Origin of the sequence: Yoonia maritima, assembly GCF_003003285.1 — a bacterium.
GTDB lineage: Bacteria > Pseudomonadota > Alphaproteobacteria > Rhodobacterales > Rhodobacteraceae > Yoonia > Yoonia maritima.
In genome coordinates this window covers 169,321-223,774 of the sequence record NZ_PVTP01000002.1, presented here as the reverse complement: position 1 = coordinate 223,774, position 54,454 = coordinate 169,321, and the positions used below count along the sequence as shown (strand labels likewise).

Sequence of the window (54,454 nt, the reverse complement as noted above, 5' to 3'; positions counted from 1 at the left end):
TTTCAGCCGACAAGATCGTGCATAATTTCTCGCACATGAACTCCGTGTTCCTGTCGGATCAACTTCCTGCTTCATCCGCTTCAATACCGCTTAAGACAGGCACAACTGCTACACTACCGCCGCAGGCGTATCAGTGGATCAAAGACCGCAACGTGACCGCATTGGTCGTACTAAAAGACGGTGAATTGGTATTCGAAGACTACTTTCACGGCACTGGGCCAAATGATCTACGGATCAACTGGTCAGTATCAAAAAGCTATCTGTCGGCGCTGTTTGGCGTGGTCTTGGCCGAAGGCGCAATCGAAAGCATTGACGACCCTGTCACCAAATACGCGCCCGAACTATCCGGCACCGCCTATAAAGATGCGACAATCAAAGACGTTCTGCAAATGTCGTCGGGCCTTGCCTTTGACGAAGACTACCTCGCGTTCTTTTCCGACATTAACCGGATGGGCCGGGTTCTTGCGCTTGGCGGGTCAATGGATGGCTTTGCAAAACAGCAAACCAAAAGCGCGGCACAGCCCGGTGAACGGATGGAATATGTGTCCATCGACACTCACATCATCGGGATGGTCATTCGAGGTGCAACAGGGCGCGGCATCACGGAACTGCTGCACGACAAGATCATCACGCCTCTGGGAATGGAACAAGCCCCCTACTACCTTACTGATGGCAATGGCGTGGCGTTTGTTTTGGGCGGCTTGAATTGCACAACCCGCGACAATGCCCGCTTTGGGCAAATGATGGCACAGGGTGGTCAATGGAACGGCAAACAAATCGTGCCCGAGGATTGGGTCACCGCGTCAACAACCGCGAGCGCAAAAACCGCACCTGATGAAATCAGATATGGATACCAATGGTGGATACCGCTTGGATACGAAGACGGACAGTTTTTGGCCCGTGGCATTTACGGGCAATACATTTACATTGATCGTATCAACAACGTCGTCATCGCCACGCATAGTGCCGACCGGGCATTCCGCGAAGATGGCGTCAGCCGCGAAAACGAAGTGATCTTTCAAGAGATCGCAGAAAGCCTGAAAAACCATGGAAAAAGACCCGTCCTTTAACGTCCTAGGCAGCAGCTTGATCCCTTGCTCTACAGATCCGATGACCGGGTTCTTTCGCAATGGATCATGCGATACCTGCGCCCAAGACCAAGGCAGCCATACAGTTTGCGCCGTGATGACGGATGAATTTCTGGCCTATTCGAAATACGTCGGCAACGATCTAAGCACACCGCGCCCCGAGTATGGATTTTCAGGGTTAAAAGCTGGCGACAGCTGGTGCCTATGTGCAAGCCGGTTCCTGCAAGCACACGAAGAAGGCTGCGCACCGCAAGTCAATTTGCACGGCACCCATGTCCGAGCGCTTGAAATCGTATCGATCGATGTGCTGCGGATTTATGCGACCGAACGCCCTGCTATCTGAAAAATGCCCTATCATCGCACGCGTAGAAAACCTCAAAATCCAACTTCAGACGCATAGCAGCATACGGAAAACCGGCCTAAACCAAGGCACCCAGCACCGGAGAATTGACCATGGCCATTCATCACATCCTGCCTATGTTATGCATTACTGCAAGCATCCCAACCGTGGGCATAGCGCAAAACGCCGACCTTAGCGGTTTAGCCGAAACTTACGAAATCGCGCAGAACCGCGACTATCATGATGTTGTGAACGGCTTGGTTGTGACCAATTATGAAATCGAAGACGTCTCGGCCACGACGCTGGGCCGCACACGGATCATGGCAAACAATGGCGTTCACAGACGCGAGGTGATTGTAAGTCAGACGACAGGTGAAGTCCTATCAGACCTTATCTTGGACATGCCCGTCAGCCAGCAAGGCGCCGCGCGACAGGCCGCGATGTCAGCAGCCAGTGAACCGCAGTCAAATCAGACCGGGTTAGGAATCGACATCAGCGGTTCAATAATGCTGGGCGTCAACAATAAATCGGGCGGGCACGGCAGCGCGACGATAACAGCTGGCAAAGAAAACATCGGCGGATCAACCGTTGATGCTTGGGTCAGCGTAACCAACGGCTTCTGATCCTTAGCCAAATCAACGAAATTTCCTGCAAGGCAGACGTAACAAGTCGTGCCCAACTCATGGGGGTCTTTGTTGATGCAATGATGGCAACAACCGAAGCAGAAAATCCCCCTGCCCCGGTCATTCCAAAAGCCGCTTATGTCTTCATATCAAAGCCAAGGTGCTTGGCGACGGTAAAGATATCTTTGTCGCCGCGCCCACACATATTCATGACCAGCAGGTGATCTTTGGGCAGTGTCGGCGCGATCTTCATCACATGCGCCAACGCGTGGGACGGTTCCAACGCAGGAATGATCCCCTCCAGCGCACAGCACAGCTGAAACGCCTCAAGCGCTTCGACATCAGTGATCGACACGTATTTCGCGCGGCCAATTTCGTGGAGCCATGCGTGCTCTGGTCCGATACCAGGGTAATCAAGGCCAGCCGAGATGCTGAAGCCTTCCAAAATTTGGCCATCGTCGTCTTGTAGCAGGTACGTCCGGTTTCCGTGCAGCACACCGGGTCGACCACCCGTTAGTGACGCGCAATGTTCCATCTTGGCGTTCACGCCTTTGCCGCCGGCCTCTACGCCGATGATGTTGACGTCCTTGTCGTCAAGGAACGGAAAGAACAGGCCCATGGCATTTGATCCGCCACCGATCGCAGCAACCAATGTATCAGGCAAACGGCCTTCGGCGGCTTGCATCTGTTCTTTGGTTTCTTTGCCAATGATCGCCTGAAAATCACGGACCATCGCAGGATAAGGGTGTGGGCCCGCAACCGTACCGATGCAATAGAAGGTGTCGCGAACGTTGGTTACCCAATCACGCAGCGCATCGTTCATTGCGTCTTTCAATGTACCACGACCAGAGGTCACAGGTACAACTTCGGCACCTAACAGACGCATACGGAATACGTTCGGTGCTTGACGTTCAACGTCATGTGCACCCATATAGACCACACATTTTAGACCGAATTTCGCACAAACTGTCGCCGTCGCAACACCGTGCTGTCCAGCACCTGTTTCAGCGATAATGCGGGTCTTACCCATCCGACGGGCCAGAATGATCTGACCAAGCACGTTGTTGATTTTATGTGCGCCAGTGTGGTTCAATTCGTCACGCTTAAGATAAATCTTAGCGCCGCCCAGATGCTCTGAGAGGCGTTCAGCGTGATACAAGGGACTAGGACGGCCAACATAGTTGGTCCACAGATCATTCATCTCTGCCCAGAACGCATCGTCCGTCTTGGCAAATTCATACTGCTCCTCAAGTTCGAGGATCAGCGGCATCAGGGTTTCCGAAACAAAACGGCCCCCAAAATCACCAAAACGTCCCTTTTCATCGGGACCCGTCATGAAGCTATTGAATAGATCGTTGGGCATGTCACACCTCTTTGTATCGTGCCCGTCAGGACTATCGACATTGGTCAGGATGGTAAAGCAAATGCGGCCCAGGAAATACCGGGACCGCTGGATTTTACGCGCTTCGTGCAGCCGCGCAGAAAGCCTTCATTAGATTGGCGTCTTTAATACCGGGCGCAGATTCAACACCCGAAGCAACATCAACCTGCTTTGTCCCCGTGCGCATGATCGCCTCGGCAACGTTCTCAGCGTTCAATCCACCGGCAAGCATCCAGGGTTTGGTCCAGTATTTACGCCCTGACAACAGCGACCAATCAAAGCTGATCCCATTTCCACCGGGTAAAACAGCGTCTTTTGGCGGCTTTGCATCCAGCATCAACTGGTCTGCAACCGCGCTATAGACATCAATGGCATCCATGTCCGCTGTGCCCGATATGCCCAACACTTTCATCACTGGCAGCCCATAACGCGCGCGAATTTCGGCAACCCGCTCTGGTGTCTCGCTCCCGTGAAGCTGCAACATATCAAGAGGTACGCGATCCGTTAGCGCATCAAGCAGCGCATTGTCAGCATTCACAACAAGCCCTACTTTGGCGACGCCAACAGGCACATCCACAGCAAGATCACCGGCTTCGTCAAAATTGACATAGCGCGGTGACTTCGGAAAGAAGTTGAACCCAAGGTAAGTCGCGCCCGCATCTGCCGCAGACAGCACATCAGCAGCGGTCCGAAGACCGCAAACCTTAATCCGAATGCCAGCGTCCATCAGCTTGCGTTTTCCAACAGCGCTAGAACATCATCACTACTTTTCGCGCCAACTGCCTCACCGCGAAGCTTTTTAACCTCACGGCGCAAGGCGTCTAGTTCACGGGTTTTGATACGGGATTCTGCGCGAATACGATGCTCGCGCACCCATTCCCAAAGGAAACCAATCAGTAGCCCCGCGCCAACCCCTAAGAATATAACGATAAACAACGGCAGCTGAATGTCAGGCGACAGACCGAGCAAATCCGCGACGGGCGTCGGCATCGCGCGCACAGTCACTGCATCGCGGTTCGCCAACCCGATCAGGATCAAACACAAGCCAACGATGGCCCAAAAGACATAACGAATGGTTTTCATAGTACTCTCTGTACCCTCTTAGTTACCGTTTAAGCGATCCCGCAAGAGCTTTCCTGTCTTGAAAAACGGAACATGTTTTTCTTCAACTTCGACAGCTTCTCCCGTGCGAGGGTTACGGCCGATACGCTGGTCACGTTTTTTCACCGAAAACGCGCCAAAGCCACGTAATTCGACACGATCACCGCGCGACATAGCGTCCGTGATTTCTTCAAAGATAGTATTCACAATTTTTTCGACATCGCGCTGATACAAATGAGGGTTTTCATCGGCGATTTTTTGAATCAATTCAGAACGGATCATAACAAGTAGCCTCCCAAAATACACATATCACATACTGCGGGTTTGTCCCCGCTTTTCAAACGACTATAGGCAGTTTGCTGCCTTCGGGAAATAGCGCTGACGCGGGGAATTCGCCCAAAAATCGTGCCTAATCATGATTATTATGCCTGTTTGATGCCGTCACACCTATGATACGGCGAATCGTCCCGTTTTCTGCAGCACAGCATAAATTAACGATTCGGACTTACAGCAGCACCAAATAGATATTGACCATTTGATCAATTTTAGAACCCCTTTGTTTCCCGTCGACATGCAAGCTGTGCAGTGAAACACACAACATGTGCGCCGCCACAGGGTTCCGAAACTTAACGGCAGCCATCAACTGTTGAACATAACAATGATGCACGCATCTACCTCGCAAAACAGGACACCTAAAATGCTTCTCGATCGCTTGAATTGGCGCTACGCCACAAAAAAAATGGATCCGACCAAATCAGTCTCAGCTGAAAAAGTCGACGCCATCCTCGAGGCAACGCGCCTTGCACCGACCTCTAGTGGCCTGCAGCCATTCGAAGTGGTCGTCGTGACGGATCCAGCTGTACGCGCCAAGCTAAAAGACGCCGCGTTCGACCAAGCCCAGCTTGTCGATGGCAGCCATGTGTTGGTCTTCGCCGCTTGGGATAACTATACCGAAGAACGCATTGACGGCGTGGTAAGCGACACTGCTGCCGCCCGTGGTGGTTTGACCGAAGCATTGACGGGTTACTACGACCGCCTGAAAGGTATGTATCTGTCTCGCCCTGCGGACGTGAACTTTGAACATGCCGCCCGCCAAGCCTACATCGGGCTCGGCATCGCGCTAACCGCCGCCGCATTCGAAGAAGTCGACAGCACGCCAATGGAAGGCTTTGAAGCCGACAAATTCGACGAAATCCTAGGCCTGCGCGAACGCGGCCTGCGCTCGGTTGCTATCATGCCACTCGGTTACCGCGACCCAGAAGGTGACTGGCTGAATGGCCAGACCAAGGTTCGGCGCGACGCTGACAAGTTCATCACGCGGGTTAACGCAGCCAACTAAGGCGTGACCAAAGTAAATGAGATTAGCTCTGGCATAGTGTATTATGTCAGAGCTTTTTCGATACGGACATGGGTTGTCGTGGCCCCAGCAAAGGCAAACAAGATGACTACACCGATCACCGACCCACCGACGCAATCTGCGCTAGAACGTCTAAGTAAGGCAGGTCAGCCTCAAACCCTCAGAAACTGCGACCTGAGCGCACTAAATTTTTCGCGGCTTGATCTATCTGGCTGGACGTTCGAAGGCTGCAACCTCTCGCATGCCGATTTCAGCAGCACCCGGCTTGAACGAAGCCATTTCAAAGGCTGCCGTGCGACAGGCGCGAACTTCCCCGGTGCAGACCTAACAGAGGCGACCATCGACGGGGGTGACTTCAGCAACAGCAACTTTCGCGGTGCCACCCTTTCATCTGCCAATGTCATGCGTTGCAAAATGACCGGAACAGAGATGACAGAAGTACGCGCATTGGATTTAACCGTGCATGAAGTCCTCTTCGTCATGGCCGCCATATCTGGTTTCTCTTTCAAAAAGTCCACGTTGACCCAGATCGACTTTAGCGAGGCTGATCTGCGCAACTGCGATTTTCGAGAAACGGTGTTCGAGGACTGCCTTCTGCAGGACGCCCGCCTGCATGACTGCCGCTTCGAAGGCGCGGACCTACGTGGTGCGAACCTTGGCGGCATCCAAATATCTGACTCAAAACGCTACAAAGGCGCAATTATATCCAAACAGCAGGCTGCGGACCTTCTTAGTCAGCTTGGGCTACAGGTATTTTGATCAAACAAACTGTTCTCTGATCAGTCGTTCTTCCAGCCCATGACCCGGATCAAATAGTATCCGGTGTTTGACCATTGGTTCTGACCTAATCTCCACACTAGCAACATTGCGTACTGATTTTCCGTCAGCGTCGGCCATAACCGGGCGTTTGCCGGGGTCGATTACGTCGAACCGCACCACAGCGCGTTTTGGCAGCAGCGCACCGCGCCAGCGACGGGGACGGAATGCAGACATGGCGGTCAGGGCCAAAACATCAGAACCAATCGGCAAGATCGGACCGTGCGCGGAATAGTTATAGGCGGTCGATCCCGCGGGCGTTGCCAACAACGCGCCGTCGCACACCAGTTCGGGCATACGCAGTTTACTATCCACTGTAATACGTAACTTTGCCGCCTGTGGGCCCGCGCGCAGAAGGCTAACCTCGTTGATGGCCAGTGCCTCGTGCATATTTCCATCGACAGTAAGGGCCGTCATGGCTAGCGGGTTGATGACCTCCTCCACAGCGGCATTCAGTCGTTCAACCAGATCTTCGGCATGGTATTCATTCATCAAGAAGCCAACCGTGCCACGGTTCATGCCATACACAGGCACATCCAGCCCTTTGGTTCCGTGCAAAGTATCAAGCATGAAACCATCACCACCTAAGGCCACGATCACATCAGCCTGATCCGGCGGCACATCGCCATACCGTTCCGATAACTCACGCAATGCGCTTTGTGCTGTCGGGACAGGACTGGCGACAAAAGCTATTTTAGGCTGCGACATTAGCGAAAGTTTCCTCTTGTTCTGGATAGTTCTGATTGGATCGCACCTGAAACGCAAGACGCCGATACGAAACCTTCATGACGCGCTCATAAAGATCATGGTCGTTTTGATGCTTTAGAACAGGGCATTCCTACGGTATGAGGGGCCAGTCTTACCGCTTTTGGCACCTGAGAAGGGAAAACATCCATGACATCTGCAGTCCGCGACGCCGGCTTTTTCACCGAAACACTGGATACACGTGATCCAGAAATCCACGCCGCGATCCAAGGCGAACTGGGCCGCCAGCGCAAAGAGATCGAACTGATCGCATCCGAAAACATCGTATCCGCCGCCGTGATGGAAGCCCAAGGCAGCGTAATGACAAACAAATATGCCGAAGGTTACCCGGGTCGCCGTTACTATGGTGGCTGCGAATTTGTCGACGTTGCGGAAAACCTTGCGATTGACCGTGCCAAGCAATTGTTTGGCTGTGAATATGTGAACGTGCAGCCGAACTCTGGCTCTCAGGCGAACCAAGGCGTCTACAACGCACTGATCAAACCGGGCGATACCATTTTGGGCATGTCGCTAGACGCAGGTGGCCACCTGACACACGGTGCAAAACCAAACCAATCAGGTAAAATCTACAACGCGATCCAATACGGTGTGCGTCGTCAGGACAGCCTGCTGGATTATGACGAGGTGCAGGCGCTTGCGACCGAGCACCAGCCAAAGATGATCATCGCAGGCGGTTCCGCTATCCCACGCATCATTGATTTTGCAAAAATGCGCGAGATTGCAGACAGCGTTGGCGCCATTCTGATGGTTGATATGGCCCACTTTGCAGGTCTGGTTGCGGCAGGCATCTACCCATCGCCGTTCCCACACGCACATGTTGCGACAACAACCACGCACAAAACATTGCGCGGCCCGCGCGGCGGCATGATCTGCACCAACGACGCGGACATCGCGAAAAAGGTGAACTCTGCTATCTTCCCCGGCATCCAAGGCGGCCCACTGATGCATGTCATCGCGGGTAAAGCTGTTGCCTTCGGCGAAGCCCTGCGCCCAGAGTTCAAAACCTACCAAGAGCAAGTCGTCAAAAACGCCCAAGCATTGGCTGATCAGCTGATGAAAGGTGGCCTTGATATCGTATCCGGCGGCACCGACAGCCACCTAATGCTGGTCGACCTGCGCCCCAAAGGGGTCAAAGGCAACGCGACTGAAAACTCACTAGGCCGTGCGCATATCACCTGCAACAAAAACGGCATCCCGTTTGACCCTGAAAAACCAATGGTCACATCCGGCATCCGTCTGGGTTCACCCGCAGGCACAACACGCGGATTTGGCGAAGCCGAGTTCCGTCAAATCGCTGACTGGATCGTTGAAGTCACCGACGGTTTGGCCGCCAACGGCGAAGACGGCAACGCAGCAGTCGAAGCCAAAGTCCGCGCCGAAGTCGAAGCGCTCTGCGACAAATTCCCGATGTACCCGAACCTGTAAGAAATGTTGGGTGGGCTTCGGCCCACCTGATGCCGGGCGGGTTCTGATTAGTCGCCAAACACCTAATCAAAACGAATTACAGAGAAATATTAGTATTCCAAACAGCGTAAGCTCAGATCTTTTCAAAAAGCGTGTCAATTATTTTTTGTAGTGATGGTGCTGTCCTTCTACCAGTATGGACTAAAAAACCGAACAAGATCATCACGACGCAATTTCCAATAAAGTGCTCAACCTCTTCCTCAGAGCTAAGTCTGAATTTTTTAGGCGGAGAGCCATAGAGACAAAAATTTCTTCTGTTTGCGACATTATTCTTGATATGGGATTTTATTGTAAACCCTTTGGGCGTGACCTTATCTAGAATCATGTCGATTGCCCGTTCTACCGCTACATCATGTCCTTTTTCACCATTTCCAAAGGTAACTATAGTCTCCAATGGATCATCTTGAACTATTTCAAAATTGTTATGCGGAATGCGTACCGTGATTTGTGGATTTTCACCGCTTCGCTCCACCCTTATCAAACCTGACATTTGCTCTAGGGGGTCAAAAAAATATTTCGAAATGACATCTGCAAGTACGACAAATTTAATCTTATCAGGATGTTGTCGCAATTTTCCAAAACATGACACCTCATAGCCTTTATGACGCAAAGCATAATAAAGAAATGTTGCGGCTTCCTCTTCGGCTGTTAAGCACGCGAGCATTCCTAATGGTTCCAATGGGATCAGCTTCGCTTGCCGAAGGCTATCCTGCATCCCTAAAAGGGACTCGTACATGCCCCCATTTTCAATAAGAGCAGGCGCAAATGAGCTTAGATAATCAACGGGGTCGCATCCCTTTGGGAACTGAGTTTGTATAGCCATTCGTAATTCCAAATCAAAAATATGTGCTTAGCTTGGGCACCCGCTCACCAGCTTCAAGGAATTATTGTGGTAAAAGCAACCCCAGAGTGTGAACCGGACAGCACGACTCTCATAACAAACTGCACATTTTCTGCATTTTCATTACCGACGCGCCTGCTACACCCTCCCCCATGAACCAAACCCGCCTCACTGAACGCCGCCTCGGCGATGCCATGCGCCGCCGTCTCCCCGCCAGGGTGGCTGAATTTGTGATGTTTGTTCTCAAACAAGCATGGGCCTGTCTGTTTGGCGCGTGCTTGCTGGCGGCGATCATTGGGACGAAGGTGATCTGGCAGGACGATTGGCCCATTGCCCGTTATGACGCGCTTTTTCTAATCGCCCTTGGCCTGCAGGCGTTGTTTTTGTGGTACAAGCTAGAAACATGGGCCGAGGCGCGCGTGATCTTGTTGTTTCACATCACTGGCAGCGCGATGGAGTGGTTCAAGGTCAGCGCCGGGTCATGGGGCTATCCCGAACCTGCTTTGTTCAAGCTATACGGTGTCCCGCTGTTTTCTGGTTTCATGTATGCCGCCGTCGGCAGCTACATGGCGCGAGTGGTCCGCTTGTTTGACATGCAGTTCGCCCCCTTCCCGCCGATGCTGCTGCACTTTGGACTGGCTGTCGCCGTTTACGTCAACTTCTTCAGCCATCACTATATTTGGGATATCCGCAATCTTCTGTTTGCGGCGACGGTCCTGTTTTACATCCGCACGCGCATTTGGTTTCGGATCGGCGCGAACTGGTACTGGATGCCCCTCCCCCTCGCTGCGTTCCTTAGCAGCTTATTCCTTTGGATCGCAGAAAACATCGGCACGCTGACAGGCACATGGATTTACAGCGGACAAAACCCTTTAGAACTGGTCAGCTTTGCAAAAATAGGCTCGTGGTATCTGTTACTTTATGTGGCCTTCGCCACAGTTACGCTAGTCGTCAAAGACCCGCTTAGACAAAGCCCCGTTGCACCAACACGTAAAGCACCACAGCCCCAGTCACCAACAGTACAAGCGCAATAGACGCAACAACATTAACGGCAGCAGTGATACGTCGTTCACGCGGATTAATCGTGTTCAGATAGGCCACCGCATTCCGATGCGCACGTTGTGCATGTGATGGGTCAACCATACGCGCCAACTTTGGATTTTTCACCAAATCAGCAGATTGAACCATATACGCCAAGTCACGTCGCACAGCGCGGGGCAATGCCCGCCCAGCCTTGCGCACCTGCACGGCAAGTGAATGACCACGCACGCGCAACCTGGTCTCAAGCAACCCGCGAATCTCTGCTACCTGTTGATCAATCGTATGCACCATATTCCATCCGGTAATTGTAAACGCTGCTTCGCTCAATGCCTCTGGCACTCCTGTCGTACAAAGGGTTAGAACAGATGCATGTTAAACACGGTACGATATGATGGGCCCGCGGGCACACCCCTTTTAATTGCACATGGCCTGTACGGATCCGCACGAAACTGGGGGGTGATCGCCAAGCGCCTGTCAGCGGAACGCCCTGTGATCGTTGTAGACATGCGCAACCACGGCAACAGCCCATGGTTTGATAGCCAAAGCTATGCCGACATGGCCGCTGATCTGGCCGAAGTCATTGATCAACCGATGGATGTCTTGGGCCATTCGATGGGTGGCAAAGCAGCCATGGTACTGGCGCTAAAACACCCCGAAAAACTGCGCCGCATGATCGTCGCCGACATTGCACCCGTTCCCTATCAGCACACCCAAATGGGACCGCTAAGTGCGATGCGACAGGTTGATCCCGCAAAGGTCAGTAACCGCAACGATGCGAAAGAACAGCTTGGCGAACTTGAACCGGGCGTCGCGGATTTTCTTTTGCAAAGTCTTGATATGAAAGAAAAACGCTGGCGGCTAAATTTGGACGTGCTCGAGGCGGATATGCCTCAAATCGTCGGCTTCCCAGATGTCACAGGCGTCTTTGATAGGCCAACGCTTTTCCTGTCGGGTGCCAATTCAAGCTATGTTTTGCCTGAACATCGACCCATCATAAAACCACTGTTCCCAAACGCAAAATTCGCAAAAATTCCAGGCGCGGGCCACTGGCTTCACGCGGAAAAACCACGCGAGTTTGAAGCCGCAGCAACAGCTTTTCTAAACATGCCCGCCGCGGGTTGATCGGTGAAAAATCAGCGGCTAGGCTTTTGACGAAACTGTAATACAGAGGTCTATCAATGCTGATCCGCGCACTTCTTGTTCTATCCGTCTTTGGGCTGTCTGCCTGCGAAACTGTCAAAGGCGTCGGTCGCGACATCACCAACGCAGGCGAAGCAGTCAGCGACGCGCTCTGACCGCGCGCCCATTTATTGGGCAGCCGGGGATAAATCACGCAACATTGTCAGGGCCCCTTGACTCAACCAGCCTCGAACTGGTCGCATTCTCTTATTCATCAATAAGGAGATTGCTATGATCACCCCATTTGACATTTGGTCCCCAATTTTCCGGGCGCCGTTTTCGGGTGACGTCACCCAAGAAATCACGCCACGCCTGTTTTCGCCTGACATCAAAGGCAACCCGCTGATCGAACATAAGATCCAGACCGAAGTTGCCAGCTATGGCAAACAGCTAGGCAAAGTGCTTGAGGCGCTAAAATTGCTGTCCGACAAAACCGGGGTCGGCCTGCCGGAAATCGACACGCTGATTACCGAGATTGAAGAGGTAAAGTCCGATACCAAGGATGCATTGCGCGCCGAGGCTGAAAACGCGCTGGCACGGCTAAAACGCGCAGATCACGCCGCATGGACACAGCTAACGCAACAGCCCTAGATCACGCAGGATGTCACAAAGGTCGCGACACTCAGACCGCCCATCAGGACAACAAAAGCATGGGGAAGGTAATAGTACATCGGGCGGCTCCATCGTTAGACAAAGCTAATACGCAGCCGCCTGAAATTTCCGTCGTTATTTTTTCTTAACGAACTCGGTCAGGATGACGATGCGTTGTCCTTCGACGCGGCCTTCGATGTGGCCTGCGTTATCAGCAACCAATGAAATACCCCGGACAGCCGTGCCACGCTTCGCGGTAAAGCCCGCGCCCTTGACCGGAAGGTCTTTGATCAAGACCACAGTATCACCCGCATTCAGGGTCGCACCATGGGCATCTTTGTGTTCGCTTGCGGCGACCACGTTGTCGGCCCATGCGCGGGTCTCATCATCCAGATACTGCTGATCCGCGAGGTCAAGCGCCCACGGCGTGCCGATCTTCACCAGCACCCGCGCGGCAAGCACGGCGATTCCGGGATCTTCGGACCACATTGTGCTGGCAAGCGCGCGAAAGTGGTCCTCGGACGGGTTATCAAGCTGCGCGACACAGGTCCCGCAAATCTCGACAGTTGCCCCTTCAGGGCCACCCGTCACAGGAAAGCTTGAAAGCGGCGTATCGGGGGTTTGGCAAAGGGGGCAAATCATGCCCCCGCGATACCCGGTTTACGACCCAAGAGCCAGCGATTGTTCAGGCACATGTCTTGCAGAATGGCGTGTCCGGCAACAACGCCAACCGTGCCTCAGAAATCTGTTCACCGCATTTCTGACAATAGCCGTAGGTACCCGCCTTGATGCGTGCAAGCGCCGCATCAATCCGCTTAATCTCGGCCAAGTCGCTATTGCCAAGCGCCTCTAGCACCTCATCACCCTGACGTTCGGTTGATCGGTCATCCCAGTCCTTGGACGGCGGATCGTCCAACTGATCTTCGATCTCAACCATATCGCCCACCAGCTCTGCGCGGCGCGCGATAAGCGTCTTTTCATAGGTATCAATATCCATGTCGTGCCTCCTAAAGTTTTGACGACAATGCCCCGGTTGCACCTGTGACGCTTTGATTTGGGTCAAGACAATCTGCGCATTTATGGAACCGAGGCGACAATCACGCGTTGGTCCCACAGATTTTTACAAATGAAAGGACGACCCAATGCGTAAGTCACCCATGATTGCCCTGATCCTAGCCGCCTTTACCCTAAGCGCCTGCGAAACAGTCAAAGGCGCCGGCCAAGATATTTCAAACGCAGGCGAAGCGATTACCGAAGAAAGCCAAGACGTGCAGAACGATCTTTAAAAGTCGGTTTTTTAAGGACGCCGCACGTGGAGCGAACGGACTGAGCTCTGGGGTACGCATCATTCACGCGCCGCCCCTCATTAGTGTGGCGCATGGACCTCGGGGTGGGTGCGAAGCGCCCTCCCCATGGGGAGGTCCGGGCGCTGCACATTCTTCGAATGTGCCTCAGAGTTATAAGTTAAAGTTTCTCGTCCAAAAGAGAGAGTAGCTTAGGGCCGTTGCTAAGAACCCACTCATCGGATGACGAAGGTAAATTCGCTCCATGCGCCGCCGCGTTCAATGTAGGCAGCATATCAAGAATAAGAGAAGAGACATTGTGCCCAACCACACCATTATCCCCAAGTACCCTCAACAATTGAGTAATACCATTCCTCTCGCCGGTAGTAACTAAGTTTCTAGCTGATGCAATTTTTCGTAAGCGGCGCTCAATTTCAATCCTCAATGCCGCCATCGCCAGATTAGGATCGTCAGTCTGCAAATATTTGAAAGCGTCACGGTCTTCGTCATGAACCTCACTTGGATTGGCATTTAGCTTTTCTTCAATTTTTTTAAGATCTAGTTCGATCCCTCCCGGCAATGTGACTTTTTCAAAAAGGCCAAGCAGCCATGGTAGCGCTGCTAACCCTAAAAACGTCGCTGCGATCGTAGAAATTGAAGTTACAAAGGTATCCATCACTGCAATTAACACAAACGTAATTGAAAGAGCTGTTTTCCAATTGGCTCTAACCATAGAAATGAAGCCGTTTAGCATATTCCAAAACCTATTCATTTTCCCGGCCTCCTAAACACGAACCGCTCCATTTCGTTGGGACCCTACCGAAATTTGGCCACACAGATCACCTCCTCGTACACAATCTCGGATGAACGACTCGGGTATCCAACGTCAACGCATAGATATTTTCTCAATAATATCCGTTAACAATACTAATCAATCTCATTTTACTGCTTCAGAACAGCAAAACTCAGCTTCACCTCTTCTACCTTTCCAGTCACGCTATCCGTCAATGGCATAACAAAGCCTGCATGTTCCGCGATTTTCATGCAGCCTTGATCCAAATGCACTGCGCCAATTCCCTGCAACTCAAATTTGACCGGGATTGCGCAGGACTGCAACTCTTGCGCAATGGTGATGAGGTTTCGATAGAAATTCGCCTGCCGTGCCGTCATACGTGCGGGTTTATCCCTGAATTCCTTAGCAGAAAGCTGCTTGAAAGATGAACTAAGTTTCTGAATGGTCTGGCTTGGTCCATCATAGGGTTCAAGTTTGGAAGTAATAGTGATCACTGGGCGCGCTCCGAATATAGCCACACCAAGTTCACATATCACCAACATCCAATCAAGTGCGGCCGCCCCATTAGCTTCGCCAATCGCTTCCCCGCACGCGCGCTTAGAATGGCCAGCTTTTAGCTGTCCATCTTGAGTGCTGAAATAAACGCCTCTTGTGGGATATCCACTTTCCCGAACTGGCGCATCTTCTTCTTACCCGCCTTCTGCTTATCCAGCAGTTTGCGTTTCCGTGTGGCGTCGCCGCCGTAGCATTTCGCGGTCACGTCTTTGCGCAGGGCAGATAGGGTTTCGCGGGCGATGACTTTGCCGCCGATGGCCGCTTGGATCGGGATTTTGAACATGTGGCGCGGGATCAGGTCTTTGAGCTTTTCAACCATCGCCCGGCCCCGCTGTTCAGCACGGTCACGGTGCACCATCATCGACAGCGCATCGACGGGTTCATCGTTGACCAGCACCGACATTTTCACAAGGTTATCCTGCTGATAGCCCGTCATTTGGTAATCAAACGACGCATAGCCCTTGGTCACCGATTTCAGGCGGTCGTAGAAATCAAACACGACTTCGTTCAATGGCAGGTCATAAACCACCATCGCGCGGCTACCCGCATAGGTTAGGTCCAACTGCACACCACGGCGATCTTGGCACAGTTTCAGCACGTCACCCAGATAATCATCCGGCACAAGGATCGTCGCTTTGATCCGCGGTTCCTCGATATGGTCCACATGGGTCATGTCGGGCATGTCAGCGGGGTTGTGCAGGTCGATCATCGTCTCGTCACGCATATAGACGTGGTAAACCACCGACGGCGCGGTCGTGATCAGCTCAATGTTATATTCGCGTTCAATCCGGTCACGAATGACCTCTAGGTGCAGCAGCCCAAGGAAACCACAACGGAACCCAAAGCCCAGCGCGGCAGATGTTTCCATCTCGTGGCTGAATGACGCGTCGTTCAGCGCCAGTTTATCAATCGCATCGCGCAGGTCTTCGAATTCGGCGCTATCCACGGGGAACAAGCCACAGAACACAACGGGTTGCGCAGGCTTAAAGCCCGGCAGCGCGACTTCGGTGCCCTTTTTCTCGGATGTGATGGTGTCACCCACCCGCGTATCACGCACCTGTTTGATGGATGCGGTGATAAACCCAATCTCGCCCGGGCCAAGATCAGTAACGTCTTGCATTTTGGGGCGGAACACACCGATCTTATCAATCTGGTGAATGGTCCCGTTGGACATGAATTTGATCCGGTCGTTTTTCTTCATCGTGCCGTCGATGACCCGCACCAGAACGATCACGCCCAAATAACTGTCATACCAACTGTCCACCAGCATCGCCTTCAGCGGCGCATCGCGGTCGCCCTTGGGCGCAGGCAGCTTGTGCACGATGGCCTCAAGCGTTTCCACGATACCAACGCCGGTTTTCGCTGACACGCGGATCGCTTCAGACGCATCGATCCCGATCACGTCTTCAATCTGCGCGGCAACCTGATCGCATTCGGACGCGGGCAGATCGATCTTGTTCAGTACAGGCACGATTTCATGGTCCGCATCAATCGCGTGATACACGTTGGCCAGCGTCTGGGCCTCAACCCCTTGGGTGCTATCCACAACCAGCAACGACCCTTCGACCGCACGCATGGACCGAGACACCTCATAGGCGAAATCCACGTGACCGGGGGTGTCGATCAGGTTCAACACATAAGATTCACCGTTTTGCGCGGTATAGTCGATGCGCACCGTGTTGGCCTTGATCGTGATCCCGCGTTCACGTTCGATATCCATGCTGTCCAGCAACTGCGCTTTCATATCACGCGCGGCCACCGTGTTTGTCTCTTGGATCAACCGATCGGCAAGCGTGGACTTACCGTGGTCAATATGCGCGACGATAGAGAAGTTACGGATGTGATCGAGGTCAGTCATGAAGGGGAAGCCCTATGCAAAGTTTGAACCGTCAATGGCCAAAGAACACGGGTTTTGCAAGTGGATTGAGATGAGGATACCGCAAAGAAACTATATCGCACCGGTGTAAAACACCTGCGCTCCCCCAGCCGACGTGGAGCACCGCAACACCAAACATCACACCCGCCTTCTCAACGACGGGTGTGCGGAACGAAGCCGCTATTCATGCCCAAGTCTTAGAAGGCCGCTTCAGGCATACAAGAGGCTCTTAGATTTCTTGGCGAGAAACACAGAATAGCTTTGCACATTCACCAAGACGTCCTACCGACTTGGTAGGCCTATCTCCTTCAGCTTTTGAAACTCCTGTGCGGCGGCCTGCGCATCAAAAGTGGCCACTAAGACCAGTGGCCGCTTCAAGCTGCGAATACGAAGCGAAATTTCGTTCTGTTCACTCGCTGTCAGCGAACTGTTTGCCAGTTCAATGGCCGCAACATCACTAAATGCATATTCTGCGTGGCGTGAGCTTTGCCACGTTACACCGCGACAGATCGAAACAATTTGTCTGCTTGGGTCAATTGTCACAACAACGTTGGGAGCGAAAACGCCCTTGCTGATTGAAGCATAGATAAAGACGCAAGGTATTCCGACACAGAGCAGCAGCAGAGCCAAATAGCCCACAAAATCGCCCAAGCGCGTGAAGTCGCCTCGCAACATGGACCCGACTAAATCCAGTGCGTCACGTCCGAACAATCCAAAAGCCAAAATAAAATTCATTGCCAAGATGACCATGAACGGGGTCACCACGACCGCAATGAACAGCCTGACACGCGGCGTCGTCTCGTCTCGATATTCGATGAGCATGGCATCCGTTTCCATCGACTGCTCCGACAACGTTATCTGTGTATCCTAAGTAAAGCGGACTTTGGTTCAACTTGCAGCATTAGTCAATTTGGGCTCATTCCTGATATTCACTAGTTTGACCATTATTGTTTTCTGCACTCCGTCAAATACTCCATACGTCCCACAACAACTCGTGCATGTCATATGCCCCTATCACATTCCCCAATTGCATCACGCCCCTTCCCTCGCCATAATCCCGCCTGAGGGCATCATCAGTCGGACCGTCTGCGCAGACAGCGGCCAGAGAGAGGCAATATGCGGTATTTAGTTTTAATTGGGGCTTTGGTGAGCTTGGCGGCGTGTGGCGGCGGCGGTAGCCGTCCGAGTGGCGTTCCCAACGCGAGCGGCCCTATCAGTCAGGCCTGTATGGCAGCGGACCGCAAGGCGGCGTCGCCTGCACTATGTGGCTGCGTGCAGGGTGTTGCGAACCAGACCCTATCCGGCCGTGACCAATCCCGCGCGGTGGCGTTCTTTACAGAACCGCAACTTGCCCAAGACACCCGTCAATCAGACAACCCAAGCTCAGAAGCATTCTGGAAACGCTATAAGGGCTTTACTGAAATGGCGTCTCAAGTCTGTGTTCCCGTAGCATAATCCGCGCGGCATCTTCGATAATATCAAGGCACCCGTCAAAATCGCGGGTGTAATACGGATCAGGCACGTCTTGGGCCGCCATCAGGCGCACAGGCGTGTCGTTTCCACTGGGCCGAAGCCGTTCGATGTCTGCGCGGTTCTGCCGATCCATTGCGACGATCAGATCAAACGCATCGAAATCTTCCGCCGTAAACTGACGCGCCCGCAGCGGACTTAGGTCATACCCACGCTGTCCTGCCGCCTCTTGCATCGGGCCATAAGGCGGATCACCAACATGCCAACCACCAGTTCCTGCACTATCAAGCGTTAGATGCGGCGCCATCGCACGCACAACGCCTTCGGCCGCAGGCGACCGACAGATATTCCCCAAGCATACGAACAAAACGCGCATCAGGCCAACTGCCCCCGCGCCATACGGTAGTGCGCCGGCATCGAGGGCATAAAGAACAGCACCCAGCCATAAGTGGCATAAACAAAGAACATCGCAGGTATCCACGCGATAGCCATCGCCAGCCCGATCACGCCAGCTGTCCGATGCGCCACGCCGGGCTTTAGGAACCGTAGCAAAAGCAGATGGAGCAGCTTGCCACCATCCAACGGCTGCACTGGGATCAGGTTAAATATGAACAGCGACAAGTTCAGGAAGCCAAACATATACAGATAAGACGCAAACTGCCTCATCGCCTCAGATGGCAAAGCTTCTGCGCTCCAAATCGTCTTGACCGCAATCGAACACAACGCCCAAAGCGCAAGGTTCACAATTGGCCCCATCGCGATGATCAGCTCGCTTTGATAGCGCGTCGTTGACCGGGCAGGTTCGCAAAAACCGCCACCGCCGAACAACATAACGCGCCGCACAGGTGCGCCTTGAACGATACAGGCCCACGCGTGGCCGAATTCATGCAAAAAGATCGCAAGCACCAACATCGTCGCAAAAATCAGGCTGCTCACCAGATTACCACCCGACAGCACGACGATGAATAAAACGAGCATCGCCAAAGACTGCCCCACATCCACCCGCACGCCAAAAGGCCCAGTGAACTGGAACACCACCGTATCGTTACCAAACATGCAATCCTGCCCTTAAGCCAATTCCGCTTTCATAAGGTTCAATATCAAAGCCCCACATATCGCAACACTTATTGACCCACTCTGGCTTGCGACCCTAAGCCACTAGACAGCCGCCCCCTGCCCGATATGAATGCAAGCATGAGCAAGAAAATTGATATCACTGCCCTCGCCGAGGGCGTTCGCGCTGGTGACCGTCGTGCATTGGCCCGCGCGATTACGTTGGTCGAAAGCGGACGCGCTGACCATCGGACCCAAGCGCTTGAACTTCTCACGTTGCTTGGCAGCGACCGCCAAGCCATGCGCATCGGTCTGTCGGGCACACCCGGCGTTGGTAAGTCGACATTCATCGAAAGCTTTGGGTTGATGCTGACGGGCCAAGGGCTGCGGGTGGCGGTTCTTGCCGTGGACCCATCCTCTGCCCGGTCTGGCGGTTCGATCTTGGGTGACAAAACCCGGATGGATCACCTTGCCCGTGATCCCAATGCGTTTATCCGCCCCTCCCCCAGCCAAACCCAGCTTGGCGGTGTGGCCCGCCGCACCCGAGAAGCCGTCACGCTTTGCGAGGCTGCGGGATACGACGTGGTGCTGATCGAAACTGTCGGTGTTGGGCAATCCGAAACGGTTGTGGCGCAGATGTCCGACCTCTTCCTTTTGCTTTTGGCACCAGCAGGCGGGGACGAATTGCAGGGCGTCAAACGCGGCATCATGGAAATGGCTGACGTGATCCTCGTGAACAAAGCAGATGGCGACCTAAAGGCGCAAGCAACCCGGACCTGTGCCGATTATGCTGGGGCATTGCGGCTACTGCGTAAACGTCCCCAAGACCCAGAAGGCTTCCCCAAAGCTCTGACCGTATCCGCACTTGAAACTGTCGGGCTCGAGACCGCATGGGATGAAATGAAAACCCTGCGGGACTGGCGACGCGAAACTGGTATTTGGGAGCAAACCCGCAAGGACCAAGCCAGCTATTGGTTCAAAGAAGACGTCCATCAAGGGCTGCTTCAACTCTTGCTTGATGATCCACAAACCAAAGAGCAAATGCAAATTGCCCAGAGCGAGGTCACCGCTGGCAAAGCAACGCCAGCTACGGCCGCTGAAACCGTGCTTTCACGTTTTCGTAGAAGCTAGGCAGGCCAACAAACCTTTGACTAACTATTCGCAGGCGCAATAAATGGCACCCAGATGGGCGAATTGATCGGCCCGCGATGGCAAATCGGGTTGACGGGTCTAAGGAATCCGCCTATCTGGCGCTAATCTTATTCACGACCCTGCCTTGGTGGGGCCATCACCCCTATGACAGGACGCCCAAACATCTGGTTTGGTGATGTCCACAGTACAAGGAACAGCTCATGTCGCGCCGTTGCGAATTGACCGGAAAAGGCCCGATGTCGGGCAACAACGTAAGCCACGCTAAGAACCGCACACGCCGTCGGTTCCTGCCAAACCTGCAAGACGTTACACTGCAGTCTGACGTGCTTGGCCGTTCGTTCAAATTCAAAATCTCTAACGCTGCTCTGCGCACCGTTGATCACCGCGGTGGTCTGGACGCATTCATGGCGAAAGCCAAAGATGCTGAGCTTTCTGCAGAAGCGCTGAAAGTGAAAAAAGAAATCTCTAAAGCAACTGCTGCTTAAGCGATTCTCTTTTTAGAGTTTATGAAACCCGGTTGCCTTTTGGCTGCCGGGTTTTTCTGTTTGCAGGGGTGGATTAAAATCCACCCTACGACACCTCGGCAAACGCAACGCCCGTAGGGTGGGTCTTGACCCACCCCTCTTGAATGGCCCAGACACTGGCCATGACTACCCTTCCTATTGATCCCATCTTACCCGAACTGATCACCGCCATCCGCGCCCAAGGCTGTGCAGTACTGCAAGCCCCGCCGGGTGCAGGTAAAACCACACGTGTCCCGCTGGCTATGCTCAAGGCTGACCTCACGAACGGCAAGATCATCATGCTAGAACCGCGTCGTCTGGCTGCGCGTGCAGCCGCCGAACGCTTGGCAGAAGGGTTGGACGAAAAACCGGGCCAGACGGTCGGTTACCGTATGCGTGGCGACAGCAAATCGGGTAGCAAAATCGAGGTCGTGACCGAAGGCATCCTGACCCGCATGATCCAATCTGACCCTGATCTGACCGGGATCGGCGCGATCATCTTTGACGAATTTCACGAACGGTCCTTAAACGCCGACCTTGGCCTCGCGCTTGCATGGGAATCACGTCAGGTTCTGCGACCTGACCTTATCGTTGTAGTCATGTCCGCAACCCTAGACGCAGCACCAGTTGCAGCGTTGCTCGACAACGCGCCTATTGTGACCTCTGAAGGTCGGTCATTCCCCGTCACTACCCACCACCTCGATAAATCCCTGCCCAAAGGCACCCGGCTTGAGGCTGCGACAGCAGACCTGATCGTCAAAGCCGCGCATGAGACCAGTGGAGGGATGCTGGTATTCCTGCCCGGCGAAGGTGAAATTCGCCGCGTTGCGCAAAACCTGTCAGGCCGCCTGCCCGAGGATTGCCAGATCCGCCCCCTTTACGGTGCCTTACCGTTCAAAGACCAACGCGCCGCCATTGCCCCCGTGAAATCGGGACGTAAAATCGTGTTGTCGACCTCCATCGCCGAAACCTCGCTCACCATCGAAGACATCCGCGTGGTCGTGGATGCAGGCAAATCCCGTCGCGCGCGATTTGACCCCGGTTCAGGCATGTCCCGCCTTGTCACCGAACGCGTCAGCCGCGCCGAGGCCACCCAACGTGCAGGCCGTGCAGGTCGCGTTGCCCCCGGTGACGCATATTGCCTATGGACCAAAGGCGAAGAAGGCGCCCTGCCCGCTTTCGCCCCGGCCGAAATCGAAGCCGCCGACCTTGCCAGCCTCGCACTTGAAATCGCGACATGGGGCAGTGACGATCTGCTCTTCCTGACACCCCCACCCGAAGGCGCCTTGGCCGAGGCACGCGCCCTTCTTCAGGGGCTTGGCGCATTGGATGCTGACCTACGGATCACCGCACATGGGCGTGCGCTGGCTGCACTGCCGCTCCACCCTCGCCTTGCACATATGCTGCAAATCGCTGGCGCACAGGCGGCACCGCTGGCTGCCCTCCTTGCTGCACGCGATCCTTTGCGCGGTGCATCCAGTGATCTGTCGTTGCGCATCACCGCGCTTAACCGCCGCTATGATGGGCCGGGCCAAGTGAACCATGCGGCCCTTTCACAGATCAAATCCGAAATACCACGCCTATCCAAAGAACTGCCTAAGGCTGCACCAATGTCATTGGCCTGCATGGCCGCACTGGCCTACCCCGACCGCATCGGACTGCGCCGCAAGGGCGATGACCCGCGTTACGTCTTGTCCGGTGGCAAAGGTGCTGTGTTGGACGCAAGTGATCCGCTCGCCGGGCAGCGCCTGATTGTTGCGACCGATCTGGATGGTGACAACCGCGAGGCGCGCATCAGACAAGCCGTTGCCATTAGTGACAGCGAACTGCGCGAAACCTTTGGTGACCAAATCAAATGGGCTGATGTTTGCACGTGGTCCCGCCGCGAAGGCCGGGTGCTGACGCGTAAACAAGAACGGCTAGGCGCATTGGTGCTAGATGATCGTAATTGGTCGGATGCACCCGACGATGCAGTGGCCATCGCAATGCTAGATGGCATACGGCAACTGGGCCTGCGCCCGAATGCGGCCGCGAACCGGTTCCGTGCGAGGGTCGCCTTGCTAGATGATCTGCCTGCGATGGACGACGACGCGCTAATGAACAGCTTAGAAACATGGCTTTTGCCCCATCTCAGCGGGGTGCGTAGCACCGCCGATTGGAAATCATTTGATCTGCTGCCCGCCCTTCGCGCCATGCTGGATTGGAACCAAATGCAGCGGCTTGAACAAGCGGCACCTGCGCATTTCGAAACACCACTGGGGCGCAAAATTCCTATCGACTACGACGGTGAAGCACCCGGCATTACGCTGCGCCTGCAAGAAATGTTCGGTGTCACCAAACACCCAACCGTGGGGAAAACACCGCTTCGCGTGACGCTGCTCTCGCCGGGTCAAAAACCGGTCCAAGTCACCCAAGACATCGTTGGCTTTTGGGCGTCATCATATGCCGACGTGCGGCGCGACATGCGCGGCCGCTATCCACGTCACCCCTGGCCCGAAGACCCGACCCAAGCGGACCCCACTTTGCGCGCAAAACCGCGCGGCACATGAGCGTGATTTGCATTCCGAATCAGTGCGTGTTAATAAAATGTCAATAAAACAAGACTATTGGCAGGCAGACGATGACTTCCATGTTGAACACCCTTTGGCAGGGCGCATTGCGTCCGCTCTTTAAACGACCGCCTGCTTTGCAGGTCGCAGCCCTGTGCCACCGCGAAGGTGACGCCGGGACAGAGGTGTTGCTTGTCAGCAGTTCAAGTGGGCGTTGGATATTGCCAAAAGGCTGGCCAATTGACGGGCTGACCGCGGTCGAAGCCGCCAAGCAAGAAGCATGGGAAGAAGGCGGTGTGAAAAAAGCGTCGCCTGACGAAACCGCCATGCAATCGTTCATCGGTCAAAAGCGTTTTGACAACGGTACGGTGATCCCATGCGAGGTCAAAGTTTACCCGTTCAAAGTCAAAAAGCTGTCGAAAACCTACCCCGAAGCAGAACGGCGCGACCGCATGTGGGCGTCACCTTCACGGGCTGCGGAATTGGTTGATGAACCTGGCTTGCAGCAGGTTCTCAGTGACTTTGCGGTCTAAGTCATAACTTTATAAATATATTGTGACATCGCCCCAATAACGTTACCCCCGGCCCAATTCAAAACCGAGGGACACAATGCCTGATTCCAAACCATCAAACCAATGGAAGACGCTTGATCGCGATCTTGGCCGTATTGGCGCAGTCGAATACGCAACGCAATACGTAAGCAAACCATTGGTTGGCTTGGGCATTTCGCTCGCCTTTATTATCGTGGCCGCACTTGCAAGCACGCTGTTTTTCGGCGGTGATTCAGTATCTTATGTCGTTATCGCTGCGGCCGCCTTTGGTGCGTATATGGCGGTCAACATCGGGGCAAACGATGTTGCCAACAACATGGGACCTGCCGTGGGCGCGAATGCGCTGACCATGGGCGGGGCTATTGTCATCGCGGCCCTTTGCGAAAGTGCCGGTGCTTTGCTTGCTGGTGGTGATGTGGTTTCCACGATCTCAAAAGGGATCATTGACCCCGAAAGCGTCGCCAGTAGCGAAATCTTTATCTGGGCGATGATGGCCGCTCTGATCTCTTCAGCGCTATGGGTGAACCTTGCCACTTGGGTCGGCGCACCTGTGTCCACGACCCATTCGGTTGTCGGGGGCGTGATGGGCGCCGGTATCGCCGCTGCTGGTTTTGCTGCCGTGAACTGGCCAACCATGGGCGCAATCGCGGCCAGCTGGGTTATTTCACCACTTCTAGGTGGTATTATTGCGGCTGCGTTCCTTGCCTTCATCAAAACCGCGATCATCTACCAAGACGATAAAATCGCAGCCGCGCGTCGCTGGGTGCCCGTGTTGATCGGGATCATGGGCGGCGTTTTCTCGATGTATCTCGCGATGAAGGGGCTTAAGAAAATCGTAAAGATCGATCTATTCACAGCCTGCCTGATTGGTCTCGTCTTGGGTGCAATCATCTATGCCGTGTCTGCTCCGCTTGTGCGCCGGCAGTCCGAAGGGCTTGAGAACCGCAACAAGTCTTTGAAGGTGCTATTCAACATTCCGCTGATCCTATCGGCAGCGCTGTTGTCGTTTGCACATGGCGCTAACGACGTTGCCAATGCCGTTGGACCGCTAGCCGCAATCGTGCACGCCGAAAGCTTTGGCACATTCGCGGGCAAAGTAGATATTCCGACTTGGGTCATGGTGATCGGTGCCTTTGGGATCTCGTTTGGTCTAATCCTGTTTGGGCCAAAGCTGATCCGCATGGTCGGCAGCCAGATCACTAAACTCAACCCAATGCGCGCTTACTGCGTCGCCCTATCAGCCGCGATCACGGTCATCATCGCAAGCTGGCTAGGCCTGCCGGTATCATCAACACACATCGCTGTGGGTGGGGTATTTGGCGTTGGTTTCTTCCGCGAATGGCACGCAGAGCGCCGGGTGCGTAATTCGTCAGCCAAGCGCCCAGAAGCCAAGCGCATCGCCCCAGAAGAACGCCGTCGTCGCAAGCTGGTACGTCGCTCACACTTTATGACGATCATCGCCGCATGGGTCATCACAGTGCCCGCAGCAGCGGTGATTTCCGCGGTGATCTTCTTGGGACTACAAGCCGCGTTTGTCTAAGGTGCGGTGGATTAAAATCCACCCTACGAAAAAAGAAGGGCCAATTCCTGATTAGGAATTGGCCCTTTTTGTTGGTCACTTTAGATTACTTACCCAAGCAATAGCGCATAACAGCCTTTTGAGCGTGCAGACGGTTTTCCGCCTCGTCGAAGATCACCGAATGCTTTCCGTCCATAACGCTGCTTGTCGCTTCGTCGTCACGGTGCGCGGGCAGGCAATGCATAAATAACGCTTCGTCTTTGGCCTTTGCCATCAGGGCATCATTCACTTGATAGCTGCGCAGCTGGTTGTGGCGACGCTCACGGGCGGACTGTGGGTCGTGCATGGATACCCAAGTATCAGTCACAACAAGATCAGCGCCTTGTACCGCTTTATCGGGGTTACGCTCTGTTGTATAAAGCCCAGCAAGCGCTGGTTCAGGGTCAAGCGTTTCAGGCCCAGTAAAGACCAATTCAAAATCGAACTGCTTCGCGGCATGCGCAAAGCTGGCAAACACGTTATTGCCGTCACCAGACCAAACAACCCGCTTGCCTTTGATCGGGCCGCTATGTTCCTCGAATGTCATAATGTCAGCCATGATCTGACACGGGTGCGTACGATCTGTCAGGCCGTTGATCACCGGAACCGACGCGTATTCCGCCATCTCTAGCAGGGTCTGTTCCTCGAAGGTACGGATCATGATCATGTCAACATAACGCGACAACACGCGGGCGGTGTCGGCGATGGTTTCGCCATGGCCAAGCTGCATATCGCTGCCAGATAGAACCATGGTCTGCCCACCCATTTGGCGCACCCCAACATCGAACGACACACGGGTACGGGTCGATGGCTTTTCAAAGATCAGCGCGACCATGTGATTGGCAAGCGGTTGGTCCGCGTCCAGGGTCCCTTTGGGCAAGCCCTTACGCGCGTCTTTCATGGCGCGACCATTGCGGATGATTTCATGCAGATCTTCTGCGGGCGTCGTGTGAATATCAAGAAAATGCGTCATAGAGTTCGCTTTGTTGTTGGGCCATTGGCCAGTAAATCAAAGGTGAGTCATCACCTGAACAAGTTTGCCATCATTGGTGCTAGCCAGTCGTCGAGGTTGAAACCCCGCCTGTTTATAGATGGATATGGTTCGTGTATCGGTCGAATTTGGACCTACCGCAACCAGCGCATTGTTTCGGCGCATATCGCGGACGCGTGCTTCGATATAGCCGGTTGAATGCCCCGGCCCCAAGAAATCTGGATTGCCGACAAATGTCGACATGCCACGCGACCCCTTTGGTAAATCTGCATATTCAGATTTCTTTGATACCTGCGTATCAAAGTCCCTGATAAACGCGAACGGCATACGTGCCACGCCAACAATCCGCATATCGACGTTTGGATTATCCAAATCCTGTATAATCTGCGCAATCTGTCTTTCCGCATCCGGCCACCACGCCTTCACATGCGCCACCGTGAACCAGCGGCGCAATAAAGGTAGATCATCCCGAGTTAACCGACGGAAATCGTAATTACGCATATACCCCTACATCTGCGCGGCCGCTGCATCCAACAGCTCAACCGCGACAGTAATGTCCTCATCTGTAATATTAAGTGGCGGCAACAGCCGGATCACATTATCAGCCGCAGGCACAGTCAAAACACCCTGTGCATAGCCGGCCTGAACCACATCTGTGTTCACCGCTTTGCATTTCAGGCCCAACATAAGGCCTGACCCACGCACGCTTTCAAATACATCGGGGTGGGATGAAACCAACCCTTCCAACTTTTGGCGCAATAGCCCCGCCTTGCGGTTCACTTCCGCAAGAAACGCATCATCGGCGATGATCTCCATCACCTTTGCACCAACGGCACAAGCCAATGGGTTACCACCATAAGTGGACCCATGCGTACCCGCAGTCATACCAGATGCGGCCTCTTCTGTCGCGAGAACCGCGCCCAAAGGAAAGCCGCCGCCAATACCTTTGGCAACCATCATGATATCAGGGGTGACGCCTGCCCACTCATGCGCAAATAGCTTGCCTGTACGGCCCATACCGCATTGGACTTCGTCAAAGATCAGCAGGGCACCATTTGCATCGCACAATTCGCGCATCGCTTTTAGATCCGCGTCAGGCACGGGACGAATACCGCCCTCGCCTTGTACAGGTTCGATCATCACAGCAGCGGTCGTATCGCCCAGCGCATCGGTCAGGCCCATCAGGTCACCGAATTCCAGATGAACAAAACCTGGCAACAACGGGCCAAAGCCTTTCGTCATTTTCTCAGACCCAGCAGCCGCGATACCCGCGCTTGACCGCCCATGGAAAGAACCAGAGAACGTGATGATATCAGTCCGCTCAGGCTGGCCTTTATCAAACCAATACTTGCGGGCCATTTTCACGGCCAGTTCACAGGCCTCGGTACCTGAGTTGGTGAAAAACACCGTGTCTGCAAAGGTCTTATCAACCAATGCATCAGCCAGCTTTTGTTGGGCAGGAATGTTGTAAAGGTTAGACAGGTGCCAAACCGACTGCGCTTGGGTCGTCAATGCGTCAACCAATTCCGGGTTCGCATGGCCAAGCGCGTTCACCGCGATCCCAGCGCCCAAATCCAAAAATCGGCGGCCATCTGCTTCCGTCAACCATGACCCCTCGCCGGACACAAAAGTCAGCGGGGCACGTGAATAGGTTGGCAAAATAGATGCGATCATGGCGATCATCCTTATCAATAAGCCCGATTGGTGCAGGACCAAGGGCAAAGTGTCAATGTTTTAGGGATAGTAGAAGACGTGACAAACAGCGGCGCTAAATTAGCGTCGGCGTCGGCTTACGTATGTTGTGCGCATCTTCATGTGCCCCCGATAGCCTAAATCATTGAAGCCGTGAAGATAAAAAACGCAAGCGGCATTCTGACGTTGCAAAATTCGCCAAACGCGGTCCAGATGCGGCCATGACTTTGCGAGCACAAAATCCACGCCTTGCGGTAACACTGATCGTCACAGCAACGGCATTCATCGCGGGCACTATGTTGCTCGCGAAAACACTCGGCACTGATGTCTTGGGGCCGCCGTTACACCCGCTACAGGTCAGCCATGGGCGGTTCCTATTTGCGTTTATTGCGATCGGCACAGCGGCGAGCATTCTACGACCAAAAATCAAACAGCCCCGACTGCGGCTCCATATCGGACGTACTGTGTTTGGATGGGCCGGGGTCAGCCTGATGTTTGCAGCCGCTGCCAACATGCGCCTATCCGATGCCACCGCGATTAGTTTTCTAAACCCTGTCTTCGCAATGATCCTTGCCATCCCCCTTTTGGGTGAACGTGTCGGCCCTTGGCGTTGGTTTGCAGCCTTCGCGGCGATGATAGGGGCGATTGTGCTACTGCGCCCCGGCGCAAGCTCATTTCAATTGGCGGGGCTACTGGCGCTTGGTGCAGCATTGATGATGGGTATGGAGCTCATCTTTCTGAAGAAACTGGCAGATAGTGAACCCGCCTTCCAAGTCCTACTGATCAACAACGGGATCGGGCTTGCCATCGCAACAGCGGCTGTTCTGCCTGTCTGGGTCATACCAACGGCACCACAATGGGCGGCCCTTGCTGGGATTGGGGTATTAATGGCAACGGCACAAACCTGTTTTGTGAACGCCGTCGCGCGGGCCGACGCCAGCTTTATCACCCCATTCAGCTATATCACGCTGATCTTCGCAACGCTCTATGACGCGATCATATTCGGCGAACGCCCCGACCACATCAGCATGATCGGCGCGCTTCTTATTGTTGGCGGTGCGGTTCTACTTGCTTGGCGTGAAACACGCACCCGGACTTAGGCCTTTAGACGGTACCCGGTGTGCATCCAGCGCAAGCAAACGCTTAGCACGGCAACACAGGCAACACCGACGACACCGACACCAACCCAAGGGCTGCTATCGCTGACACCAATCATCCCAAAGCGAACACCGTCAATAATATAAAAGAACGGGTTCGCGTGGCTAAGGACCTGAAGAAACCCGGGCAACGCGTCGATTGAATAGAAGGTCCCTGACAAAAACGCCAAAGGGGTCACCAAAAAGTTTGAAATCGCCGAAAGCTGATCGAACTTATTCGCGAAGATGCCGGCAATCATGCCCAAGCCACCCATCAAGACAGATCCCATCAGGACAAACAGCACAACCCAAGCCGGGTTCTGCATCCCAACACCCAAGAACAGCATCGACCCAATTGCGATAACAACGGCAACCAAAGCGCCCCGTGCGACCGCGCCACCGATATAGCCAAAGACCAACTCGCCCGCAGACAAAGGCGGCATCAACGTATCTACGATATTCCCCTGCACTTTCGCGGATGCAAGGCTCGAGGACGTATTGGCAAACGCGTTCTGAATAACAGTCATTGTCAGAATGCCAGGGGCAAGAAAGCTAATGAAAGGAACGCCCATCACATCACCGCGCTGCGGTCCAATCGCGATGGTAAAAATCATCAAGAAGAGACCAGCATTGATCAAAGGGGCCATCACCGTCTGTGACCAGACATTCATAAACCTACGAATTTCGCGGCGCACCAATGTCCAAGTTCCCAGCCAGTTCACACGCCCAAAGCGGCGAACACCCATTGCAGTCTTTGTGGTCATGCTCAATGTCCTTATCCTAGCGCTGTGACATAACCTATCGGGCAGAATTGACCAGTGCAGGATGTAAAAACACCCACCCACAGTGGCATCTAGATGGGTTCATTCTGCCATACCCGGCGAAAACCTTGATCCCGCGCTTCACATCCCTGCTCACAATGACTAATATAAGGCTTGAACAGATTTTCAGGCCCGACAAACTGCTTTGTCCGGTCCGCTGAACCAAAGGAATCCATATGTCTTGGACAGACGAGCGCGTCGAGACGCTCAAAAAGATGTGGGGCGAAGGCCAGTCCGCTAGTCAAATCGCCAAGGAACTGGGCGGCGTGACCCGTAACGCTGTGATCGGCAAGGTCCATCGCTTGGGCCTATCGAACCGTGCTGGTTCTGGCGGTGCATCTGCAGCCAAAGCAACCCCCAAAGAAAAACCTGCAGCAGCGGCAAAGCCGTCAGTGCCAAAACCGGCACCAAAGCCAAAGCCGACCCCTGCGCCCGCCGCATCGGTGCCTGCCGTGAAAGAAGAGGTCGAACTCGACGAGAACGGCATCCCTATTTCGGCTGCTCGCCGCGCAATCATTCCAGCGGGCCAGCCTTTGCCGCCACAGCCGTCGGCAAATGAAATCAGCCCCGAGGCGCTCGCCAAGGTCAGCGAAGTCGAAAAAACCGCAAAGCGTATCAGCCTTATGGAACTCACCGAGAAAACCTGCAAATGGCCCGTCGGCGATCCTGCAACTGACGATTTTTGGTTCTGCGGCCTCGGTGTACAAGCTGGCAAACCATACTGCGAAGCTCACGTCGGCGTCGCATTCCAGCCAATGTCTTCACGCCGCGACCGTCGGCGCTAAGACGAAATAACGTAGGGTGGATCTCGATCCACCAACCAAGGCCGCCTTTTTTAAGGCGGCCTTTTACATATCAATCATCTGTATGCCGCGCAGGATGACGCCAGTTCAAATTAATTGCCCTGACCGCCTTCAACACGCACCCCAACGATGCGACACAAATTTTCATACAAAGAACTAGACTTTAGTTTCTCAATTTTGGCCTGATGTTTTACCACGCTGGCATCATGAAACCCGGCAAGCTGCGCATCCGTTTTTAGCTCTGCGATCAGCGCCTCGAGCTGCGGAAGCATCCTGTGGATATCCTTGTTTTCGTCATGGTTGCGATTTCGCGTGTTAAAATACCGGTGATCAATATCCCGGTTCGCCATCACTGCATCCCCGCGTTCCGATTTCACCAGAAAGCTCTCAACAGAACGCAATGAATAGTGATTTACTACGGCAAGTGAATCGCGCCCGCGAAAGTCAGCTCTCTTCTCATGGCTCTTCAAAAACTCATGAGAAAAGTCATTCCCAGCCCCATCCACCCAGCGTATCGGCTTGTCATTCTCTTCTAAAACCATCGGTCTATGGTTCGCCACCCGGAACATGTCAGGATCGTTTCTAGTAAGCGATTTCACCTCTGACCCTGACTTCTTTTCACCGGGACGATGCGGTGTTCGAAAATTAAAGTTCTTTGTGATAAGCTCGTCTTTATATGTGACATTTCCACCCACGCCATAAAGCGCGGTGTTCATAGAAATTACATCTGGAAATTCGGTTTTTTTTAGCAATGCATGCAGCGATCCATCGCCGACTTTGATGACTGGGAATTCATCGACATCACACATCAACACATAGTCTGCTTCTTTCCACTCCCGAGTCAAAGTGGCGTAATTAAACCCCACAATATGGGGGTGTTTTTGTTTGCGAATGAACCGCGTCGACATCATAGAGGGATTAGGTAGATGCCGGACGTAGCCCAAATCATCCAGCCTATTCAAAATATCGTCTGTCCCGTCGTCGCTATCATTAGACAACACAATGACTTTGTTCACCCCAATCAACCGCTGATAGGCCACCCATTCGATAATGAACGGGCCTTCGTTTTTCATAACGGTAAAACAAACAATCGAAGGTTCACTCATCATAATCTTTTCTCACGCGTTTGTGCGGGCAAATTAAACGACATGGACTTAGACCAGCCACTGATAGCTTGCAATGCGAATGCTTTATGTGGGTAGGCACGCTGATCACTGTCTACCACGAAATACACGTGACAGGTCGGGACTTACCCAACCCAACACTCATTCAGACGCAGGACTTTCAAAACGCAACGCTGCATCAATCAAATGGCGCAGCTGCATGGCATAGGCCTCGGGCTGGGTATCCGCCATTCCGGGTAGCCGCAGCGTATGACGCACCATTGCAGCCCCGAGCGTCACCGCGATAAACATCGCTAGATTTGGTGCGGCGCGTTCACCGCCCATTTTTGCAAGCATCGGATCTACCAACATCTCGCGCAAACGTTCGCGCAGAATGTCCCCCACCTCTGGGTCCGCACCATTCACAACAATCATGCGGATCACAGACATATGTGCATCTGCCGTATCGGGATCCGTATATTTTGCGATGGCGACCTCGACAGGATCATCTCCAGACATCATTTCAGGCCAAGCAAAAACATCATCCAGCATCGCCTGAAACAATCCCATTTTTCCGCCAAAATAACGCGATACAAGCGCGACATCGACACCGGGATCTTTGGCGATACCACGTAATGATACGTTGGAATAACTCTGCACGCAAAACGCGCGCGTCGCGGAAGTTAGTAATTTTTCACGAGTGATTTCAGATTTTCTCATAACCGTGGGTGTATCCCGGATCACCCATTTGTCAACGCGCGTTGACATACGCACACCCACGACCTTACATTTAGTCAACAACCGTTGACCAAGGAAACCCCATGACAAACACAGCCCTCATCACAGGTGCGTCTTCTGGCATTGGCCGTGAATTTGCCCGCTACCATGCCAATCTTGGCGGCGATTTAATCATCACGGCACGTCGCGGTGCTGAACTTGAAGCATTAAAATCAGAGCTTGAATCCAAACATCAGATCAATGTGACAACAATCGCGCTTGATCTCGGGGCTACAGGCGGTGCGGACGCACTTTATAATGCTATCAAAGACCATAAAATTGATATCCTCATCAACAATGCGGGCTTTGGCGGGCACGGTATTTTCACCGAACGATCCCTCTCTGACGATCTCGCGATGATCGACCTTAACGTCAAGGCATTGGTCACGCTTTGCCACCACATCGGCAACATGATGGTCAGCTACGGTGGTGGAAAAATCCTGAACGTCAGTTCAACCGCCGCCTACATGCCCGGCCCCCTGCAAGCGACTTACTTCGCGACCAAAGCCTATGTGTCTAGCTTCAGCCAAGCCATGGACGAAGAACTGCGCGCCAAGGGTGTGACCGTCACGGCGCTTGAGCCCGGATACGTCCACACTGAATTCGCCAAAGTTGCAGCACTCGAAGGCACCGGCCTTGTACAGCAATCAGGCGCAACCCCAGCCGAAGTCGCAAAATACGGATATGACGCAATGCAAGCCGGCAAGCTTCGGATCATCAACGAAGGCAAACTCTCGTTCCTACTGAACTGGATATTCCCTTTCTTGCCACGTCGTGTCGTTCTCAAAAACATCCGCAAGATGCAGGAAAAATAACAAAACGCTTAAAGAACGGCAGCTAAACCATGTTTTGCTGCCGTTATACATAATTACCCGATCACCTGCCTTTTCATCAGTCCGTACGACACATAGATGTGCTAGGTCGAAGCACGTCATTACAGGGGACGCCACGTGTCACGCAGACTAGCAACCTCAAAAAAAGCAATCATCCAAGGCCTATGGCTGCTTGTCGGTTGGGCTGCGCTTGGGCTTGGGGCGATTGGGGTTGTTCTGCCGGTGCTACCGACCACTCCGTTTGTGATTCTCGCGGCGTTCGCATTTGGTAACGGGTCACCCAAGCTGCAAAAACGGCTCCACGATCACCGCACTTTTGGTCCGATGATCGCTGAATGGAATGCCACAGGTGCGATCGCCCCGAAATACAAAGCAATCGCTGTCGTGATGATGGCCGCCGCTTTGACGGCCAGCATACTTATGGGGATGCGCCCGATGGTCATTGCTATCCAATCAATCTGTATGATCGGCGCGGGCACATTTGTGTTAACCCGCCCGAACGGAAGCGCCTAACGCCTCTTGTCGCGAAATCAGCTTTTCGAGATTGAACGCAACATCCAAGCCGCCTTTTCATGAAAGGCCGAACGCGCAGTCGCAAGGTCCTCGGTCACAGGATCACCCGCATCGCCAGCAGCCGAAATCAGATCATGAAGACGCTTCGCGATCTTGTTGTGATCTTCGGCAAGGTTCTGACACATGTCCCCTGCGCTTTGCGGCGACGACACATCTTTGATCACAGATTCTGACAGCAAGGCCGCTGACGACATGTGCGTCAGATGCCCAAGCGCACGGATACGCTCAGCGATCACGTCAGTCGCAGCGAACAGTTCTTCGTATTGCGTTTCGGTCAAATTGTGGACCGCATAAAACATCGGACCTTCGACGTTCCAATGCACGATATGGGTCTTGATCAATATACGATATGTATCTGCCAATACATCACTTAAGCCATCAGCGACGGCTTTGGGGTCACAAACCCCTGTGTTCACATCATGCTCTTGAGGTTTTTCAGCAAGTACAGACTTCATTGGTCTCTCCTTCACTCTCGTACGTTTCGGTCAACGAAAAGAGGCGGCCCGCAGGCCACCTCATCCGCTCATCAAATTTTGTCGATGAACGTGTCGACTTCTTCTTTCGCCTGCTCTTTGGTTTTGCCGTATTTAGCTTGGATTTTGCCTTCCAGCGCCTCACGGTCACCATTGATCTCGGCGATTTCGTCATCAGTCAGTTCACCCCATTTTGCTTTCAGGTTGCCTGACATTTCTTTCCATTTGCCTTCGATTTGATCCCAATTCATAGGGTTTCCTTCCGTGTAAAAGCACCCGCTTAGCCGCCATTGTGCTAAGCGCTCCGTGCTGTGTTTCATTTCGCGAGGTGAGTGTTTGTCGCTTAGACAAGCCGCTTGTTGGCGCGTGGCCCAGCGATCAGCCAGACGATAAAGCCGATGAGAGGCAGCAACAGCACCAACAACACCCACAATACCTTGTTTCCCGTCGAACCGCCTGAACCAACAATTGAAATAATCGCCACCACATCAAGGATGAGGACAAGCAGACTGCCGATACCGGTAACTTCCAACATTGTATTCTCCAATTTGTTCATCGTTCTCGGGAAGACAATGCTCTGACGTCAATTTGGTTCCGCGCCATCAAAAAAATCAATTTGGAATGGTTGGTACATGCTCTGCCGTTATGCCCATTCCCAACACGCTCGCCCTTCGCTATATGGCGGCTATGACCCAGAACCCACCTTCACTCCGCCCCGACCTTGCCCCTGCAGCCAAGATTACTGACGCCAGCCGCCCCGGCCAGCCGACCATCGGTATGGTCAGCCTCGGGTGCCCCAAGGCGTTGGTGGATTCAGAACGCATCCTGACCCGGCTACGCGCCGAAGGTTACGCGATCTCGCCCGACTATTCCGGTGCCGAAGCGGTCATCGTGAACACCTGCGGTTTCCTTGATTCCGCTAAGGCAGAATCCCTTGACGCTATTGGCGAGGCGCTGACCGAAAACGGCAAAGTCATCGTGACAGGCTGCCTCGGTGCAGAACCCGACTACATCCGGGAACATCACCCCAATATTCTGGCGGTCACCGGGCCACACCAATACGAACAGGTGCTTGATGCGGTGCACAGCGCCGTTCCCGCGAACCCTGATCCATTCATCGACCTACTGCCCGCAACAGGGGTATCCCTGACACCGCGGCACTACAGCTACCTGAAGATATCCGAGGGCTGTAACCACAAGTGTAAATTCTGCATCATCCCCGATATGCGCGGCAAACTGGCGTCACGGCCTGCGCACGCGGTCCTGCGCGAGGCGGAAAAACTGGTGCAGGCGGGCGTAAAAGAACTCCTCGTCATCTCTCAAGATACCTCAGCCTATGGGCTGGACCGTAAATATGACGTTAATCCGTGGAAAGACGGCGAAGTCCGCAGCCATATCCTCGATCTGACGCGCGAATTGGGTCAACTGGGCGCGTGGGTGCGGCTGCACTACGTCTACCCCTACCCGCACGTGCGCGACCTGATCCCGCTGATGGCGGACCCAAGCAACGGCATCCTGCCCTATCTGGATATCCCGTTCCAACATTCGCACCCTGATGTGCTGCGGCGGATGGCGCGGCCAGCGGCGGGCGCAAAGACGCTCGAAGAAATCCGGGCATGGCGCGAAATCTGCCCTGACATCACGCTGCGATCCACGTTTATCGTAGGCTACCCCGGCGAGACCGAAGAAGAATTCCAGCACATGCTTGATTGGCTGGACGAAGCCCAACTCGACCGCGTTGGCTGTTTTCAATACGAAAACGTCGCCGGAGCCCGCTCCAACGCGCTCCCCGACCACGTCGCACCCGAAGTCAAACAAGACCGCTGGGACCGCTTCATGGCCAAAGCCCAAGCCATTTCCGAAGCCAAACTCGAAGCCAAGGTCGGCAAGACCCTAGAGGTCATCGTAGACGACATCGACGAAGACGGCATCGCCACCTGCCGCACATGGGCCGACGCCCCCGAGATCGACGGGAACCTGTTCATCGACGAAGGAACCGAAGGGCTGGCCGTGGGCGATGTTTTACAAGTTGAAGTTGAGGAAGCTGGGGAGTACGATTTATGGGGAAGATTAATCAAATCATTTTAGGAAATTAAATTGGCGAATGAACGAGTTTACCAAGTTGCGCGCCTTACCGACAAACAAATAGCAAAGCTGTACGAAGAAATTCTAAGCGTTTTCCCTGATGCTACGGTTGACTATAGAATGTCTAGTAATGTCAAACTGGACCACGCGCTTTACAGTGAAGCGGGATTTCCCCGGACGTCATATTTCCTGACAAACGCACACATTAGTATCCGCTCAGTTTCAATATCCATACACTTTGCGCGGGGCACATCCATAAGTGTGGACAGGTTTACCGAGAGAACCAGTTCATCTGTAGCTGACGAAATAAAGTTGGCCGCAAATAGTGTTCAACATCAAAATACGACGGTGCAAAATATTATCGCCGTTTCTAAAATCATTGAGAAGAACACAAGCTTTCTCGACGTGATGCAAGAGGAACCTTCACTATCCAGTACAGCAGTACTTGATGCAAAGCTTGGCAGTTTATCGGATCTTGCAGCCGACTTGATTGCCGGGGCTGATGAAAAGAGGCGTGAACTCGACAGCCTCAAGGACTCACTTGAAAAAGAATACGAACAAAAACGCATCGCTTTAGATGACGCACACGCTGCGGAATTATTGGAGGTCGTGGAGGGACGAAAGCAACTCGAAGCCCTTCAGAAAAGTCTCGACGACAGGGAACATAAACATGTTCGCCGCGAATTGAGAGAAACAATAACAACTCAGATAAAAGATAGCCTGAGCGATGCTACAGGATCAAAGCGTTCACGCAATTACGCAATTTTGGTCACGTCTCTTAGCCTATTGGGCGCAGTGATCTTCGCCTTTCTTACCGCAGCGGCGCAACTCTCAATTAGTTCAATGGCGGAAGGATTTGTTCAATACGCTCAATACGTCAAATTATTCCTTAGCAGCGCTGTAACAGTCGGTTTCGTAGCATACGCAATTTCCTGGATGAGAAGGCTGGCTATCGAAGAGGCAACCCACCACAGAAACCTTGAACAATATGGTTTCGACATGAACCGCGCCAGTTGGGTGATTGAAACCATCTTAGAATTAACTGATGCTGAGCTAGAGGAAGTACCAAGTGCTTGGTTGGAAAGTGTCTGCAAAAATCTGTTTGAACGACAGGATCAAGGTCAAGATGAAACAACTTCATTGCACGCATTAGCCGCACTTTTAAATGTCACGACTGAGGCTGAAATCGGACCTGATGGTCCAACGTTTAAACTAAATCGACGGGCCGCGAAAAAAGCTGCCGCGTCTGGAGAATAAATGCCCGGCATAGCCGGGCAGCGCCCGGACCTCCCCCATGGGGAGGGCGCTTCGCACCCACCCCGAGGTCCAAGCGCTGCCCTCTTGTTGCGCATTGTGTCTCACAAAACTGCCATACGTGTGTCCGACAATAATCCGACGCAGTTCCGACAGCTTTAAAGCGCCTCAATATAAGTCCGCACGCAGTCCTGCACATGCCGGAACCGATCTCCGCCAAGGTGCTTACCCCCATACCACCGCGTCACCACGATGATATGGCCGTGCAGTTCTTCGCGCTCTAACATCCGCAAGATCACCATGCCCGCGCCGCTTTCGCCGTCGTCGTTCTTTAGCGGCGCGTCAGGCAGCAGAACGGCCCAAGTATTATGCGTGGCCTTCGCGAATTTCTTGTTCTTACACAGCGCCTTAATGAAATCACGCGCCTCGTCAGCGGACACTACAGGCCCACCCGACACCGCGTATTTCGACCCGCGATCACTGACAACATTCGTGATGATTTTCAAAACAAACGCACGATCACACAGACCCAAGCAACGCCCACACCAATGGCCGTCACAGCCACCGCAGCAGACCCGCAATCCTTGGCCTGCTTCGCCGCATCGCGCTTTTCAGTGCTGATATCATCGACAATACGTTCGATCGCCGTATTCATACATTCTGCCGCCAGCACGATAATCCCGCCCATCAGCAGCATCCCACGTTCGCCAGCCGTCAAAGGCAGCACCAGCGCAAGAATGCCAAACACGATATTCGCAACGATCCACTGGGCCAGCGACCCTTCGGTTTTCCAGACGTGGGCAAACCCTTCCCAAGACCAAATCGCACGCTGCCGCACCCGCATAACCTGTTGCCACATATCATCTTTCCTCGTTTCATCATTTCTTTACTAGCCGGTACTAAACTATGACCCGACGGAACAATTGACCAAACCTATGCGCCCCCTACCTTCTTGGCAACAATAAGGAGCCAACGATGTATCCAACCTATTCCCGCGCAGAACGGATCGCTGACGGCACTATGCATGCGCTTGGCGTGATTGGTGCGTTGACAGGCGCTGTTGTTCTGATTGTCTGGGCGTCGAGTATCGCTTCGAATGAACATGTCACTGCGATTTCGATCTACGGCACAACCCTGATTGCCACCTTCACGGCCTCTGCAATGTATCACATGACCCCATGGGAAAGCATCCGCCCCACCCTGCGCCGTTTCGACCACGCCGCGATCTATCTGAAAATCGCGGGTACATACACGCCACTTGTCGTCATGATCGGCAGCGGGTTTGCCTATCTCGTGCTCGCCATTGTCTGGGGACTTGCCGTGATCGGCATGGTGCTCAAACTATTCTTTTGGCAGACACCGGGGCGCTTTGGACCTGCGCTTTATCTTATTATGGGATGGCTCAGCGTTCTTTTGATCTGGTCGCTGTGGCCGATCATCCCCGGGACAGCAATGGCTTTGATCGCAGCCGGGGGCCTGATGTACACATGTGGCGTCGGTTTTTACGTCGCCAAAGATATGAAGTTTTCAAACGCCATTTGGCACGGTTTTGTCATTGCGGCATCCGCATGTTTTTTCATCGCAATCACAATAGGTTTGGGCCACATCGCAAGAGGTATGGAATTCATGACCTGACGGCAAGTCAACCCGCCGTTATTGCAGTACATATAGCAAGTACAGTGTTTCGAGCTTAAGTCGCGTGTCCTGAGGTGATCTTGAGTTTTGTAATTAAAGGGTGTCGCAAATTTTGGGCGGCACCCTTTTCATTTCTACAGGCCAGCTGCGACCCGCTGTACGGTTTTCAACCGATCCCCATTGGCCGGGTGTGTTCCCAAAAACCGGTCGCCCGGATCAGGAATACGGAAAAAGAACTGCGCGCCGCGAAGCGGATCAAACCCGGCAGAATGCGCAATCCGCGCTCCCAGCGCGTCGGCCTCTAGCTCAAAGTTCTTGGAATACGTCCGCGCACCAACAGTTGCGCCAATCTGTTGCGCATTATTGATCGCATCCGCGCTCGTGGTCCCTAACGCACCGGCCAAACCACCCAGCAACGCCGCCCCAACCATCGCATTCTGCCGCTGTCGCGCAATGTGACCTGCAATATGGTGTGCGGTCTCATGCGCCATAACAAAGGCGATTTCGTCTTCGTTGCGTGCCTCTGCGATCAACCCGGTCGTGAACCCCAATATCGGGCGGCCATTATTATCAAGCGTCTGATAGGCGTTCACCATATCACCGTTTCGATCATCAACAACGATCCGAAAATCACAGTTCAATGAAGGTGCACGTTGCCGGCACAAAGCTTCTGCGACGGGCTCAACACGTGCGACAGCACGACGATAATTGTTCATTGCTTGTGCCCGCGACACTTTAGGCGCATTCGCCGTTTGCTGTAGCGAAGCCACTGATGGCCCCTCATCCACAACAACGGGCGTACAAGCGGCCATCGCTAAGACAAGCGCAATTGGGGTCAAACGCATCGGGTCTTCCTCTCGTTAACAGCATGCACATTAACACGGTCGCAACCTATGGCCAGTACCGATTGCGCAACCTGCAACCCCGGGCTACGCTGAAATCATGTTTACGATAGAACACGAATATGACGCGACCGTTGTGACCCTCGTGGACGAGGGCAAAGCCCCCTTGTTAGAGGATGTTACAGTTAACGCGTTCGATGATTGCGTCACGGTCACACAGCTTGATCCGCGCACCGATGAGGTGATGCAAATCACCATATCATTTAGCCAATTACGCGACCTGCAAGCCGCGCTTGATCTGCCAGAGGGCGTCTATCAGTTACGCAAGCCAAAGGAGGCATAGACGCCTCTTGCATTCCTAACGCTGCTTCGGCGAGGGTACCCCAAACAAAGGGGGCTCACCAATGACAACAGGTTTCTTCTGGGATGAACGCAGCTTTTGGCACAGTGGCGGAAACTACGCAGGGATGCTGCCCGTTGGCGGTTTGGTGCAACCGTTAGATGGTGGCCTCCCTGAAAGCTCCGAAACCAAACGGCGCCTAAAAAACCTGATCGAAGTCACCGGGCTAGCCCGCGAACTCGACATGCGCGGTGCCGAAATGGCAACGCGCGAAGACCTACTTCGGGTTCACCCAGCCCACTATCTTGATGAATTCAAAGCATTGTCAGATGCTGGTGGCGGGGAACTGGGACGCCGCACACCCTTTGGCCCCGGCGGGTACGAACTCGCGGCACTATCCGCAGGATTGGCCAAAGCCGGGTTAGAAGCCGTTCTCAAAGGCGAACTTTCCAACGCCTACGCCCTATCGCGCCCACCGGGGCACCACTGCCTGCCTGACTTTCCGAACGGGTTCTGCTTGCTTAACAACATCGGCATCGCGATCGAGGCCGCCCGCACTGCCGGGCTCGCCAAACGCTTTGCCGTGCTGGACTGGGACGTACACCACGGCAACGGAACCGAGGCCGTGTTCTATGACCGCGACGATGTGCTTACCGTTTCGATCCACCAAGACCGCAACTATCCGATGGACACTGGTGCCTTTGCCGACCGCGGAAAAGGCGCAGGAACCGGCTACAACCTCAACATCCCCCTACCGCCCGGCACAGGGCACAAAGGATACCTTGCCGCGATGGACAGGCTCGCCCTGCCCGCGACCCGAGATTTTGCGCCCGATGTGCTGATCATCGCCTGCGGCTATGACGCCGCTGCCAACGACCCACTGGGGCGCATGCTCGCCACCGCAAACACATTCGCACAAATGACCAAACAGGTGATGACACTCACGAATGAAATATGTGACGGCAAACTACTGATGGTCCACGAAGGCGGCTATTCGGAAACCTACGTGCCCTTCTGCGGCCACGCGGTCCTGCAAACACTGTCCGGCAGCAACATCACAGCCCCCGACCCCTTCGCCGAAGTCTTCCCACTACGACAACCCGACACTGGTTTCGACGCCTATCTAGACGGCGTAATTGGGACGATGGAAAGCTGCCTGTGAGAAATCACACGACACGCGCACGAGACAAAAGCTGTCAGCATCCGCAAACGAACCCCGCCCCCACACCAACGCAGCCCAACTTCGATCACGCAATTACGACGAATAGGCGCGGTCCCGGTTGTCAGCTCCTCCTTCGGCACATATCTGTCAGCCATTATATTGCAGGAACTATTATGCCCACACCGAACCAAGCCGCCCTTGATTTTCTTTTGACCCGTCGGTCGCGCCCGGCCAAGACGCTCACGACGCCGGTGCCTGACCGCGCGACGATTGAAACGCTGCTGACCGCAGCAGCGCGCACACCGGATCATGGAAAGCTAGAACCTTGGCGTTTCATCGTACTGGAAAAAGCGGCTCTGACACGGCTTGCTGGGCTGGTCGAAGAACGCGGTGCGGCGCTTGGTATTGATCCTGATAAGATCGCCAAAAGCCATGCTCAGTTCGCAACGGCCGATTTGGCGATTGCCGTCATCTCGTCCCCTGTTGCTTCTGAAAAAGTGCCTGAAATCGAACAGGTTTATTCTGCGGGCGCGGTCTGTTTGGCGCTTGTGAACGCAGGGCTGGCGGCTGGCTGGGGTGCGAATTGGCTATCTGGCTGGGCAAGCCACGACCGCGACTTTATTCGCGATGGCCTTGGCCTCGCCGATCACGAAGTCGTCGCTGGCTTCATCCACCTTGGCACCGAAACGAATACGCCACCAGAACGCCCACGCCCTGATCTGCCCGCAATCACAACATGGGTTAATGCATGATCTTCACGTCCTTTATTAAGGCGATCGCACAGCTGCCTGACAGCCGGTTTCAGTCGGTCCTTTGGCGCGGCATTGGCGTGACCATCGGACTGTTGGTCGCCTGCTATTGGGGTTTACTTGGATTGATCGATTGGCTCGCGTCAGAGCCAATCACACTTCCCGTCGTCGGGGAAATCACGTGGTTTGGCGACCTACTAGGCTGGGGTTCGCTTTTGCTGATGCTCTTGCTCTCGGTATTCCTCATGATCCCTGTTGCTTCCGCGATTACATCGTTGTTCTTGGACGAAGTCGCTGACGCAGTTGAGGCGAAACACTTCCCTGCCCTGCCCCCAACACCTGCAATCGGCTTTTTCGAAGGGCTGCGCGATACGGTTGGTTTCTTGGGAATATTGATCGGCGCGAACATCGCAGCCTTTATGCTGTACCTCATCCTACCCTTCGCAGCCGTATTCATCTTTTATGGGATGAACGGCTATCTGTTAGGCCGGGAATATTTTCAGCTTGCCGCGATGCGCCGTGAAGGGCGCGAGGGTGCCAAAGCACTGGCAAAACAGCACCAAGGCACGATTTGGGCGGCTGGATGCCTAATGGCGCTACCGCTGTCTTTACCGCTCGTGAACTTGTTTATTCCGATCCTAGGTGCCGCAACATTCACGCACCTCTATCACGCGATCAGTCTGCGTTCAGATCGGGCGTCGCCATCCGGTTAAACCAATCCATGTCGCGTACAGAAATCGCGCCAGATAGGATTGTTCCTGCAATCACGGCCCAAATTGGCACCGCCCATAGGGTCGTGATGATTGCTTTGCGTTTGATTTGCGGATCAGCTGGGGCGGAGGAATGCGTACCGGGCACAACCTCGCCCGCCTCGCCTTGGGTCTTTACGCGCAAAGGCAGCACGATAAAAAACACCATCGCCCAAACAACAGCGAATAGCACAATGGCAGAGGTCGGTCCCATAGGTGATCCTTTTCTAACTTACTGCGCTACATAGGCCGCTTTGCGGGTCGCGCAAGCACTGTTGTTAGGCTTGCGCGATTTGTCTCAGGGCTAGACCTGCTCTAGTTCGACCAAACAGCCGTTAAAGTCCTTGGGATGCAGGAACAGCACCGGTTTACCATGTGCGCCGATCTTGGGCTCTCCATTGCCCAGCACACGCGCACCTTCGGCCTTTAGGTGGTCACGCGCGGCCAGAATATCGTCAACCTCATAGCAGACGTGATGAATCCCACCCGACGGGTTCTTTTCCAAAAACCCGTTAATCGGGGAATCATCACCAAGCGGGTACAGCAATTCGATCTTTGTATTGGGCAGATTGATGAATACGACGGTCACGCCGTGATCCGGCTCATCCTGTGGGGCACCTACATCAGCACCCAGCATGGTGCGGTATTGTGCGCTTGCCGCTTCTAGGTCCGGCACTGCGATTGCGACATGGTTAAGACGACCGATCATTTCATATTCTCCCAGTTTTGCGCAATATCGCGAAAGCCCGCCCCGAGTGCAATGCGGTTTCCGAATTAACGTCCCGTTCACCTTGTCCTGCTTTGATTACGACAAGTCATATCCAAAGAGGAGAATCGCGATGGACGAATTATTGCTCACACCAGCGCCGACCGCGCGTCGTCCATTGCTTGGGCTTACCGTACTTGTCGTCGAAGATAGCCGTTTCGCCTGCGAGGCTTTGCGCCTGCTATGTCAGCGGTCTGGCGCACGGATACGTCGCGCCGATAGCCTTGAAAATGCACGCCGCCATCTGGCGATATACCGGCCATCGGTGGTGATGATTGACGTCGGCCTTCCTGATGGATCAGGTCTAGATTTAATCGAAATGCTTTCGCAAGCGTCACCACGGATCGAAGTCATCATCGGCATTAGCGGCGATACTGATATCGAAGAACAGGTGTTGGCCGCTGGCGCAGATGGGTTCATCCCTAAACCAATCGCAAATCTAGCCGCGTTTCAGGCCGCGATCCTGCGCCACCTACCCGCCGACAAACAACCGCCCGGCCCGCGTATAATTACCGATGAAATGATAAACCCCGATTTGGTCGCCTACCGCGATGACCTGCACCATATTTCGGAATTCCTGAATACTGCGCCAAACAGCAAAAACATCAGTTACGTCACCCAGTTCTTGGATGGCGTTGCGCGCAGCGCTCAGGATGATGCATTGGGAAAAGCTGTGGAAGACCTCGCAGCCCTCAAATCGACGGGCGACGATCTTACGCCGGGCGTGAACGCACTATCGGATATGGTCGAAAAACGTATCGCAGCGGGTGGACCGCTCTAACAAAAAGGCCGCCCCAAACAGGGGCGGCCCAATGTATTAGCTTTCAGCTGGGATCGTGCGTAGGTGCAGTTCACGCAGCTGTTCGTTCATTGGCTCAGACGGCGCATCCATCATCAGATCTTCAGCGCGCTGGTTCATTGGGAACATGATGACTTCGCGGATGTTGGACGCATCGGCCAGCAACATTACAATACGGTCGATCCCAGCAGCACAACCACCGTGGGGCGGGGCACCGTACTGGAACGCGTTGACCATGCCACCAAAGCGCTTGTTCACTTCGTCTTCGCCGTAACCAGCAATTTCAAAGGCTTTGAACATGATTTCTGGACGGTGGTTCCGGATCGCACCGGATACCAGCTCATAACCGTTACAGGCCAGATCATACTGGTAGCCAAGCACCTTCAACGGATCACCCTGAAGCGCTTCCATCCCGCCTTGCGGCATTGAGAATGGGTTGTGTTCAAAGTCGATCTTACCAGTTTCTTCGTCCTGCTCGTAAATCGGGAAATCCACGATCCAAGCAAAGGCAAAGCGGTTCATATCCGTCAGGCCCAGCTCTTCGCCGATCACGTTACGGGCTTTACCAGCAACGCCTTCAAACGCCTTTGGCTTCCCGCCAAGGAAGAACGCAGCATCACCAAGACCAAGACCCAGCTGCTGACGGATCGCTTCAGTGCGCTCTGGTCCGATGTTTTTCGCCAGTGGTCCAGCGGCTTCCATGCCACCCTCGACTTCGCCTGATTTCAGCTTGGCTTGCGCTTCTTTGACAGTGATGCCCAGCTCTTGGGCCACAGCATCAGCGGTTTTCTCACGCCAGAAGATATAGCCCATACCAGGCAGACCTTCTTTTTGCGCGAACACGTTCATGCGGTCACAGAATTTGCGCGATCCACCTTTTGGCGCAGGAATGGCGCGTACTTCCGTACCTTCTTGCTCAAGCAGTTTCGCAAAGATCGCAAAACCAGAACCCGCAAAATGTTCAGACACAACCTGCATCTTGATCGGGTTCCGCAGGTCAGGCTTGTCCGACCCATACCAAAGCGCCGCATCACGGTAGGAAATCTGTTCCCACGTCTGATCAACTTTGCGGCCTTTGCCGAATTCCTCAAAGATACCGGTCAGCACAGGCTGGATCGTGTCAAACACATCCTGCTGCTCAACAAACGACATCTCCAAATCAAGTTGGTAGAAATCGGTTGGCGAACGGTCAGCGCGCGGGTCTTCGTCGCGGAAACAAGGCGCGATTTGGAAGTATTTGTCATAGCCTGACACCATAATCAGCTGTTTGAACTGCTGAGGGGCCTGTGGCAGCGCATAGAATTTGCCCGGGTGCAAACGTGACGGCACAAGGAAATCGCGCGCACCTTCAGGGCTGGAGGCTGTGATGATCGGCGTCTGGTATTCGCGGAAACCGCCATCCCACATGCGACGGCGCATAGATGCAACCACATCAGAACGCAGCTTCATGTTGTCCTGCATCGCCTCGCGGCGCAGGTCCAAATAGCGGTACTTCAGACGTGTTTCTTCAGGGTATTCCTGATCGCCAAACACCATCAGCGGCAATTCTTTGGATGCGCCCAGCACTTCGATGCCGCGCACGAATACTTCGACTTCGCCAGTTGGCAATTTGGGGTTCACCAGTTCAGGGTCACGTGCCTTCACTTCGCCATCAATGCGGATACACCATTCAGAGCGCACCTTTTCAACATCAGCAAAAGCAGCCGAGTCAGGATCGCAAAGAACCTGCGTAATGCCATAGTGGTCGCGCAGGTCGATAAACAGGATGCCACCGTGATCGCGCACCCGATTGACCCAGCCAGAAAGGCGGACGGTTTCGCCAACATTGGCGGCTGTCAGATCGGCACAGGTGTGGCTGCGGTAAGCGTGCATAATATCATGTTCCTATGGGTTCACGGAGTTGTTGAGCCGATACACAAGGTTGACGCCCCGATGTCAAGGATGGTCGCCGAATATGATAGGATTTAGCGGGCCAATGGCCCCTGATAATCTACCGCGATCTCTCCGCGCAGGGAATTCCCCAATGTAATCGCTTTTGCCTGCCGCAAATCATCCAGCGTCAGCACAGCTTCTTGGCATAGTCCCTGCTCCAACTGCTGCTCACGATAGATGCCGGGCAATAAACCAGATGACAGTGGCGGCGTCAGCGATTTTCCGTCACGTGTTTTGACAAAGACATTCGTGATCGTTCCCTCGCACACTTCATCACGTTCATTCAGAAAGATCAGCTCATCCACGCCGTCAGGCATAGCCGCTCGCGCCTCATCATAAAGCGCACGGTTCGTTGTCTTGTGCCGCAACCATGGATCAGACGAATCCAAACGCACGTCCGCGACCTGAACGACCCACCGCCCCTGCGCGGGCGGCATCGGCGCACGGACCATCTCAACCGTCCCATCAGCCGCCAAGGTCAGCCGGCAGCGCATTGCGACGTCACCCTGAAATTCAGCCAACTTAGCGCCAATCGCGGATCGATCACAGGCAAACCCGAGCGCCCGCGCACTCCGTTCTAACCGGCGTAAATGTAGATCAAGCCGCACATAGCCCTGCCCCGGCAGCCAGCCAAAGGTCTCAATCAGCTTGGTGCCTAAAGGGATGCGTAGCGCGCTTTCCAAAGTGCTTCCTCATATTCCGATGCAGCAGTGCTGTCCCAAACGACGCCACCGCCGACATTGAGTGTGGCATTCCCACCCTCAACCATCAACGTACGGATCGCGACATTGAATGATGCACGCCCATCAGGGGCGGCCCAGCCGATTGTTCCGCAATAGGCCTCGCGCCGGGATGGCTCGAGTTCGCGAATGATCTCCATAGCGCGGATTTTAGGTGCGCCAGTGATCGACCCACACGGGTAGAGCGCACGAAAAACCGCATCCAAACCAACACCCGGCAACAATTCGGCAGTTACAGTCGACGTCATCTGATGCACGGTCGCATAGGTTTCGACCTCAAATAGCTGCGGCACCTTAACCGACCCAACCTTTGAAACGCGGCTGATATCGTTGCGTAGCAAATCAACAATCATCAGATTTTCGGCTTGGTTCTTTGGATCAGTGACCAAAAACTCCCGGTTTTCCGCGTCCTCGGCCGGCGTTTCACCGCGCGGCACGGTACCCTTCATCGGGCGGGTGGTAATCTGGCGACCATCCAAAGTGAAAAACAATTCAGGCGAACGGCACAAAAGATCGGGCAGGCCATCTTGCTCAACCAACACGCCATACCCCACGGGCTGCGCTTGCTTTAGCGCCGCATAAATCGCCGGAACGACACCCTGCACCGCTGCATTTATTGGGAACGTCAGGTTCGCTTGATATATATCGCCAGTGCTGATCCAGTCATGCACCTGAGCAAATGCTTTGGCGTATGTGGCGGCGTCCCATACAGGATCCAATGTGCCAATCTGCGCAGGGCCCGGCGCAGCACCGCCACTGACTGGCGCATCAAAGACACCAAAACAAACCAACGGCAGGCGACGATCTTCTGGCATCAATGTCTGCAAGCGCGGCTCGAGAGCGTAGCCCAATTCATAGCTCGCATATCCAGCAACCCAATCGCCAGCCGCAAGCGCCACATCTAGTTCAGCTAGTGCACGATCTACATCGGCAATAGATTCGGCCTGAATCATGCGTTTGGCGTTGTCGAAAACACCTGCGCCATCCGGGCCATGATCAAATTGCAAACGCAAAACCGTTTCTCCTTACCGATTCACGGCCTCAGATACGCGGCCCGGCCCGAAAATTACAGATCATTTGCGACAACTCGGACCCTTTCCACGAAGGCCCTTGCGCCTTGGGCGCTGTTGTCTATAACCCACCAAAATTTACCTTCAGAGGGGCTCGCCATGCCAAAGCGTACTGACATCAAGTCGATCATGATCATCGGTGCAGGCCCTATTATTATCGGACAAGCCTGCGAGTTCGATTATTCCGGCGCTCAAGCATGTAAAGCACTGCGCGAAGAAGGCTACCGGGTCATTCTGGTAAACTCGAACCCAGCGACAATCATGACCGATCCCGGTCTTGCTGACGCGACCTACATCGAACCAATCACCCCCGAAGTTGTTGCAAAGATTATCGAAAAAGAACGCCCCGATGCGTTGCTGCCAACAATGGGTGGCCAAACTGGCCTGAACACATCACTTGCGCTGGCCGACATGGGTGTTCTTGAAAAATTCAACGTCCAACTGATCGGTGCAAACCGCGAAGCCATCGAGATGGCCGAAGACCGGAAACTGTTCCGCGAAGCGATGGACCGCCTTGGCATTGAAAACCCAAAGGCGACGATCATCACCGCACCGAAGGTTAACGGAAAATACGACATCAAAGCTGGCCTGCAATTGGCAATTGACGCGATTGAATATGTTGGCCTGCCAGCGATCATCCGCCCCGCCTTTACGCTTGGCGGGACTGGTGGCGGTGTTGCTTACAACCGCGAAGAATACGAACACTACTGCCGCACAGGTATGGAAGCATCCCCTGTTGGTCAGATCCTAGTCGATGAATCCCTGCTCGGCTGGAAAGAATTCGAGATGGAAGTCGTCCGCGACAAGGCCGACAACGCTATCATCGTCTGCGCCATCGAAAACGTGGACCCAATGGGCGTGCACACAGGTGACAGTATCACCGTCGCACCTGCTCTTACCCTGACCGACAAAGAATATCAGGTCATGCGGACCCATTCGATCAACGTGCTGCGCGAAATCGGCGTTGAAACTGGCGGCTCAAACGTACAATGGGCCGTAAACCCTGCCGACGGCCGCATGGTCGTCATTGAAATGAACCCACGCGTATCACGTTCATCTGCCTTGGCATCAAAGGCGACAGGTTTCCCAATCGCGAAAATCGCGGCGAAACTGGCAGTTGGTTATACGCTTGACGAATTGGACAACGACATCACAGGCGTCACACCTGCGTCGTTTGAACCAACAATCGACTATGTCGTCACCAAAATTCCACGCTTTGCTTTTGAAAAATTCGCAGGCTCCGAACCGCACCTGACCACCGCGATGAAATCCGTGGGCGAGGCAATGGCCATCGGCCGGACCTTCCACGAATCCATGCAAAAAGCGCTGGCATCCATGGAAACAGGCCTGACCGGTTTCGACGAAATCGAAATCCCCGGTGCACCTGACGCCGCTGCAATCACCAAAGCGCTGGCAAAACAAACGCCAGACCGTATCCGCGTGATCGCCCAAGCCATGCGCCACGGGCTGTCCGACGACGACATCCATGCCGTCACCAAATTCGACCCATGGTTCCTTGCCCGCATCCGCGAGATCATCCAAGCCGAGGCTGAAATCACGGTGAACGGCCTGCCCGTCACCGAAGAAGGCCTGCGCAAAGTTAAGATGATGGGCTTCACCGACGCCCGCCTTGCGACCCTCACTGGCCGTGAAGAAGACAACGTACGCCGCGCGCGTCAGAACCTTGGCGTCAATGCCGTGTTCAAACGCATCGACACCTGCGCCGCGGAATTCGAAGCGCAAACACCCTATATGTACTCCACGTATGAGTCCCCCGTCATGGGCGAGGTCGAATGCGAAGCGCGTCCATCCGACCGCAAAAAGGTTGTCATCCTTGGCGGTGGCCCAAACCGGATCGGCCAAGGGATCGAATTCGATTACTGCTGCTGCCACGCGTGTTTCTCGCTCACCGATCAGGGCTATGAAACGATCATGATCAACTGCAACCCAGAGACAGTGTCGACCGACTATGACACCTCTGACCGGCTGTATTTTGAACCGCTGACATTCGAACACGTCATGGAAATCCTTCGAGTTGAACAAGAAAACGGCACACTGCACGGCGTCATTGTTCAGTTCGGCGGTCAAACACCGTTGAAACTCGCCAACGCGCTTGAAGGCGCTGGCATCCCGATCCTCGGCACCACACCAGACTCTATCGATCTGGCCGAAGACCGTGAACGGTTCCAACAGCTTGTCCAGAAACTGGGCCTGAAACAGCCGCACAACGGCATCGCATCGACCGACGCCGAGGCGCTCGACATCGCAGAAAGCATCGGTTTCCCGCTTGTGATCCGCCCATCCTTCGTGCTTGGCGGCCGGGCAATGGAAATCGTGCGCGACATGGACCAACTACGCCGCTACATCTCAGAAGCGGTTATTGTCTCTGGCGATAGCCCCGTTCTGCTCGACAGCTACCTGTCCGGCGCGGTCGAGGTCGACGTGGATTGCCTATCTGACGGCAAAAACACCCACGTCGCAGGCATCATGCAACATATCGAAGAGGCCGGCGTGCACTCTGGCGATAGCGCCTGCTCGCTACCGCCTTACTCGCTCTCTGACGCGATGATCGCTGAAATCCGCAAACAGACCGAAGCCTTGGCGCTCGCGCTGAACGTGGTCGGCCTGATGAACATCCAGTTCGCCGTCAAAGACGAAGAAGTCTACCTGATCGAGGTAAACCCCCGCGCATCCCGCACCGTGCCATTCGTGGCCAAAGCGACCGACAGCGCCATCGCATCCATCGCCGCACGGCTGATGGCAGGCGAGCCGCTGACGAACTTCCCACTGCGCGAACCTTACCCTGCGACAGAAAACCCAATGGACGTGCTACCGCTAGGCGACGCCTTCACATTGGCCGACCCGAACACACCGTGGTTCTCCGTGAAAGAGGCCGTCTTGCCCTTCGCCCGCTTCCCCGGCGTCGATACGATCCTTGGGCCAGAAATGCGCTCAACAGGCGAGGTCATGGGCTGGGATCGGTCCTTCCCCCGTGCGTTCCTTAAGGCGCAAATGGGTGCAGGCACTCAGCTACCGACCGAAGGCACCGTGTTCTTCTCGATCAAGGACATGGACAAAACCGCTGACATGGCGGAGGCCGCCAAAATCATCGTGGACCTTGGGCTGAACATCGTCGCAACGCGCGGCACCGCTGCGTGGCTGACCGAAAACAACGTCGCCTGCGAAGTCGTGAACAAAGTCTACGAGGGCGGCCTCACAATCGTTGACCGCCTCAAAGACGGGCACATCGCATTGGTCATGAACACAACCGAAGGCGCCCAAGCCGTAGAAGACAGCCGCGACATCCGCGCCGTCGCCCTCTACGACAAAATCCCCTACTTCACGACAGCCGCCGCGTCCCACGCAGCAGCACTTGCCATGCAAGCCCGCGAAGAAGGCGATGTTGGGGTAAGAAGCTTGCAGGGCTGAACACTTTTAAGTTGATTTACTTGGGATATCCGCCACAATTTAGACTGTATATTGGAGTTTAAATTGTGGCGTATAGACTTTCGAAAGTAGCATTAAGCAAATCCATTAATCATCTTACCAAATACGGCGACACAGATGTGTTTCCACATTTACAAGAGTTGACCTTCTTCCGCGATCACGCGGAAGAAATCATCGAAGAACTCAACAATCTTGATCTCGATAGTTACAATCCCGAAAGCGCGATGGAAGCCCTTGCTCCAAAGAGTAAATACGGGTTCAGGATAACACATCAGCTTAGTGCTCTTGATACACTGCTGTTTCTAGCTGCCGTCGTTGAGATCGGACAACAAATTGAAACCCATCGACTACCATCCAGCGAACATCATGACTTTTCTTACAGGTTTAGTGCCGAGACCGATGGTAATCTGTTTCTGGACAATCACACTTACAAGGATTGGCTAGTTACCCAACTAGACCATGTTCAAAAAAGTCTCAAAATAAAAAAGGTAGTAAAAACTGATATTTCCGACTTTTATGCTCGAGTGAACTTTCATCGACTTGAAAATTTACTTGATGAAGCGGCTCCAGGTCATGGCGCAGCCCGATATATTAAGAAATCGATAAAGGTAATCAGGACCAAGCAGTCGTTTGGCTTGCCTGTTGGCGGTACAGCAGCCCGGATACTCGCAGAACTTTCATTGTCTGACACGGATAGAGCACTACTCGAGAACGGCATCACGGCAACGCGGTTTGTCGATGATTTTCGTATTTATTTACTCGAAAACGAAGACCCTTATGACGTCTTGAGCTTTCTAGCCCAGCAGCTTGGAGTGAACGAAGGCTTAGCCTTGAATGCCGCAAAGACCAGTAGCCTAACTCGTGCGGAATTTCTAACATCAGTAAAGTCGCAAACCACGGACATAGCGGATCAAGCCGAAGGTGAAGTTTTGGATGCGTTAGCCGCAGATGTCTATTTCAACGATAACCCAGATATTGAGGATATCGAGGCATTGAAAGCAATGAACTTACTGGGTTTTTTACAGGAAGAGTTTGACAAAGAAGAATATGATGTTGGCAGGGTAAAAGTCATCTTTCGTGCGTTAAAAATTGCAAAGCCAGAGGGTGCCGTGGAATACATCTGCGAAAACTTTTCTGAGCTCACAGTTTTTGCAAAGGAAGTCGTATTGCTAATGCAAGCGCTCGATGAAGACTTTCCATACTGCTTCGACAACCTGAGCGACACAGTTATTGATTGTATACTTGAACCACCTGCATCAAGTGTTCAATTAATACGAACATGGCTTCTAGAAATTTTCGCTCGCGATGTAGCATCAATTAACTTCGCGCAGTTCAAGAAAATCGAAAATTTGCCTACGGTACTGGACAAGCGTCAACTCCACATCATTCGTGGCAGGCTCGAAGCTAAAAACTACTTTCGTATGAACAAGGGAAATATCGGTCAGATGTCAAGATTTGAGCAATCCGCATTCATTACTGGTGCCACATGTTTGCCTCACGATGAGTTCAAGAATTGGATTGCCGCACTCAAACCCAACTTTTCGCTACCTGTAGATCAACTTTTCCTCAAATGGGTTGTTACCAATAGAAATGACGTCTTATCGAAGGTTGGTGCGACATCAAAAGGTATAGCCGAATACTCTGAGCCTACCGATTAAGCTTCTCGTTCGTTAGTCCTCTCGTCCTGCCCCAATCTCTTCCTGAAGTCGCTCAAAATCCCGCCACTTGGGCCGTGGTGGATTCCCAGACAAT

The 54,454-nt window shown here is 53.8% G+C and carries 64 protein-coding genes (2 of these 64 running past the window's edge); 31 read left to right on the top strand and 33 right to left on the bottom strand.

Features of this window, described 5'->3' with window-relative positions; translation table 11 throughout:
- The 3 genes from CLV80_RS03665 to CLV80_RS03655 all read left to right on the top strand — a co-directional run.
- Positions 1 to 1,070, top strand: the 3' portion of a protein-coding gene (locus tag CLV80_RS03665; protein ID WP_106354936.1) for a serine hydrolase domain-containing protein. 106 nt of this gene lie to the left of the window's left edge; the window shows 1,070 of its 1,176 coding nt (coding positions 107-1,176); the start codon falls outside the window, past its left edge; it ends in the stop codon at positions 1,068 to 1,070.
- Entirely contained in the window at positions 1,048 to 1,431 is a 384-nt protein-coding gene (locus tag CLV80_RS03660) for a DUF2237 family protein (protein ID WP_106354934.1), read from the top strand. The genes CLV80_RS03665 and CLV80_RS03660 overlap by 23 nt, the downstream gene beginning before the upstream one ends.
- A gap of 110 nt (positions 1,432 to 1,541) precedes the next feature.
- A complete protein-coding gene (locus tag CLV80_RS03655) occupies positions 1,542 to 2,051 on the top strand; it encodes a hypothetical protein (RefSeq protein ID WP_106354932.1) in 510 nt (169 codons plus the stop codon).
- A 136-nt stretch (positions 2,052 to 2,187) separates the two neighbouring features.
- Here CLV80_RS03655 and trpB read toward each other — a convergent pair whose 3' ends face one another.
- The 4 genes from trpB to ihfB form a co-directional block, all read right to left on the bottom strand.
- Positions 2,188 to 3,414 carry a tryptophan synthase subunit beta gene (gene trpB, locus CLV80_RS03650; protein WP_106354929.1) on the bottom strand — a complete coding sequence of 409 codons (1,227 nt, stop codon included), beginning with the start codon at positions 3,412 to 3,414 and terminating at the stop codon, positions 2,188 to 2,190.
- A 94-nt stretch (positions 3,415 to 3,508) separates the two neighbouring features.
- Positions 3,509 to 4,159 carry a phosphoribosylanthranilate isomerase gene (locus CLV80_RS03645; RefSeq protein WP_106354926.1) on the bottom strand — a complete coding sequence of 217 codons (651 nt, stop codon included), beginning with the start codon at positions 4,157 to 4,159 and terminating at the stop codon, positions 3,509 to 3,511.
- Positions 4,159 to 4,515 (bottom strand): lipopolysaccharide assembly protein LapA domain-containing protein, encoded by a 357-nt coding sequence (locus CLV80_RS03640; protein ID WP_106354924.1) that lies wholly within the window; start codon positions 4,513 to 4,515, stop codon positions 4,159 to 4,161. The genes CLV80_RS03645 and CLV80_RS03640 overlap by 1 nt, the downstream gene beginning before the upstream one ends.
- An 18-nt stretch (positions 4,516 to 4,533) precedes the next feature.
- Entirely contained in the window at positions 4,534 to 4,815 is a 282-nt protein-coding gene (gene ihfB / locus CLV80_RS03635) for an integration host factor subunit beta (protein WP_106354922.1), read from the bottom strand.
- 415 nt (positions 4,816 to 5,230) lie between these two features.
- On the opposite strand from ihfB, the gene CLV80_RS03630 reads away from it, so the two are divergent.
- Together CLV80_RS03630 and CLV80_RS03625 are read left to right on the top strand one after the other, a co-directional pair.
- Positions 5,231 to 5,872, top strand: coding sequence for an NAD(P)H-dependent oxidoreductase (locus tag CLV80_RS03630; protein WP_106354920.1), 642 nt, complete (start codon positions 5,231 to 5,233; stop codon positions 5,870 to 5,872).
- 102 nt (positions 5,873 to 5,974) lie between these two features.
- Positions 5,975 to 6,649 carry a pentapeptide repeat-containing protein gene (locus tag CLV80_RS03625; protein WP_106354918.1) on the top strand — a complete coding sequence of 225 codons (675 nt, stop codon included), beginning with the start codon at positions 5,975 to 5,977 and terminating at the stop codon, positions 6,647 to 6,649.
- On the opposite strand, the gene CLV80_RS03620 is transcribed toward CLV80_RS03625, so the two are convergent.
- Positions 6,650 to 7,414: an NAD kinase gene (locus CLV80_RS03620; RefSeq protein ID WP_106354916.1), complete on the bottom strand. Its 765-nt coding sequence runs from the start codon at positions 7,412 to 7,414 to the stop codon at positions 6,650 to 6,652. It lies immediately after the preceding gene.
- Between the two features lie 186 nt (positions 7,415 to 7,600).
- On the opposite strand from CLV80_RS03620, the gene glyA reads away from it, so the two are divergent.
- Positions 7,601 to 8,896 (top strand): serine hydroxymethyltransferase, encoded by a 1,296-nt coding sequence (gene glyA, locus CLV80_RS03615; RefSeq protein WP_106354914.1) that lies wholly within the window; start codon positions 7,601 to 7,603, stop codon positions 8,894 to 8,896.
- A gap of 112 nt (positions 8,897 to 9,008) precedes the next feature.
- Here the strand turns inward: glyA and CLV80_RS03610 are convergent, their stop codons facing one another.
- Positions 9,009 to 9,758, bottom strand: a complete 750-nt coding sequence (locus CLV80_RS03610) for a hypothetical protein (RefSeq protein ID WP_106354912.1) — start codon at positions 9,756 to 9,758, stop codon at positions 9,009 to 9,011.
- 212 nt (positions 9,759 to 9,970) lie between these two features.
- On the opposite strand from CLV80_RS03610, the gene CLV80_RS03605 reads away from it, so the two are divergent.
- Positions 9,971 to 10,810, top strand: coding sequence for a DUF817 domain-containing protein (locus tag CLV80_RS03605; protein WP_106354909.1), 840 nt, complete (start codon positions 9,971 to 9,973; stop codon positions 10,808 to 10,810).
- Here the strand turns inward: CLV80_RS03605 and CLV80_RS03600 are convergent.
- The gene (locus tag CLV80_RS03600) at positions 10,740 to 11,144 is read right to left on the bottom strand and encodes a hypothetical protein (RefSeq protein WP_243394396.1); all 405 of its coding nucleotides are present in this window, start codon (positions 11,142 to 11,144) and stop codon (positions 10,740 to 10,742) included. The genes CLV80_RS03605 and CLV80_RS03600 overlap by 71 nt on opposite strands.
- Before the next feature lie 42 nt (positions 11,145 to 11,186).
- Here CLV80_RS03600 and CLV80_RS03595 point away from each other — a divergent pair, with 42 nt between their 5' ends.
- The 3 genes from CLV80_RS03595 to CLV80_RS03585 all read left to right on the top strand — a co-directional run bounded on the left by CLV80_RS03595 (position 11,187) and on the right by CLV80_RS03585 (position 12,587).
- Positions 11,187 to 11,939, top strand: a complete 753-nt coding sequence (locus CLV80_RS03595) for an alpha/beta fold hydrolase (RefSeq protein ID WP_106354904.1) — start codon at positions 11,187 to 11,189, stop codon at positions 11,937 to 11,939.
- A 56-nt stretch (positions 11,940 to 11,995) separates the two neighbouring features.
- Positions 11,996 to 12,112, top strand: coding sequence for an entericidin A/B family lipoprotein (locus CLV80_RS03590; RefSeq protein WP_106354902.1), 117 nt, complete (start codon positions 11,996 to 11,998; stop codon positions 12,110 to 12,112).
- A gap of 115 nt (positions 12,113 to 12,227) precedes the next feature.
- On the top strand, positions 12,228 to 12,587 hold the full coding sequence (locus CLV80_RS03585) for a hypothetical protein (protein WP_106354899.1): 360 nt from the start codon (positions 12,228 to 12,230) through the stop codon (positions 12,585 to 12,587).
- 135 nt (positions 12,588 to 12,722) lie between these two features.
- Here CLV80_RS03585 and CLV80_RS03580 read toward each other — a convergent pair whose 3' ends face one another.
- Complete coding sequence (locus tag CLV80_RS03580; RefSeq protein ID WP_106354897.1) at positions 12,723 to 13,229, bottom strand: alkylphosphonate utilization protein; 507 nt, start codon at positions 13,227 to 13,229, stop codon at positions 12,723 to 12,725.
- Positions 13,230 to 13,272: 43 nt separating this feature from the next.
- Positions 13,273 to 13,584, bottom strand: coding sequence for a TraR/DksA family transcriptional regulator (locus tag CLV80_RS03575; protein WP_106354895.1), 312 nt, complete (start codon positions 13,582 to 13,584; stop codon positions 13,273 to 13,275).
- 145 nt (positions 13,585 to 13,729) lie between these two features.
- Here CLV80_RS03575 and CLV80_RS03570 point away from each other — a divergent pair, with 145 nt between their 5' ends.
- Positions 13,730 to 13,873: an entericidin A/B family lipoprotein gene (locus CLV80_RS03570; protein ID WP_106354893.1), complete on the top strand. Its 144-nt coding sequence runs from the start codon at positions 13,730 to 13,732 to the stop codon at positions 13,871 to 13,873.
- Positions 13,874 to 14,051: 178 nt separating this feature from the next.
- On the opposite strand, the gene CLV80_RS03565 is transcribed toward CLV80_RS03570, so the two are convergent.
- From CLV80_RS03565 to CLV80_RS03550, 4 genes are all read right to left on the bottom strand, one after another.
- On the bottom strand, positions 14,052 to 14,624 hold the full coding sequence (locus CLV80_RS03565; protein WP_133169743.1) for a hypothetical protein: 573 nt from the start codon (positions 14,622 to 14,624) through the stop codon (positions 14,052 to 14,054).
- A gap of 188 nt (positions 14,625 to 14,812) precedes the next feature.
- Positions 14,813 to 15,157 carry a hypothetical protein gene (locus tag CLV80_RS03560; RefSeq protein WP_133169742.1) on the bottom strand — a complete coding sequence of 115 codons (345 nt, stop codon included), beginning with the start codon at positions 15,155 to 15,157 and terminating at the stop codon, positions 14,813 to 14,815.
- A gap of 119 nt (positions 15,158 to 15,276) precedes the next feature.
- On the bottom strand, positions 15,277 to 17,076 hold the full coding sequence (gene lepA, locus CLV80_RS03555; RefSeq protein WP_106354887.1) for a translation elongation factor 4: 1,800 nt from the start codon (positions 17,074 to 17,076) through the stop codon (positions 15,277 to 15,279).
- A 300-nt stretch (positions 17,077 to 17,376) separates the two neighbouring features.
- On the bottom strand, positions 17,377 to 17,931 hold the full coding sequence (locus CLV80_RS03550; protein ID WP_106354885.1) for a hypothetical protein: 555 nt from the start codon (positions 17,929 to 17,931) through the stop codon (positions 17,377 to 17,379).
- A 279-nt stretch (positions 17,932 to 18,210) separates the two neighbouring features.
- Here CLV80_RS03550 and CLV80_RS03545 point away from each other — a divergent pair, with 279 nt between their 5' ends.
- On the top strand, positions 18,211 to 18,549 hold the full coding sequence (locus CLV80_RS03545) for an arginine transporter (protein WP_106354883.1): 339 nt from the start codon (positions 18,211 to 18,213) through the stop codon (positions 18,547 to 18,549).
- Here the strand turns inward: CLV80_RS03545 and CLV80_RS03540 are convergent.
- Positions 18,509 to 18,940, bottom strand: coding sequence for a low molecular weight protein-tyrosine-phosphatase (locus CLV80_RS03540; RefSeq protein WP_106354881.1), 432 nt, complete (start codon positions 18,938 to 18,940; stop codon positions 18,509 to 18,511). The genes CLV80_RS03545 and CLV80_RS03540 overlap by 41 nt on opposite strands.
- Positions 18,940 to 19,620: a site-2 protease family protein gene (locus CLV80_RS03535; protein ID WP_106354879.1), complete on the bottom strand. Its 681-nt coding sequence runs from the start codon at positions 19,618 to 19,620 to the stop codon at positions 18,940 to 18,942. Before CLV80_RS03535 ends, CLV80_RS03540 begins: the two co-directional genes overlap by 1 nt.
- A gap of 138 nt (positions 19,621 to 19,758) precedes the next feature.
- Here CLV80_RS03535 and meaB point away from each other — a divergent pair, with 138 nt between their 5' ends.
- The 5 genes from meaB (at position 19,759) to CLV80_RS03510 (ending at position 25,912) form a co-directional block, all read left to right on the top strand.
- Positions 19,759 to 20,748: a methylmalonyl Co-A mutase-associated GTPase MeaB gene (gene meaB / locus CLV80_RS03530; protein WP_106354877.1), complete on the top strand. Its 990-nt coding sequence runs from the start codon at positions 19,759 to 19,761 to the stop codon at positions 20,746 to 20,748.
- A gap of 221 nt (positions 20,749 to 20,969) precedes the next feature.
- The gene (gene rpmB, locus CLV80_RS03525) at positions 20,970 to 21,254 is read left to right on the top strand and encodes a 50S ribosomal protein L28 (protein ID WP_106354875.1); all 285 of its coding nucleotides are present in this window, start codon (positions 20,970 to 20,972) and stop codon (positions 21,252 to 21,254) included.
- 161 nt (positions 21,255 to 21,415) lie between these two features.
- Entirely contained in the window at positions 21,416 to 23,821 is a 2,406-nt protein-coding gene (gene hrpB, locus CLV80_RS03520) for an ATP-dependent helicase HrpB (protein WP_106355357.1), read from the top strand.
- An 80-nt stretch (positions 23,822 to 23,901) separates the two neighbouring features.
- Positions 23,902 to 24,354: an NUDIX hydrolase gene (locus tag CLV80_RS03515; RefSeq protein WP_106355354.1), complete on the top strand. Its 453-nt coding sequence runs from the start codon at positions 23,902 to 23,904 to the stop codon at positions 24,352 to 24,354.
- A 76-nt stretch (positions 24,355 to 24,430) separates the two neighbouring features.
- A complete protein-coding gene (locus tag CLV80_RS03510; RefSeq protein ID WP_106354873.1) occupies positions 24,431 to 25,912 on the top strand; it encodes an inorganic phosphate transporter in 1,482 nt (493 codons plus the stop codon).
- An 85-nt stretch (positions 25,913 to 25,997) separates the two neighbouring features.
- On the opposite strand, the gene argF is transcribed toward CLV80_RS03510, so the two are convergent.
- From argF to CLV80_RS03495, 3 genes are read right to left on the bottom strand one after another with little or no spacing between them, the layout of a single operon-like run.
- Positions 25,998 to 26,903, bottom strand: coding sequence for an ornithine carbamoyltransferase (argF, locus tag CLV80_RS03505; RefSeq protein WP_106354871.1), 906 nt, complete (start codon positions 26,901 to 26,903; stop codon positions 25,998 to 26,000).
- A gap of 36 nt (positions 26,904 to 26,939) precedes the next feature.
- Positions 26,940 to 27,422, bottom strand: coding sequence for a GNAT family N-acetyltransferase (locus tag CLV80_RS03500; RefSeq protein ID WP_106354869.1), 483 nt, complete (start codon positions 27,420 to 27,422; stop codon positions 26,940 to 26,942).
- A gap of 6 nt (positions 27,423 to 27,428) precedes the next feature.
- Entirely contained in the window at positions 27,429 to 28,595 is a 1,167-nt protein-coding gene (locus CLV80_RS03495) for an aspartate aminotransferase family protein (protein WP_106354867.1), read from the bottom strand.
- A gap of 239 nt (positions 28,596 to 28,834) precedes the next feature.
- Here CLV80_RS03495 and CLV80_RS03490 point away from each other — a divergent pair, with 239 nt between their 5' ends.
- Complete coding sequence (locus CLV80_RS03490) at positions 28,835 to 29,713, top strand: DMT family transporter (RefSeq protein WP_106354864.1); 879 nt, start codon at positions 28,835 to 28,837, stop codon at positions 29,711 to 29,713.
- On the opposite strand, the gene CLV80_RS03485 is transcribed toward CLV80_RS03490, so the two are convergent.
- Positions 29,710 to 30,513, bottom strand: a complete 804-nt coding sequence (locus CLV80_RS03485; RefSeq protein ID WP_106354862.1) for an ABC transporter permease — start codon at positions 30,511 to 30,513, stop codon at positions 29,710 to 29,712. The genes CLV80_RS03490 and CLV80_RS03485 overlap by 4 nt on opposite strands.
- 233 nt (positions 30,514 to 30,746) lie before the next feature.
- On the opposite strand from CLV80_RS03485, the gene CLV80_RS03480 reads away from it, so the two are divergent.
- Positions 30,747 to 31,355: a GcrA family cell cycle regulator gene (locus CLV80_RS03480; RefSeq protein WP_106354861.1), complete on the top strand. Its 609-nt coding sequence runs from the start codon at positions 30,747 to 30,749 to the stop codon at positions 31,353 to 31,355.
- A gap of 110 nt (positions 31,356 to 31,465) precedes the next feature.
- On the opposite strand, the gene CLV80_RS03475 is transcribed toward CLV80_RS03480, so the two are convergent.
- A complete protein-coding gene (locus CLV80_RS03475) occupies positions 31,466 to 32,479 on the bottom strand; it encodes a glycosyltransferase family 2 protein (RefSeq protein ID WP_279338293.1) in 1,014 nt (337 codons plus the stop codon).
- Positions 32,480 to 32,638: 159 nt separating this feature from the next.
- Positions 32,639 to 33,244 carry a TetR/AcrR family transcriptional regulator gene (locus CLV80_RS03470; protein WP_106354858.1) on the bottom strand — a complete coding sequence of 202 codons (606 nt, stop codon included), beginning with the start codon at positions 33,242 to 33,244 and terminating at the stop codon, positions 32,639 to 32,641.
- Between the two features lie 53 nt (positions 33,245 to 33,297).
- Between CLV80_RS03470 and CLV80_RS03465 the strand changes: the two genes are divergently transcribed.
- Complete coding sequence (locus tag CLV80_RS03465; protein ID WP_106354856.1) at positions 33,298 to 34,068, top strand: SDR family NAD(P)-dependent oxidoreductase; 771 nt, start codon at positions 33,298 to 33,300, stop codon at positions 34,066 to 34,068.
- A 135-nt stretch (positions 34,069 to 34,203) separates the two neighbouring features.
- Positions 34,204 to 34,599, top strand: a complete 396-nt coding sequence (locus CLV80_RS03460) for a YbaN family protein (RefSeq protein ID WP_243394395.1) — start codon at positions 34,204 to 34,206, stop codon at positions 34,597 to 34,599.
- A gap of 17 nt (positions 34,600 to 34,616) precedes the next feature.
- Here the strand turns inward: CLV80_RS03460 and CLV80_RS03455 are convergent, their stop codons facing one another.
- The 3 genes from CLV80_RS03455 to CLV80_RS03445 all read right to left on the bottom strand — a co-directional run bounded on the left by CLV80_RS03455 (position 34,617) and on the right by CLV80_RS03445 (position 35,667).
- Entirely contained in the window at positions 34,617 to 35,114 is a 498-nt protein-coding gene (locus tag CLV80_RS03455) for a Dps family protein (RefSeq protein ID WP_106354854.1), read from the bottom strand.
- 71 nt (positions 35,115 to 35,185) lie between these two features.
- Complete coding sequence (locus CLV80_RS03450) at positions 35,186 to 35,383, bottom strand: CsbD family protein (protein ID WP_106354852.1); 198 nt, start codon at positions 35,381 to 35,383, stop codon at positions 35,186 to 35,188.
- Positions 35,384 to 35,475: 92 nt separating this feature from the next.
- Positions 35,476 to 35,667 (bottom strand): PLDc N-terminal domain-containing protein, encoded by a 192-nt coding sequence (locus CLV80_RS03445; protein WP_106354850.1) that lies wholly within the window; start codon positions 35,665 to 35,667, stop codon positions 35,476 to 35,478.
- Positions 35,668 to 35,819: 152 nt separating this feature from the next.
- On the opposite strand from CLV80_RS03445, the gene rimO reads away from it, so the two are divergent.
- Both rimO and CLV80_RS03435 read left to right on the top strand, forming a co-directional pair.
- Complete coding sequence (rimO, locus tag CLV80_RS03440) at positions 35,820 to 37,220, top strand: 30S ribosomal protein S12 methylthiotransferase RimO (RefSeq protein WP_106355350.1); 1,401 nt, start codon at positions 35,820 to 35,822, stop codon at positions 37,218 to 37,220.
- Positions 37,221 to 37,229: 9 nt separating this feature from the next.
- Positions 37,230 to 38,474 (top strand): hypothetical protein, encoded by a 1,245-nt coding sequence (locus CLV80_RS03435; protein ID WP_106354847.1) that lies wholly within the window; start codon positions 37,230 to 37,232, stop codon positions 38,472 to 38,474.
- Positions 38,475 to 38,629: 155 nt separating this feature from the next.
- Here the strand turns inward: CLV80_RS03435 and CLV80_RS03430 are convergent, their stop codons facing one another.
- Together CLV80_RS03430 and CLV80_RS03425 are read right to left on the bottom strand one after the other, a co-directional pair.
- Positions 38,630 to 38,977 carry a YigZ family protein gene (locus CLV80_RS03430; RefSeq protein ID WP_106354844.1) on the bottom strand — a complete coding sequence of 116 codons (348 nt, stop codon included), beginning with the start codon at positions 38,975 to 38,977 and terminating at the stop codon, positions 38,630 to 38,632.
- Positions 38,974 to 39,330 carry a diacylglycerol kinase gene (locus tag CLV80_RS03425; protein ID WP_106354841.1) on the bottom strand — a complete coding sequence of 119 codons (357 nt, stop codon included), beginning with the start codon at positions 39,328 to 39,330 and terminating at the stop codon, positions 38,974 to 38,976. The genes CLV80_RS03430 and CLV80_RS03425 overlap by 4 nt, the downstream gene beginning before the upstream one ends.
- A gap of 116 nt (positions 39,331 to 39,446) precedes the next feature.
- Here CLV80_RS03425 and trhA point away from each other — a divergent pair, with 116 nt between their 5' ends.
- Complete coding sequence (trhA, locus tag CLV80_RS03420; protein WP_106354839.1) at positions 39,447 to 40,106, top strand: PAQR family membrane homeostasis protein TrhA; 660 nt, start codon at positions 39,447 to 39,449, stop codon at positions 40,104 to 40,106.
- Between the two features lie 134 nt (positions 40,107 to 40,240).
- Here the strand turns inward: trhA and CLV80_RS03415 are convergent, their stop codons facing one another.
- The gene (locus CLV80_RS03415; protein WP_106354837.1) at positions 40,241 to 40,951 is read right to left on the bottom strand and encodes a M48 family metallopeptidase; all 711 of its coding nucleotides are present in this window, start codon (positions 40,949 to 40,951) and stop codon (positions 40,241 to 40,243) included.
- A gap of 97 nt (positions 40,952 to 41,048) precedes the next feature.
- Here CLV80_RS03415 and CLV80_RS03410 point away from each other — a divergent pair, with 97 nt between their 5' ends.
- From CLV80_RS03410 to CLV80_RS03395, 4 genes are all read left to right on the top strand, one after another.
- Entirely contained in the window at positions 41,049 to 41,291 is a 243-nt protein-coding gene (locus CLV80_RS03410) for a DUF8831 family protein (RefSeq protein ID WP_106354835.1), read from the top strand.
- A gap of 61 nt (positions 41,292 to 41,352) precedes the next feature.
- Positions 41,353 to 42,450, top strand: coding sequence for a histone deacetylase-like amidohydrolase (locus tag CLV80_RS03405; protein ID WP_106354833.1), 1,098 nt, complete (start codon positions 41,353 to 41,355; stop codon positions 42,448 to 42,450).
- A gap of 173 nt (positions 42,451 to 42,623) precedes the next feature.
- Positions 42,624 to 43,202 (top strand): nitroreductase family protein, encoded by a 579-nt coding sequence (locus CLV80_RS03400; RefSeq protein ID WP_106354830.1) that lies wholly within the window; start codon positions 42,624 to 42,626, stop codon positions 43,200 to 43,202.
- Entirely contained in the window at positions 43,199 to 43,912 is a 714-nt protein-coding gene (locus tag CLV80_RS03395) for an EI24 domain-containing protein (RefSeq protein WP_106354828.1), read from the top strand. The genes CLV80_RS03400 and CLV80_RS03395 overlap by 4 nt, the downstream gene beginning before the upstream one ends.
- Here the strand turns inward: CLV80_RS03395 and CLV80_RS03390 are convergent.
- Positions 43,875 to 44,162 carry a DUF1467 family protein gene (locus tag CLV80_RS03390; RefSeq protein WP_106354826.1) on the bottom strand — a complete coding sequence of 96 codons (288 nt, stop codon included), beginning with the start codon at positions 44,160 to 44,162 and terminating at the stop codon, positions 43,875 to 43,877. The genes CLV80_RS03395 and CLV80_RS03390 overlap by 38 nt on opposite strands.
- Before the next feature lie 90 nt (positions 44,163 to 44,252).
- Positions 44,253 to 44,657, bottom strand: a complete 405-nt coding sequence (mce, locus tag CLV80_RS03385; RefSeq protein ID WP_106354824.1) for a methylmalonyl-CoA epimerase — start codon at positions 44,655 to 44,657, stop codon at positions 44,253 to 44,255.
- Between the two features lie 130 nt (positions 44,658 to 44,787).
- Here mce and CLV80_RS03380 point away from each other — a divergent pair, with 130 nt between their 5' ends.
- Entirely contained in the window at positions 44,788 to 45,495 is a 708-nt protein-coding gene (locus tag CLV80_RS03380; protein ID WP_106354821.1) for a response regulator, read from the top strand.
- A gap of 36 nt (positions 45,496 to 45,531) precedes the next feature.
- On the opposite strand, the gene aspS is transcribed toward CLV80_RS03380, so the two are convergent.
- The 3 genes from aspS to CLV80_RS03365 form a co-directional block, all read right to left on the bottom strand.
- On the bottom strand, positions 45,532 to 47,385 hold the full coding sequence (gene aspS, locus CLV80_RS03375; protein ID WP_106354820.1) for an aspartate--tRNA ligase: 1,854 nt from the start codon (positions 47,383 to 47,385) through the stop codon (positions 45,532 to 45,534).
- A gap of 92 nt (positions 47,386 to 47,477) precedes the next feature.
- Positions 47,478 to 48,128 (bottom strand): aminotransferase class IV family protein, encoded by a 651-nt coding sequence (locus CLV80_RS03370; RefSeq protein WP_243394393.1) that lies wholly within the window; start codon positions 48,126 to 48,128, stop codon positions 47,478 to 47,480.
- Entirely contained in the window at positions 48,101 to 49,198 is a 1,098-nt protein-coding gene (locus tag CLV80_RS03365; RefSeq protein WP_106354818.1) for an aminodeoxychorismate synthase component I, read from the bottom strand. Before CLV80_RS03365 ends, CLV80_RS03370 begins: the two co-directional genes overlap by 28 nt.
- A gap of 156 nt (positions 49,199 to 49,354) precedes the next feature.
- Here CLV80_RS03365 and carB point away from each other — a divergent pair, with 156 nt between their 5' ends.
- A complete protein-coding gene (carB, locus tag CLV80_RS03360) occupies positions 49,355 to 52,684 on the top strand; it encodes a carbamoyl-phosphate synthase large subunit (RefSeq protein WP_106354816.1) in 3,330 nt (1,109 codons plus the stop codon).
- A gap of 65 nt (positions 52,685 to 52,749) precedes the next feature.
- Positions 52,750 to 54,360: an RNA-directed DNA polymerase gene (locus CLV80_RS03355; protein WP_106354813.1), complete on the top strand. Its 1,611-nt coding sequence runs from the start codon at positions 52,750 to 52,752 to the stop codon at positions 54,358 to 54,360.
- Positions 54,361 to 54,372: 12 nt separating this feature from the next.
- Here CLV80_RS03355 and CLV80_RS03350 read toward each other — a convergent pair whose 3' ends face one another.
- Positions 54,373 to 54,454: the end of a BrnA antitoxin family protein gene (locus tag CLV80_RS03350; RefSeq protein WP_207766497.1), read on the bottom strand. 341 nt of this gene lie beyond the right edge of the window; the window shows 82 of its 423 coding nt (coding positions 342-423); the start codon falls outside the window, past its right edge — the gene reads right to left on this strand; the stop codon is at positions 54,373 to 54,375.

What these genes read in the sequence shown, in the direction of transcription:
- CLV80_RS03470 (WP_106354858.1), bottom strand. Translation starts at nt 33,244, where the DNA reads ATGTCAACGCGCGTTGACAAATGGGTGATCCGGGATACACCCACGGTT.
- mce (WP_106354824.1), bottom strand. Translation starts at nt 44,657, where the DNA reads ATGATCGGTCGTCTTAACCATGTCGCAATCGCAGTGCCGGACCTAGAA.
- CLV80_RS03455 (WP_106354854.1), bottom strand. Translation starts at nt 35,114, where the DNA reads ATGAAGTCTGTACTTGCTGAAAAACCTCAAGAGCATGATGTGAACACA.
- trpB (WP_106354929.1), bottom strand. Translation starts at nt 3,414, where the DNA reads ATGCCCAACGATCTATTCAATAGCTTCATGACGGGTCCCGATGAAAAG.
- ihfB (WP_106354922.1), bottom strand. Translation starts at nt 4,815, where the DNA reads ATGATCCGTTCTGAATTGATTCAAAAAATCGCCGATGAAAACCCTCAT.
- CLV80_RS03390 (WP_106354826.1), bottom strand. Translation starts at nt 44,162, where the DNA reads ATGGGACCGACCTCTGCCATTGTGCTATTCGCTGTTGTTTGGGCGATG.
- CLV80_RS03545 (WP_106354883.1), top strand. Translation starts at nt 18,211, where the DNA reads ATGCGGTATTTAGTTTTAATTGGGGCTTTGGTGAGCTTGGCGGCGTGT.
- CLV80_RS03580 (WP_106354897.1), bottom strand. Translation starts at nt 13,229, where the DNA reads ATGATTTGCCCCCTTTGCCAAACCCCCGATACGCCGCTTTCAAGCTTT.
- glyA (WP_106354914.1), top strand. Translation starts at nt 7,601, where the DNA reads ATGACATCTGCAGTCCGCGACGCCGGCTTTTTCACCGAAACACTGGAT.
- CLV80_RS03400 (WP_106354830.1), top strand. Translation starts at nt 42,624, where the DNA reads ATGCCCACACCGAACCAAGCCGCCCTTGATTTTCTTTTGACCCGTCGG.
- CLV80_RS03590 (WP_106354902.1), top strand. Translation starts at nt 11,996, where the DNA reads ATGCTGATCCGCGCACTTCTTGTTCTATCCGTCTTTGGGCTGTCTGCC.
- CLV80_RS03405 (WP_106354833.1), top strand. Translation starts at nt 41,353, where the DNA reads ATGACAACAGGTTTCTTCTGGGATGAACGCAGCTTTTGGCACAGTGGC.
- CLV80_RS03425 (WP_106354841.1), bottom strand. Translation starts at nt 39,330, where the DNA reads ATGTGGCAACAGGTTATGCGGGTGCGGCAGCGTGCGATTTGGTCTTGG.
- CLV80_RS03565 (WP_133169743.1), bottom strand. Translation starts at nt 14,624, where the DNA reads ATGCTAAACGGCTTCATTTCTATGGTTAGAGCCAATTGGAAAACAGCT.
- CLV80_RS03585 (WP_106354899.1), top strand. Translation starts at nt 12,228, where the DNA reads ATGATCACCCCATTTGACATTTGGTCCCCAATTTTCCGGGCGCCGTTT.
- CLV80_RS03380 (WP_106354821.1), top strand. Translation starts at nt 44,788, where the DNA reads ATGGACGAATTATTGCTCACACCAGCGCCGACCGCGCGTCGTCCATTG.
- CLV80_RS03660 (WP_106354934.1), top strand. Translation starts at nt 1,048, where the DNA reads ATGGAAAAAGACCCGTCCTTTAACGTCCTAGGCAGCAGCTTGATCCCT.
- CLV80_RS03595 (WP_106354904.1), top strand. Translation starts at nt 11,187, where the DNA reads ATGTTAAACACGGTACGATATGATGGGCCCGCGGGCACACCCCTTTTA.
- rimO (WP_106355350.1), top strand. Translation starts at nt 35,820, where the DNA reads ATGACCCAGAACCCACCTTCACTCCGCCCCGACCTTGCCCCTGCAGCC.
- aspS (WP_106354820.1), bottom strand. Translation starts at nt 47,385, where the DNA reads ATGCACGCTTACCGCAGCCACACCTGTGCCGATCTGACAGCCGCCAAT.
- CLV80_RS03510 (WP_106354873.1), top strand. Translation starts at nt 24,431, where the DNA reads ATGCCTGATTCCAAACCATCAAACCAATGGAAGACGCTTGATCGCGAT.
- CLV80_RS03500 (WP_106354869.1), bottom strand. Translation starts at nt 27,422, where the DNA reads ATGCGTAATTACGATTTCCGTCGGTTAACTCGGGATGATCTACCTTTA.
- lepA (WP_106354887.1), bottom strand. Translation starts at nt 17,076, where the DNA reads ATGACTGACCTCGATCACATCCGTAACTTCTCTATCGTCGCGCATATT.
- rpmB (WP_106354875.1), top strand. Translation starts at nt 20,970, where the DNA reads ATGTCGCGCCGTTGCGAATTGACCGGAAAAGGCCCGATGTCGGGCAAC.
- carB (WP_106354816.1), top strand. Translation starts at nt 49,355, where the DNA reads ATGCCAAAGCGTACTGACATCAAGTCGATCATGATCATCGGTGCAGGC.
- hrpB (WP_106355357.1), top strand. Translation starts at nt 21,416, where the DNA reads ATGACTACCCTTCCTATTGATCCCATCTTACCCGAACTGATCACCGCC.
- CLV80_RS03465 (WP_106354856.1), top strand. Translation starts at nt 33,298, where the DNA reads ATGACAAACACAGCCCTCATCACAGGTGCGTCTTCTGGCATTGGCCGT.
- CLV80_RS03605 (WP_106354909.1), top strand. Translation starts at nt 9,971, where the DNA reads ATGCGCCGCCGTCTCCCCGCCAGGGTGGCTGAATTTGTGATGTTTGTT.
- CLV80_RS03540 (WP_106354881.1), bottom strand. Translation starts at nt 18,940, where the DNA reads ATGCGCGTTTTGTTCGTATGCTTGGGGAATATCTGTCGGTCGCCTGCG.
- CLV80_RS03410 (WP_106354835.1), top strand. Translation starts at nt 41,049, where the DNA reads ATGTTTACGATAGAACACGAATATGACGCGACCGTTGTGACCCTCGTG.
- CLV80_RS03450 (WP_106354852.1), bottom strand. Translation starts at nt 35,383, where the DNA reads ATGAATTGGGATCAAATCGAAGGCAAATGGAAAGAAATGTCAGGCAAC.
- argF (WP_106354871.1), bottom strand. Translation starts at nt 26,903, where the DNA reads ATGACGCATTTTCTTGATATTCACACGACGCCCGCAGAAGATCTGCAT.
- CLV80_RS03630 (WP_106354920.1), top strand. Translation starts at nt 5,231, where the DNA reads ATGCTTCTCGATCGCTTGAATTGGCGCTACGCCACAAAAAAAATGGAT.
- CLV80_RS03645 (WP_106354926.1), bottom strand. Translation starts at nt 4,159, where the DNA reads ATGGACGCTGGCATTCGGATTAAGGTTTGCGGTCTTCGGACCGCTGCT.
- trhA (WP_106354839.1), top strand. Translation starts at nt 39,447, where the DNA reads ATGTATCCAACCTATTCCCGCGCAGAACGGATCGCTGACGGCACTATG.
- CLV80_RS03475 (WP_279338293.1), bottom strand. Translation starts at nt 32,479, where the DNA reads ATGAGTGAACCTTCGATTGTTTGTTTTACCGTTATGAAAAACGAAGGC.
- CLV80_RS03480 (WP_106354861.1), top strand. Translation starts at nt 30,747, where the DNA reads ATGTCTTGGACAGACGAGCGCGTCGAGACGCTCAAAAAGATGTGGGGC.
- CLV80_RS03445 (WP_106354850.1), bottom strand. Translation starts at nt 35,667, where the DNA reads ATGTTGGAAGTTACCGGTATCGGCAGTCTGCTTGTCCTCATCCTTGAT.
- CLV80_RS03625 (WP_106354918.1), top strand. Translation starts at nt 5,975, where the DNA reads ATGACTACACCGATCACCGACCCACCGACGCAATCTGCGCTAGAACGT.
- CLV80_RS03620 (WP_106354916.1), bottom strand. Translation starts at nt 7,414, where the DNA reads ATGTCGCAGCCTAAAATAGCTTTTGTCGCCAGTCCTGTCCCGACAGCA.
- CLV80_RS03395 (WP_106354828.1), top strand. Translation starts at nt 43,199, where the DNA reads ATGATCTTCACGTCCTTTATTAAGGCGATCGCACAGCTGCCTGACAGC.
- CLV80_RS03515 (WP_106355354.1), top strand. Translation starts at nt 23,902, where the DNA reads ATGTTGAACACCCTTTGGCAGGGCGCATTGCGTCCGCTCTTTAAACGA.
- CLV80_RS03415 (WP_106354837.1), bottom strand. Translation starts at nt 40,951, where the DNA reads ATGCGTTTGACCCCAATTGCGCTTGTCTTAGCGATGGCCGCTTGTACG.
- CLV80_RS03485 (WP_106354862.1), bottom strand. Translation starts at nt 30,513, where the DNA reads ATGACCACAAAGACTGCAATGGGTGTTCGCCGCTTTGGGCGTGTGAAC.
- CLV80_RS03495 (WP_106354867.1), bottom strand. Translation starts at nt 28,595, where the DNA reads ATGATCGCATCTATTTTGCCAACCTATTCACGTGCCCCGCTGACTTTT.
- CLV80_RS03640 (WP_106354924.1), bottom strand. Translation starts at nt 4,515, where the DNA reads ATGAAAACCATTCGTTATGTCTTTTGGGCCATCGTTGGCTTGTGTTTG.
- CLV80_RS03490 (WP_106354864.1), top strand. Translation starts at nt 28,835, where the DNA reads ATGACTTTGCGAGCACAAAATCCACGCCTTGCGGTAACACTGATCGTC.
- CLV80_RS03655 (WP_106354932.1), top strand. Translation starts at nt 1,542, where the DNA reads ATGGCCATTCATCACATCCTGCCTATGTTATGCATTACTGCAAGCATC.
- CLV80_RS03570 (WP_106354893.1), top strand. Translation starts at nt 13,730, where the DNA reads ATGCGTAAGTCACCCATGATTGCCCTGATCCTAGCCGCCTTTACCCTA.
- meaB (WP_106354877.1), top strand. Translation starts at nt 19,759, where the DNA reads ATGAGCAAGAAAATTGATATCACTGCCCTCGCCGAGGGCGTTCGCGCT.
- CLV80_RS03550 (WP_106354885.1), bottom strand. Translation starts at nt 17,931, where the DNA reads ATGGAAACGGATGCCATGCTCATCGAATATCGAGACGAGACGACGCCG.
- CLV80_RS03610 (WP_106354912.1), bottom strand. Translation starts at nt 9,758, where the DNA reads ATGGCTATACAAACTCAGTTCCCAAAGGGATGCGACCCCGTTGATTAT.
- CLV80_RS03575 (WP_106354895.1), bottom strand. Translation starts at nt 13,584, where the DNA reads ATGGATATTGATACCTATGAAAAGACGCTTATCGCGCGCCGCGCAGAG.
- CLV80_RS03535 (WP_106354879.1), bottom strand. Translation starts at nt 19,620, where the DNA reads ATGTTTGGTAACGATACGGTGGTGTTCCAGTTCACTGGGCCTTTTGGC.